The organism is Vibrio jasicida 090810c (assembly GCF_002887615.1).
Lineage (GTDB): Bacteria > Pseudomonadota > Gammaproteobacteria > Enterobacterales > Vibrionaceae > Vibrio > Vibrio jasicida.
In genome coordinates this window covers 2,650,514-2,708,184 of the sequence record NZ_CP025792.1, presented here as the reverse complement: position 1 = coordinate 2,708,184, position 57,671 = coordinate 2,650,514, and the positions used below count along the sequence as shown (strand labels likewise).

Annotated in this window: 49 protein-coding genes and 1 riboswitch (2 of these 50 running past the window's edge); of the genes, 18 read left to right on the top strand and 31 right to left on the bottom strand. The window is 45.5% G+C overall.

The window, feature by feature from the left end:
- The 11 genes from C1S73_RS12890 to mgtE form a co-directional block, all read left to right on the top strand.
- Window positions 1–194 carry the end of a calcium/sodium antiporter gene (locus C1S73_RS12890; protein ID WP_038864502.1) on the top strand. Its footprint begins 772 nt before the window's first position, so 194 of the gene's 966 nt are visible here — the last part of the coding sequence; the start codon falls outside the window, past its left edge; its stop codon occupies window positions 192–194.
- A 35-nt stretch (window positions 195–229) separates the two neighbouring features.
- Window positions 230–1,201, top strand: coding sequence for an arabinose-5-phosphate isomerase KdsD (gene kdsD / locus C1S73_RS12885; protein WP_038864503.1), 972 nt, complete (start codon window positions 230–232; stop codon window positions 1,199–1,201).
- Window positions 1,202–1,291: 90 nt separating this feature from the next.
- Window positions 1,292–1,855: an LPS export ABC transporter periplasmic protein LptC gene (gene lptC, locus C1S73_RS12880; RefSeq protein ID WP_038864505.1), complete on the top strand. Its 564-nt coding sequence runs from the start codon at window positions 1,292–1,294 to the stop codon at window positions 1,853–1,855.
- Entirely contained in the window at window positions 1,836–2,330 is a 495-nt protein-coding gene (lptA, locus tag C1S73_RS12875; RefSeq protein ID WP_038864506.1) for a lipopolysaccharide transport periplasmic protein LptA, read from the top strand. Before lptC ends, lptA begins: the two co-directional genes overlap by 20 nt.
- A gap of 1 nt (window position 2,331) precedes the next feature.
- On the top strand, window positions 2,332–3,057 hold the full coding sequence (gene lptB, locus C1S73_RS12870) for an LPS export ABC transporter ATP-binding protein (RefSeq protein WP_038864508.1): 726 nt from the start codon (window positions 2,332–2,334) through the stop codon (window positions 3,055–3,057).
- 50 nt (window positions 3,058–3,107) lie between these two features.
- Window positions 3,108–4,574, top strand: a complete 1,467-nt coding sequence (locus C1S73_RS12865; RefSeq protein WP_038864510.1) for an RNA polymerase factor sigma-54 — start codon at window positions 3,108–3,110, stop codon at window positions 4,572–4,574.
- A 24-nt stretch (window positions 4,575–4,598) separates the two neighbouring features.
- Entirely contained in the window at window positions 4,599–4,886 is a 288-nt protein-coding gene (gene hpf / locus C1S73_RS12860) for a ribosome hibernation promoting factor (protein ID WP_038864512.1), read from the top strand.
- A gap of 2 nt (window positions 4,887–4,888) precedes the next feature.
- Window positions 4,889–5,335: a PTS IIA-like nitrogen regulatory protein PtsN gene (gene ptsN / locus C1S73_RS12855; protein ID WP_038864515.1), complete on the top strand. Its 447-nt coding sequence runs from the start codon at window positions 4,889–4,891 to the stop codon at window positions 5,333–5,335.
- 14 nt (window positions 5,336–5,349) lie between these two features.
- Window positions 5,350–6,213: an RNase adapter RapZ gene (gene rapZ / locus C1S73_RS12850; RefSeq protein WP_038864517.1), complete on the top strand. Its 864-nt coding sequence runs from the start codon at window positions 5,350–5,352 to the stop codon at window positions 6,211–6,213.
- Window positions 6,214–6,215: 2 nt separating this feature from the next.
- Window positions 6,216–6,491, top strand: a complete 276-nt coding sequence (locus tag C1S73_RS12845) for an HPr family phosphocarrier protein (protein ID WP_038864519.1) — start codon at window positions 6,216–6,218, stop codon at window positions 6,489–6,491.
- Window positions 6,492–6,657: 166 nt separating this feature from the next.
- Window positions 6,658–8,013 carry a magnesium transporter gene (gene mgtE / locus C1S73_RS12840; protein WP_038864521.1) on the top strand — a complete coding sequence of 452 codons (1,356 nt, stop codon included), beginning with the start codon at window positions 6,658–6,660 and terminating at the stop codon, window positions 8,011–8,013.
- A gap of 89 nt (window positions 8,014–8,102) precedes the next feature.
- On the opposite strand, the gene pmbA is transcribed toward mgtE, so the two are convergent.
- Window positions 8,103–9,446, bottom strand: coding sequence for a metalloprotease PmbA (gene pmbA / locus C1S73_RS12835; RefSeq protein WP_038864524.1), 1,344 nt, complete (start codon window positions 9,444–9,446; stop codon window positions 8,103–8,105).
- Window positions 9,447–9,556: 110 nt separating this feature from the next.
- Between pmbA and yjgA the strand changes: the two genes are divergently transcribed.
- The gene (yjgA, locus tag C1S73_RS12830) at window positions 9,557–10,084 is read left to right on the top strand and encodes a ribosome biogenesis factor YjgA (RefSeq protein ID WP_038864526.1); all 528 of its coding nucleotides are present in this window, start codon (window positions 9,557–9,559) and stop codon (window positions 10,082–10,084) included.
- Between the two features lie 65 nt (window positions 10,085–10,149).
- Here the strand turns inward: yjgA and C1S73_RS12825 are convergent, their stop codons facing one another.
- Window positions 10,150–11,112, bottom strand: coding sequence for a D-2-hydroxyacid dehydrogenase (locus tag C1S73_RS12825; protein WP_038864528.1), 963 nt, complete (start codon window positions 11,110–11,112; stop codon window positions 10,150–10,152).
- A gap of 32 nt (window positions 11,113–11,144) precedes the next feature.
- On the bottom strand, window positions 11,145–11,897 hold the full coding sequence (gene rluA / locus C1S73_RS12820; RefSeq protein WP_038864530.1) for a bifunctional tRNA pseudouridine(32) synthase/23S rRNA pseudouridine(746) synthase RluA: 753 nt from the start codon (window positions 11,895–11,897) through the stop codon (window positions 11,145–11,147).
- A gap of 240 nt (window positions 11,898–12,137) precedes the next feature.
- Between rluA and C1S73_RS12815 the strand changes: the two genes are divergently transcribed.
- Window positions 12,138–13,403, top strand: coding sequence for an NRAMP family divalent metal transporter (locus C1S73_RS12815; protein WP_038864533.1), 1,266 nt, complete (start codon window positions 12,138–12,140; stop codon window positions 13,401–13,403).
- 96 nt (window positions 13,404–13,499) lie between these two features.
- Here C1S73_RS12815 and rapA read toward each other — a convergent pair whose 3' ends face one another.
- Window positions 13,500–16,409 carry an RNA polymerase-associated protein RapA gene (gene rapA / locus C1S73_RS12810; protein ID WP_038864536.1) on the bottom strand — a complete coding sequence of 970 codons (2,910 nt, stop codon included), beginning with the start codon at window positions 16,407–16,409 and terminating at the stop codon, window positions 13,500–13,502.
- A gap of 551 nt (window positions 16,410–16,960) precedes the next feature.
- Between rapA and C1S73_RS12805 the strand changes: the two genes are divergently transcribed.
- Window positions 16,961–18,337 carry a PhoH family protein gene (locus C1S73_RS12805; protein WP_038864538.1) on the top strand — a complete coding sequence of 459 codons (1,377 nt, stop codon included), beginning with the start codon at window positions 16,961–16,963 and terminating at the stop codon, window positions 18,335–18,337.
- A 70-nt stretch (window positions 18,338–18,407) separates the two neighbouring features.
- Here the strand turns inward: C1S73_RS12805 and tldD are convergent, their stop codons facing one another.
- The 26 genes from tldD to C1S73_RS12675 all read right to left on the bottom strand — a co-directional run bounded on the left by tldD (window position 18,408) and on the right by C1S73_RS12675 (window position 49,478).
- Window positions 18,408–19,853, bottom strand: a complete 1,446-nt coding sequence (gene tldD, locus C1S73_RS12800) for a metalloprotease TldD (protein ID WP_038864540.1) — start codon at window positions 19,851–19,853, stop codon at window positions 18,408–18,410.
- An 11-nt stretch (window positions 19,854–19,864) separates the two neighbouring features.
- Window positions 19,865–20,686, bottom strand: coding sequence for a carbon-nitrogen hydrolase family protein (locus tag C1S73_RS12795; RefSeq protein WP_038864543.1), 822 nt, complete (start codon window positions 20,684–20,686; stop codon window positions 19,865–19,867).
- 39 nt (window positions 20,687–20,725) lie between these two features.
- A complete protein-coding gene (locus tag C1S73_RS12790) occupies window positions 20,726–24,604 on the bottom strand; it encodes a YhdP family protein (RefSeq protein WP_038864545.1) in 3,879 nt (1,292 codons plus the stop codon).
- An 11-nt stretch (window positions 24,605–24,615) separates the two neighbouring features.
- Window positions 24,616–26,085, bottom strand: coding sequence for a ribonuclease G (gene rng, locus C1S73_RS12785; RefSeq protein WP_038864547.1), 1,470 nt, complete (start codon window positions 26,083–26,085; stop codon window positions 24,616–24,618).
- A gap of 18 nt (window positions 26,086–26,103) precedes the next feature.
- Window positions 26,104–26,673, bottom strand: a complete 570-nt coding sequence (locus C1S73_RS12780; RefSeq protein WP_038864549.1) for a Maf family protein — start codon at window positions 26,671–26,673, stop codon at window positions 26,104–26,106.
- A 4-nt stretch (window positions 26,674–26,677) separates the two neighbouring features.
- The gene (gene mreD / locus C1S73_RS12775; RefSeq protein ID WP_038864551.1) at window positions 26,678–27,166 is read right to left on the bottom strand and encodes a rod shape-determining protein MreD; all 489 of its coding nucleotides are present in this window, start codon (window positions 27,164–27,166) and stop codon (window positions 26,678–26,680) included.
- On the bottom strand, window positions 27,156–28,046 hold the full coding sequence (mreC, locus tag C1S73_RS12770) for a rod shape-determining protein MreC (protein ID WP_038864553.1): 891 nt from the start codon (window positions 28,044–28,046) through the stop codon (window positions 27,156–27,158). The genes mreD and mreC overlap by 11 nt, the downstream gene beginning before the upstream one ends.
- Before the next feature lie 148 nt (window positions 28,047–28,194).
- Window positions 28,195–29,238 (bottom strand): rod shape-determining protein, encoded by a 1,044-nt coding sequence (locus tag C1S73_RS12765; protein WP_005381144.1) that lies wholly within the window; start codon window positions 29,236–29,238, stop codon window positions 28,195–28,197.
- 152 nt (window positions 29,239–29,390) lie between these two features.
- On the bottom strand, window positions 29,391–33,815 hold the full coding sequence (locus C1S73_RS12760) for a DUF6701 domain-containing protein (protein WP_244179732.1): 4,425 nt from the start codon (window positions 33,813–33,815) through the stop codon (window positions 29,391–29,393).
- A gap of 8 nt (window positions 33,816–33,823) precedes the next feature.
- Window positions 33,824–34,252 carry an MSHA biogenesis protein MshP gene (locus C1S73_RS12755; protein ID WP_038864556.1) on the bottom strand — a complete coding sequence of 143 codons (429 nt, stop codon included), beginning with the start codon at window positions 34,250–34,252 and terminating at the stop codon, window positions 33,824–33,826.
- The gene (locus tag C1S73_RS12750) at window positions 34,242–35,003 is read right to left on the bottom strand and encodes a PilW family protein (RefSeq protein ID WP_038864558.1); all 762 of its coding nucleotides are present in this window, start codon (window positions 35,001–35,003) and stop codon (window positions 34,242–34,244) included. The genes C1S73_RS12755 and C1S73_RS12750 overlap by 11 nt, the downstream gene beginning before the upstream one ends.
- The gene (locus C1S73_RS12745; RefSeq protein WP_038864559.1) at window positions 35,003–35,566 is read right to left on the bottom strand and encodes a type IV pilus modification PilV family protein; all 564 of its coding nucleotides are present in this window, start codon (window positions 35,564–35,566) and stop codon (window positions 35,003–35,005) included. Before C1S73_RS12745 ends, C1S73_RS12750 begins: the two co-directional genes overlap by 1 nt.
- On the bottom strand, window positions 35,563–36,024 hold the full coding sequence (locus C1S73_RS12740; RefSeq protein ID WP_038864560.1) for a type II secretion system protein: 462 nt from the start codon (window positions 36,022–36,024) through the stop codon (window positions 35,563–35,565). The genes C1S73_RS12745 and C1S73_RS12740 overlap by 4 nt, the downstream gene beginning before the upstream one ends.
- 109 nt (window positions 36,025–36,133) lie before the next feature.
- Complete coding sequence (locus tag C1S73_RS28125; protein ID WP_038864561.1) at window positions 36,134–36,358, bottom strand: hypothetical protein; 225 nt, start codon at window positions 36,356–36,358, stop codon at window positions 36,134–36,136.
- Window positions 36,359–36,411: 53 nt separating this feature from the next.
- Window positions 36,412–36,906: a prepilin-type N-terminal cleavage/methylation domain-containing protein gene (locus tag C1S73_RS12730; protein WP_045424652.1), complete on the bottom strand. Its 495-nt coding sequence runs from the start codon at window positions 36,904–36,906 to the stop codon at window positions 36,412–36,414.
- 290 nt (window positions 36,907–37,196) lie between these two features.
- Window positions 37,197–37,658, bottom strand: a complete 462-nt coding sequence (locus C1S73_RS12725; protein ID WP_038864562.1) for a hypothetical protein — start codon at window positions 37,656–37,658, stop codon at window positions 37,197–37,199.
- 4 nt (window positions 37,659–37,662) lie between these two features.
- Window positions 37,663–38,886, bottom strand: a complete 1,224-nt coding sequence (locus C1S73_RS12720) for a type II secretion system F family protein (protein WP_038864564.1) — start codon at window positions 38,884–38,886, stop codon at window positions 37,663–37,665.
- An 8-nt stretch (window positions 38,887–38,894) separates the two neighbouring features.
- A complete protein-coding gene (gene mshE, locus C1S73_RS12715; protein WP_038864567.1) occupies window positions 38,895–40,619 on the bottom strand; it encodes an MSHA fimbrial ATPase MshE in 1,725 nt (574 codons plus the stop codon).
- On the bottom strand, window positions 40,616–41,713 hold the full coding sequence (locus C1S73_RS12710; protein WP_038864569.1) for a tetratricopeptide repeat protein: 1,098 nt from the start codon (window positions 41,711–41,713) through the stop codon (window positions 40,616–40,618). The genes mshE and C1S73_RS12710 overlap by 4 nt, the downstream gene beginning before the upstream one ends.
- Window positions 41,704–42,543: an ExeA family protein gene (locus tag C1S73_RS12705; protein WP_038864571.1), complete on the bottom strand. Its 840-nt coding sequence runs from the start codon at window positions 42,541–42,543 to the stop codon at window positions 41,704–41,706. The genes C1S73_RS12710 and C1S73_RS12705 overlap by 10 nt, the downstream gene beginning before the upstream one ends.
- A gap of 45 nt (window positions 42,544–42,588) precedes the next feature.
- Window positions 42,589–44,223, bottom strand: coding sequence for a pilus (MSHA type) biogenesis protein MshL (gene mshL / locus C1S73_RS12700; RefSeq protein ID WP_038864573.1), 1,635 nt, complete (start codon window positions 44,221–44,223; stop codon window positions 42,589–42,591).
- Window positions 44,224–44,243: 20 nt separating this feature from the next.
- The gene (locus C1S73_RS12695) at window positions 44,244–44,576 is read right to left on the bottom strand and encodes a hypothetical protein (protein ID WP_038864575.1); all 333 of its coding nucleotides are present in this window, start codon (window positions 44,574–44,576) and stop codon (window positions 44,244–44,246) included.
- Window positions 44,569–45,219: a type II secretion system protein GspM gene (gene gspM, locus C1S73_RS12690; protein ID WP_038864576.1), complete on the bottom strand. Its 651-nt coding sequence runs from the start codon at window positions 45,217–45,219 to the stop codon at window positions 44,569–44,571. Before gspM ends, C1S73_RS12695 begins: the two co-directional genes overlap by 8 nt.
- Complete coding sequence (locus C1S73_RS12685; RefSeq protein ID WP_038864577.1) at window positions 45,216–46,664, bottom strand: PilN domain-containing protein; 1,449 nt, start codon at window positions 46,662–46,664, stop codon at window positions 45,216–45,218. The genes gspM and C1S73_RS12685 overlap by 4 nt, the downstream gene beginning before the upstream one ends.
- 11 nt (window positions 46,665–46,675) lie before the next feature.
- On the bottom strand, window positions 46,676–48,685 hold the full coding sequence (gene csrD / locus C1S73_RS12680; protein WP_038864578.1) for an RNase E specificity factor CsrD: 2,010 nt from the start codon (window positions 48,683–48,685) through the stop codon (window positions 46,676–46,678).
- A gap of 250 nt (window positions 48,686–48,935) precedes the next feature.
- On the bottom strand, window positions 48,936–49,478 hold the full coding sequence (locus C1S73_RS12675) for a single-stranded DNA-binding protein (RefSeq protein WP_038864580.1): 543 nt from the start codon (window positions 49,476–49,478) through the stop codon (window positions 48,936–48,938).
- Window positions 49,479–49,758: 280 nt separating this feature from the next.
- Between C1S73_RS12675 and C1S73_RS12670 the strand changes: the two genes are divergently transcribed.
- The 4 genes from C1S73_RS12670 (at window position 49,759) to C1S73_RS12655 (ending at window position 56,249) form a co-directional block, all read left to right on the top strand.
- Window positions 49,759–50,403, top strand: a complete 645-nt coding sequence (locus C1S73_RS12670; RefSeq protein ID WP_038864583.1) for a LuxR C-terminal-related transcriptional regulator — start codon at window positions 49,759–49,761, stop codon at window positions 50,401–50,403.
- 161 nt (window positions 50,404–50,564) lie between these two features.
- Window positions 50,565–51,437, top strand: a complete 873-nt coding sequence (galU, locus tag C1S73_RS12665) for a UTP--glucose-1-phosphate uridylyltransferase GalU (RefSeq protein ID WP_038864585.1) — start codon at window positions 50,565–50,567, stop codon at window positions 51,435–51,437.
- Window positions 51,438–51,574: 137 nt separating this feature from the next.
- Window positions 51,575–54,397: an excinuclease ABC subunit UvrA gene (uvrA, locus tag C1S73_RS12660; protein ID WP_038864588.1), complete on the top strand. Its 2,823-nt coding sequence runs from the start codon at window positions 51,575–51,577 to the stop codon at window positions 54,395–54,397.
- A gap of 67 nt (window positions 54,398–54,464) precedes the next feature.
- Window positions 54,465–56,249 (top strand): PglL family O-oligosaccharyltransferase, encoded by a 1,785-nt coding sequence (locus C1S73_RS12655; RefSeq protein WP_038864590.1) that lies wholly within the window; start codon window positions 54,465–54,467, stop codon window positions 56,247–56,249.
- Window positions 56,250–56,305: 56 nt separating this feature from the next.
- On the opposite strand, the gene C1S73_RS12650 is transcribed toward C1S73_RS12655, so the two are convergent.
- Window positions 56,306–57,427 (bottom strand): pyridoxal-phosphate-dependent aminotransferase family protein, encoded by a 1,122-nt coding sequence (locus tag C1S73_RS12650; protein ID WP_038864592.1) that lies wholly within the window; start codon window positions 57,425–57,427, stop codon window positions 56,306–56,308.
- A gap of 224 nt (window positions 57,428–57,651) precedes the next feature.
- A riboswitch (Lysine riboswitch) is annotated at window positions 57,652–57,671 on the top strand (it continues 159 nt past the right edge of the window).

Below are 57,671 nucleotides of genomic sequence, written 5' to 3'. Positions count from 1 at the left end.
CGGGCATCATCAATCCTTCAATGCTAAGTGAATTTGCGATGGGTCGTGACTTTTGGGTTATGCTCGGCGTATCGCTACTGCTTGTGGCAATGTGTCTTGGTAAATCTCGCAGTATCAACCGTTTAGAAGGTTCAATCCTGTTTGTGTGTTTCTTAGGCTACCAAGTGTACCTATTCGCAAACATGGCCGCTTAATAACATAATAAGTAAAGACAAATTGGAGCTCTGATATGTCCACTCAATTTGATTTTCGTGCTGCTGCTAAACAAGTTCTTGATATTGAAGTGGCCGCACTTCAACAACTGGACCAGTATTTTGATGCGCAGTTTGAACAAGCTTGCGAATTGATTCTTTCCAATAATGGCAAAGTCGTTGTTATGGGGATGGGCAAATCAGGTCACATTGGCAACAAGATTGCTGCGACCCTTGCAAGTACAGGCACCTCCGCGTTTTTTGTTCACCCTGGTGAAGCTGCGCATGGTGACCTAGGAATGATCAGTGAAGGCGATATCGTCATTGCGATTTCTAACTCTGGTGAGTCTCACGAGATTTTATCTCTATTCCCAGTATTGAAACGTCTGAACATCAAAATTATCAGCATGACAGGCAAGCCTGAGTCGAACATGGCCAAATTGTCGGATATGCATTTGCAAATCACCGTTCCGCAAGAAGCCTGCCCACTTGGTCTTGCACCAACGAGCAGCACAACAGCAACTTTGGTCATGGGCGATGCTCTTGCCGTTGCCCTGCTTCAAGCTCGTGGTTTTTCTGCAGAAGACTTCGCTCTATCACACCCTGGTGGTGCGTTGGGAAGAAAATTGCTGCTCAAGCTGTCTGATATTATGCACTTTGGTAATGCACTACCAAAAGTTGCGCCAGATGCATTGATTCGCGACGCACTTCTTGAGATTTCAGAGAAAGGCTTAGGGATGACCGCGATTGTCGATGAGCACGATGCTATGCTTGGTATATTCACTGATGGTGACTTGCGTCGTACTTTGGATAAACGTATTGATATTCACACCACAGCAATCGGTGAAGTGATGACTCAAAACCCAACAACGGCTCATCCAGAAATGTTAGCTGTCGAGGGTTTGAATCTTATGCAAGATAAAAACATCAATGCTCTGATCTTGTGCGACAACAACAAGATTGTTGGTGCGCTGAATATGCACGATTTGTTGAAAGCGGGTGTGATGTAATCCATCCATCAACAAATGTTTACACAATTTGATTAACAGATTAAGGCAATGGTCAGGGAAGTACTGAGCTAAGATAAAGGCCTTTATTTTATGAGTTTTACTCGCCTTATTTATTTGCTCCTGATCTTCGTTGTCGCATGGTGTGGTTATTATTTGCTGACACCAAAAGGCGATGAAGATATACAGGTTGCACCTAATTTAGAACTGCCTATGTTCAGTGGTACTGGACTAGAAAATATCACTTATGGTGAAAATGGTGTCCGCAGTTACATCATTCGCTCCAACAGCTTGGATCATTACGCCAAGAGTGGAGATACGATTTTTAATAGCCCAACACTGATGGTTTACCGTGAAGGTAGCGTTGTTGAGTGGAAGGTCACTGCAACAAGAGCAGTACTTGATGAAGACCAGATCCTGACGTTATACGACAAAGTTCTCATGCAAAACTTATTGCCTGACGCAAGCTTTGACACCATGGCAACAGACAAGCTGGTCATCAACTTAAGCAATCGTGATTTTAAAGCCGATCAACAAGTAATGTTGGTTGGACCACAATTTGAAACTACCGGAGGCGCAATGCAAGGCAACTTAAAAGCCCACACTGCGACTCTGACAGATGAAGTTCAAGGTCGATATGAAACCGTTACACCTTAGCCTATTGGCATTGGTATTAGCAGCGCCACAAGCGTTGGCACTTAAGTCGGATACGCAACAGCCGGTTTACATTAATTCAGACACCCAGCAGGTGGACATGAAGAGTAACCAGGTGACCTTTAAAGGTGATGTATCTCTTAAGCAAGGTAGCATCAATATCGATGCTGACAGAATTGTTGTAACTCGTGACCCGAAAACGGAAGCGATCAAACAAATTCAAGCATTTGGTAAACCTGCCACTTTCTCTCAATTAATGGACGATGGTAAAACACTCAGTGGTCAAGCTACTGAATTGGATTACCGTATCTCTACTGACGAATTGACCATGAAAGGCCAAGCACAGCTAGCCCAAGACGGTAACACCATCAAGGGCTCATCAATTCGCTACCAAATTGGTCAACAGAAGCTTGTTGCTGACAGCTCGAAGAATGAGCGCGTTACCACCATCCTGCAACCGAACCAAATCGAGAACTAATATGGCAGTACTGAGCGCAAAGAATCTTGCTAAAAGCTACAAGAAACGCAAGGTCGTTACGGACGTGAGCCTCGAAGTCGAGTCTGGTCAAATTGTGGGACTGTTGGGTCCAAACGGCGCAGGTAAAACCACATCGTTTTACATGATTGTCGGCTTGGTACCTCGTGATGAAGGCATCATCACTATCGACGATCAAGACATCAGTATCCTACCGATGCACAGTCGCTCGCGCCTAGGTATCGGCTACTTGCCACAAGAAGCTTCCATATTCCGTAAGTTATCGGTTGAAGACAACATCATGGCCGTCCTAGAAACTCGCCAAGAGTTAACTCGAGAAGAGCGCCAAGATAAGCTTGAAGATTTATTGGAAGAATTCCACATACAGCACATACGCACCAGTGCGGGTATGGCACTATCAGGTGGTGAACGCCGCCGTGTAGAAATCGCTCGTGCATTGGCAGCAAACCCTCAGTTTATTTTGTTGGATGAACCGTTCGCGGGTGTTGACCCAATTTCGGTTAACGACATCAAAAAAATCATTGAACACTTGCGCGATCGCGGTCTTGGTGTGTTAATCACTGACCATAACGTTCGTGAAACCTTGGACGTTTGTGAAAAAGCCTATATCGTAAGTCAAGGACACCTTATTGCTTCAGGAACTCCGGATGAGGTTCTCAATAACGAGCAGGTGAAACAAGTTTATCTCGGTGAACAATTCCGTCTATGATTACATTAGGAACGGTAAGATTCTGAGCATTACAAGGTAAGTAACACTGAATGAAACCTTCATTACAACTCAAGCTAGGTCAACAGTTAGCCATGACGCCGCAGCTACAACAAGCGATTCGTTTGTTGCAATTGTCGACGCTCGACCTTCAACAGGAAATCCAAGAAGCCTTGGACTCCAACCCTTTATTGGAAGTTGAAGAAGGCCAAGAAGAACCTCAAGCAAATGGTGAAGACAAATCAGCACTCGATGCTGCAGACAACAGTGCCAATGAAACTGCCGAGATTGATGTTCCTGATAGCTCAGACGTGATTGAAAAATCTGAAATCAGCTCTGAGCTAGAAATCGACACCACTTGGGACGATGTGTACAGCGCGAACACTGGCAGTACAGGCTTAGCGCTTGATGACGATATGCCGGTCTATCAAGGTGAAACCACTGAATCGCTGCACGATTACCTGATGTGGCAGTTAGACTTAACGCCATTTAGCGAAACCGACCGCACCATCGCGTTAGCCATCATTGATGCGGTTGACGACTACGGTTACCTCACGCTCTCTCCAGAAGAAATTCATGAAAGCTTCGACAACGAAGATGTTGAACTTGATGAAATCGAAGCCGTTCGCAAACGCATTCAACAATTTGACCCCCTTGGCGTTGCCTCTCGCAACCTTCAAGAATGTCTATTACTGCAATTAGTGACCTTCCCAGAAGATACACCGTGGCTCGCTGAAGCGAAAATGGTGCTGAGCGATCATATCGATCATCTTGGTAATCGCGATTACAAGCTCGTCATCAAAGAGACCAAACTGAAAGAAGCAGACCTACGTGAAGTGTTAAAGCTGATTCAGCAATTGGACCCTCGACCTGGCAGCCGTATTACTCCAGATGATACCGAATACGTTATTCCTGACGTTTCCGTTTTTAAAGATCATGGCAAATGGACGGTTTCCATTAATCCTGACAGCATCCCAAAACTAAAAGTAAATCAACAATATGCGCAACTGGGTAAAGGCAACAGTGCCGATAGCCAGTATATTCGCAGCAATTTGCAAGAGGCAAAATGGCTGATTAAGAGCCTAGAAAGCAGAAACGAGACGCTTCTCAAAGTTGCAAGATGTATTGTTGAACATCAACAAGATTTCTTCGAGTATGGTGAAGAAGCCATGAAACCAATGGTACTTAACGATGTAGCATTGGCAGTGGACATGCATGAATCCACGATTTCTCGTGTGACTACCCAGAAGTTTATGCACACACCACGTGGCATTTTTGAATTGAAGTACTTCTTCTCTAGTCATGTCAGTACAGACAATGGCGGAGAATGTTCGTCCACAGCAATTCGCGCGCTCATCAAAAAGTTGGTCGCAGCGGAAAATACCGCTAAACCATTGAGTGACAGCAAGATTGCTGCTCTTCTGGCTGACCAAGGGATTCAAGTCGCAAGACGTACGATCGCGAAGTATCGTGAATCCTTGGGTATCGCCCCTTCAAGTCAGCGTAAACGCCTACTTTAAGGCACCAACTGAAAAGGAAAGTCTATGCAAATCAATATTCAAGGCCATCACGTTGATCTTACCGATTCAATGCAAGACTATGTTCAATCAAAGTTTCAGAAGCTCGATAGATTCTTCGACCATATAAACCAAATACAAGTTGTACTAAAAGTTGAAAAACTTAACCAAATCGCGGAAGCTACGCTTCACATAAATCAGGGCGAAATCCACGCGTCATCGAATGACGAAAGTATGTATGCAGCAATTGATTCGCTGGTGGATAAATTAGTTCGTCAACTTAACAAGCACAAAGAAAAACTAAACAGTCATTAATCATGCAATTGAGCGAGATACTGTCACTGGACTGCACCAAAAGTGCAGTCCATTGTACAAGTAAGAAACGAGCCCTAGAGATGATCAGCCAAATTGTTGCTGAAAACACGGGCCAAGATTCAACCGAACTGTTTGAGTGTATGCTCAGCAGAGAAAAGATGGGTAGTACGGGTATCGGCAACGGTATTGCTATCCCTCACGCAAGAATGTCATCCAGCGATAAAGCTATTGCCGTATTACTTCAATGTGATGAAGCGATTGAGTTTGATGCGATCGACAACCGACCTGTAGACCTTCTCTTTGCGCTTCTGGTTCCAGAAGAACAGTGCAAAGAACACCTCAAAACACTATCCTCTATGGCTGAACGCTTGAGCGACAAGCAAGTGTTAAAAATGCTGCGCAAAGCTCAGAGCGATGAAGAACTCTACGACATTATGATTCATCAGTAATCGAGGCGATCACCATGCGATTAATTGTTGTTAGCGGGCACTCCGGTGCCGGGAAGAGTGTTGCCCTGCGCGTACTTGAGGACTTAGGGTATTACTGCGTAGACAACCTACCAGTTAACTTGCTTGATGCGTTTGTAAAGTCGGTATCCGACAGTAAACAGAACGTTGCCGTAAGTATCGATATTCGAAATATCCCAAAGAAACTCAAAGAGCTGAACACCACTCTCGAAAAACTCAAAACTGAGTTAGACGTAACGGTGCTGTTCTTAGATGCGAACAAAGAGACCTTACTCAAACGCTACAGCGAAACCAGACGGATCCATCCGCTGTCGCTTGGCGCTCAATCCTTATCTCTTGATCAAGCCATTGAGTTAGAACACGAGATACTGATGCCCTTAAAAGCACACGCGGACTTAGTGCTCAACAGCAGTGGTCAATCCCTGCATGACTTGAGCGAAACCGTACGTATGCGCGTTGAAGGGCGAGATCGAAAAGATCTGGTGATGGTATTCGAATCCTTCGGTTTCAAATATGGACTACCCTCTGATGCCGATTACGTGTTTGATGTGCGCTTCTTGCCAAACCCGCATTGGGAACCAGCATTGCGCCCTCTTACAGGTCTAGATGCCCCGATTGGAGCCTTCCTAGAGCAACATCAATCTGTACTCGATCTTAAGTATCAAATTGAAAGTTTTATCGAGACTTGGTTGCCTCTGCTAGAAAAAAACAATCGCAGTTACTTAACTGTCGCGATTGGTTGTACTGGTGGTAAACATCGCTCAGTGTATCTCACGCAAAAAATTGGTGAGTTCTTCGCTGACAAAGGCCATCAGGTACAAATTCGCCACACTTCATTGGAAAAAAACGTTAAGGAATAACGGTGGAATTAAGTCGTAAGGCATTGATCCAAAACCGCTTAGGGCTTCACGCTCGCGCCGCGGTAAAACTGGTCGAACTGGCACAAAGCTACGATGCGATCATTACGATCGACAACGAAGAAGATAAAACAGCCACCGCTGATAGCGTTATGGGGCTATTAATGCTTGAGTCCGCCCAAGGGCAATACGTGACGATCCACGCCACTGGCGATCAATCAGAGCAAGCCCTTGATGCGGTTTGTCATTTGATTGAAGATAAGTTTGATGAAGGCGAGTGATTCACTCGCTTTTTTATTTTTAACACCCAAATATTCCACATCGCTTCCCCTTCCTACTTAAATTCCGATAAATAATTTTGTCGACTTTCATAAGTTGTTATTAAAAGGTGCCTAGAATTAAGTTATTATTCAAAGCATTGTAAATATCAGGAATTAGGGGGAATGAATGGCAGAGCAAATAGAATTCGACCAAGCTCACCAAGCCCTCCAAGAAGTCACAGAAGCGCTGGAAAACGGCCGCTTTGTCCATGTTCGTCGCCAATTGCAGGACATGGAACCTGAGGATATCGCCCACCTTTTAGAAGCCTCTCCACGTAAAAGTCGTGAAGTACTCTGGCAACTGACTGACCCAGAAGACTACGGTGAGATTCTTGACGAGCTAAACGAAGACGTCAAAGACAGTCTCGTGTCCAAAATGGCCCCAGAAGCGCTTGCAGAAGCGACGGAAGGCATGGACACTGATGATGTGGCTTACGTACTGCGTAGCTTGCCTGACGACGTCTCACGTGAAGTTCTATCCCAGATGGACACCGCTGACCGTCAACGAGTCGAAACGGCGCTATCCTACCCTGAGGATACCGCTGGCGGATTGATGAACACCGACGTAATCACCATTCGTGGTGATGTGGATGTGGACGTTGTCCTGCGCTACTTACGCATGAAAGGCGAACTGCCAGAAGCAACCGATGCGTTATACGTCATTGATGATGATAGTAAGCTGATTGGCGAACTGCCGATTACCACACTGATTACCACTCAACCTGATGTCAAAGTCAGTGCTGTGATGGAAGATGCCGACGATGCAATTACCGTAGACACCAGTGACTCTGATGTTGCTAGTCTATTTGAACGTCGTAACTGGGTATCTGCACCTGTAGTTGATGAAAACCAACATCTGGTTGGCCGTATCACCATCGATGACGTGGTCGATGTTATCCGTGAAGATGCCGAACACTCAATGATGAGTATGGCGGGTATGGATGACGATGAAGATACCTTCGCACCTGTCGTAAAATCCGCTCGTAAGCGCAGTATTTGGCTCGGTGCCAATGTACTTGCAGCGCTAGCGGCGGCCTCAGTATCCAACATGTTTGAAGCAACACTAGAGCAAATGGCAGCTATCGCCGTCTTGATGACCATTGTTCCATCGATGGGTGGCGTTGCGGGTAACCAAACGGTCGCTCTGGTGATCCGCGGTTTAGCGCTTGGTCATATTGGTGATTCAAACAAACGAGAACTATTGCTGAAAGAAGCCGCTATCGGCTTACTTAACGGCATCATGTGGGCACTGATCATCGGCGGTATCGTGGTTGCTTGGAAAGGAAACTGGATGCTTGGCGGTATCATCTCTGCGGCCATGTTGACCAACCTTTTTGTAGCAGGTGTTGCCGGCGTAACCATCCCTATTCTACTCAAGAAAATGAATATCGACCCAGCCTTGGCTGGCGGTATGGCACTGACTACGGTCACTGACGTGATTGGTTTGTCAGTCTTCTTAGGCCTCGCGACCCTGCTGATTTAATTTCATGTCATAAACTGCCATGAACAAGCCATAAAAAAGCCTGATGAGTACATCAGGCTTTTTTGCATCTAGCGGTTAGCGGGGTGATATTATTCGCCCGCCACCTTCATGGTATCAAGCAAGATAGAGCCGGTTTGGATTTGAGAACGCGTTTCCACATCGCTACCCACGGCAACAATTTGGTTGAACATGTCTTTTAGGTTACCCGCAATGGTAATTTCTGATACTGGGTATTGGATTTCACCATTTTCTACCCAGAAGCCAGCAGCACCACGAGAGTAATCACCTGTCACGACGTTCACGCCTTGGCCCATGGTTTCAGTTACCAGTAAACCTGTGCCAAGCTCTTTCAGCATTTGCTCGAAACTTTGTCCCGTCGACTTCACGTACCAGTTGTGGATACCACCAGCATGGCCAGTTGGGTCCATTTTCATTTTACGAGCCGCATAACTCGTTAGCAGGTAAGTCGCAAGTACACCATCGGTGATGATTTCTCGATCTTGCGTGTACACACCTTCACTATCAAATGGACTAGAAGCTAGGCCACGTAAGACATGTGGGCGCTCTGAAATATTGAACCATTCTGGAAGTACTTGCTTGCCGAGGTGATCAAGTAAGAAAGAGGATTTACGGTACAGGTTACCACCGCTGATTGCCATCACTAGGTGGCCAATCAAACCTGTCGCTACGTCCGCAGCAAACATGACAGGGTACTTACCCGTTTTCAGCTTTTGAGCGTCTAAGCGACTGATGGTTTTTTCTGCGGCACTGCGGCCAACCACTTCAGGAGCCCAAAGATCGTCACGATGGCGAGCAACGGTGTAGCTGTAGTCACGCTCCATCTCACCATTTTTGCCTACACCAATCACACAACAGCTGGTGCTGTGGCGACTTGACGCGTAGCTTGCCAACAAGCCATGGCTGTTACCGTACACTTTGACGCCGTAATGACTGTCATAGCTCGCACCATCGCTTTGCTTAATCGCATCGCTGTAGTTAAGTGCTTCTTTTTCAGCGGCAATCGCAACTTGTGCTGCGTAATCTGGATCGGGTGCGTCTGGGTGGAAAAGGTCTAAATCAGGCACCTCTTTCACCATATATTCTTTCGGAGCTGGGCCCGCGAATGGATCTTCTGATGTGTATTGAGCGATGTCTAATGCTGCTAACACCGTTTGCTCGATAGCCGCTTCGCTCAAATCGGATGTGGAAGCACTGCCTTTACGTTGGCCACGGTAAACGGTAATACCCAGTGCGCCGTCGCTGTTGAATTCAACGTTTTCCACGTCACCCATGCGAGTGGAAACACTCAAACCCGTGCTCTTGGTAATTGCGACTTCAGCGGCATCAGACTTCGCCGCAGCGATTTCTAGTGCACGTGAAACGGCTTGTTCTAGCTCGGTACGTTGCTCAGCAACCTGCTGTTTAATATCCATTGTCTTTCACATCATGTATTCGATGTACAATAGAATAACAAGAATTTCGCTTTCTCCCCACGATTCTTGTTAAAATAGTCATAATATTAATCAAAACACAGGCAACTGAAATGGCACGTAAGAATCAAAAAGCGCCATGGGAACCAGAAGAAGAGATCATCTGGGTAAGTAAATCCGAGATGAAGCGCGACATGGAAGAGCTGCAAAAGCTTGGCGAAGAGCTTGTCGGCCTTAAGCCAGCAGCTCTCGAAAAGTTTCCATTGAGCGAAGACCTACGCGAAGCAATTGCTGATGCGCAGCGCTTTAAAAACGAAGCACGCCGTCGTCAACTGCAACGTATCGGTAAGTTAATGCGTTACGAAGATCCAGAGCCAATCCAAGCGGCACTAGACAAAGTTCGCAACAAACACTCGCAAGCAACAGCGGCACTACACAAACTTGAAGCGCTGCGTGATCGTGTAGTCGAAGAGGGCGACAAAGCAATTGATGACGTTATGGAGCTTTATCCAGAAGCAGACCGTCAACGTCTACGCCAACTTGCTCGCCAAGCAGCGAAAGAGAAGAAGGCCGGTAAACCAGCAAAATCTTACCGTGAAATTTTCCAAATTCTAAAAGCCTTGAACGAAGAAGAAATCTAATTCAATGCTTAAGAACGCAAAAAGCAGACCTTTGTGTCTGCTTTTTTTATGCCTATTTTCTAGTGTTACGCTAGACGATTGAGGTTCTCACCACGATCAAACGCGTTAATATTCTCAATTAAAATCTCAGCTAAACGCTGTATCGAAGAATCACTTCCCCACGCAACATGCGGCGTTAGTAGCAAGTTAGGCAAATGCATATTCGCAATCAACGGGTTGCTTTCATCTGCGGGTTCTTGGGTAAAGACATCAAACCCTGCCCCAGCAATCTCACCTTGCTTTAACCCATCGACCAAAGCTTGCTCATCCACCAAGCCGCCACGTCCGGTATTAATCAAAATAGACGTTGGCTTCATCTGCTTAAGTTCCGCTTCACCAATCAAATTATGAGTCTCATCATTCAATGGACAATGTAGTGTGATGGCGTCCGCTTGCTCCAACATCTCGGTAAAAGAAACATAGCCTTCTCGGCACTCTGTTACACCTTTACGTTCTGCAAACAACACATTCATACCCAATGCTTTTGCCAATTGTGCCGTTGCTTGACCTAATGCGCCGCTGCCAAGCACACCTAAGGTGCTGCCTGTAACATCCCCAATCGGATGCGTAAAGAAACAGAACTGCTTGTTGCGCTGCCATTCGCCAGCAGCGATATCTTGGTGATAACCAAACAAGTTACGACGCAAAGCAAACAGCATAGCGATAACGTGTTCTGGCACAGAGCGGGTCGCATAGCCACGCACGTTGGTAACCGCGATGTTGTGCTCGGCGCAATAGTTTACATCGACGTTATTAAAGCCCGTTGCCGCAACGGCAATCATCTTGAGGTGAGGAAGTTGAATGAGAACAGATTGGTCGAGCACCACTTTGTTGCTTATCACGATATCCGCATCAGCAAGACGCTCAACAACTTGCTCAGAAGAAGTCAGATCGTATTCCACCCAATCATGGGCAAAGCTTGGACGAGGTATTTGAATTTGGGCTGGGATGGTCGCTCGGTCGAGGAAGACCACTTTAGGCAGTGACATAACAACTCCTTGTTCACTGCCTAAAGATGAATTTATGGACGTGGCAGTGTTTTGTAATCTGGTAATTTACGCGCTGGGTTGAAATAGTCAAAGATCATCTCTTCCGCTTCTAGGTAAAAATCACAAGGAACAAAAATACTGCGCAACCAATCGGTTTTCGGGTGATAAAAGCTCAGCTCTGCGGCGTGCAACTCTAGACGTTCAGAGAAGGCTTTTGCTTCTTCTGTTGCGTAAAACTCATCACCCACAATTGGGTGACCAAACGCTTGCATATGAACACGCAATTGGTGTGAGCGGCCTGTAATCGGCAATAAACGCACAATCGTCGTCTTTGAACCATCAGGGTGTTCTTCTCGCTTCGCTACTTGGAAGATCGTCCTAGAGGGTTTGCCATCTTCAAAGCATACTTTCTGCAGAGGACGATTCGGCCAATCACAAATCAAAGGCAGATCGATCTCGCCCTCTTCTTGTTCAATATGGCCCCAAACACGTGCGTAGTAGATTTTATGCGTCAATCGGTATTGAAACTGTTTTTTTAACGCACTTTCTGCACGCTTGTTTTTAGCAAGAACCATTAAGCCAGAAGTGCACATATCTAAACGATGCACGACTTGAATGTCTGGATATTGCTCGGTTAAGCGACTCCACATGCTGTCATAGTGCTCAGCAAGACGCCCCGGCACAGAAAGCAAACCAGATGGCTTGTTTACCGCCAAAATTTGCTCATCTTCAAAAACGACATCAATCCAAGGGTCGGTTGGTGGATTGTACTCAAGCATTGCCATGGGCAGGATCTCTACAGAATAAAAACGCGCTGATTATACCCAAGAGATGCAAAGATGCATGCAGAAAAATCGCTTAAATCCTGCCTCTTTTTACCATCGATATAACTTTTAGAAATAACAAAAACAACCAAGTCAATAACGAAGAGAAAAATTAAAAAAACCACTTCGTAAATATAAATTGACAAGCTGGGCGGTAATGTTATTTATAAGCACTAGTTGACACAAAAAGGACAATAATAAATGGAATCCGCAGTATCCGATCAACCCCAATCCAAAGTCTCGCAATTCTTCCGCTCTCTTGGCCCTGGTATTCTCATGGCCTCTGCCGCCGTCGGTGGTTCTCACCTTGTTGCATCCACCAAAGCTGGGGCTATCTACGGCTGGCAACTGGCGGCGCTCATCCTGCTGGTAAACCTTTTTAAATACCCATTCTTCCGAGCAGGCGTGCAATACACCATGGGCACTGGTAAAACGTTGGTTGAAGGCTATGCCAAACTTGGACGTCCATACTTATGGTTGTTCTTATTCCTCAGTTCCGTTTCTGCGGTCATCAACACAGCAGCACTGTTGATGTTCAGTGCGAGCTTGTTGGGCTATTTCATTCCATTTTCTTTGTCGATGGCATCACTCAGTGTCATTGTTTTGGTGACATGTTTGGTGATTTTATTCGCTGGCCACTACAAAGCACTGGATACACTTTCAAAAGTCATTATGACGGTCCTAACAATAGCGACGCTACTTGCGGTTGCGATAGCGTTTGGAAACCCTGTAGAGCCTGTTGCGAACTTTGAATCCCCTTCTCCGTGGTCAATTGCTGCCATCGGCTTTATCGTTGTGACCATGGGCTGGATGCCTGCTCCAATCGAGATATCTTGTTTAACGTCTGCGTGGCTAAAGCGCCAAACTAGCCAACAAGAAGTTACGGCAAAATCTGCCCTGTTTGATTTCAACGTCGGCTACATTGGTACTGCGGTATTGGCTTTGGTGTTTGTATCACTAGGTGCGTTGATGCTGCACGGTTCAGGTATTGAGCTTAAGAGCTCCGGCGTAGGCTTCTCCCATCAGCTTGTTGGCTTGTACGCCTCAACCATTGGTGAATGGTCACGTTACCTGATTGCTGTGATTGCGTTCTTTTGTATCTTCGGCAGCACCATTACGGTAATTGACGGCTACTCGCGTGTGATTTCAGACTCTCAACGGTTGCTGCGTTCACAACCAGAAACCGATCCAAAAGCGACGTCGGCCATCATGCTTATTGTTTCTCTATGTGCTTTAGGTATCGTTGTTTTCTGGGCTTCAGCACTATTACCGATGTTGAACTTTGCCATGGTATTGGCGTTTATGACGACACCATTCTTCGCGCTTTTAAACTATATTCTAGTGAGTAAAACCGACTTGCCTAAGCCATTGGCGCTTGGTCGTAAATTGAAGTGGTTGTCGATTGCTGGTTTGATTTACTTATTCGGCTTCTTAGCGCTATTCATTTGGTGGAAGTGGTTGATGTAATCAGCTGTGAGCAATCAACTGAGCTTATGAGATAAAAGCTCAGATAAAGAAAAAGGTCTTCAATTGAAGACCTTTTTTCGTTTGTATGGACGCTGATTAGTTGTGGCTGACGACAATTAAACGTAGCGAATCTAGCTGAACCTGAGCTTGGTTGATATAACCTGTTAGCTCTTTGATTTGTTCTTCAATCGCTTCAATTTCTTCGTCACGGATGTTCGGGTTAACCGCTTTCAGTGCTTGTAGGCGCTCAAGCTCTGCATTCAAGCTTTGTTGCATGTCTTGCTGTGCTTGCTTGCGAATCTCTTCCACTTTCTGCTCAACTAATGCGTCACCCGCTTCGATGAGGCTGTGGATGTCTTTCTGTACTGATGTCACTAGCTTGCTGCCTAGGTGACGGTTTACTGGGCTAAGCTGACGGTTGAAACCTTCAAACTCAACCTGAGAAGACAGATCATTACCACGACCGTCCATCATCATGCGGATTGGCGTCTTCGGTAGGAAACGCGTAATACCGCTGCGTTTTGGTGCTTGCGCATCCACCGCGTAAACCAACTCAAGCAAGATAGTGCCCACTGGTAGCGCTTTGTTCTTCAGCAAAGAAACCGCTGACGTACCCACACCTTCGCTCATCAGCAGATCGATACCGCCTTGAATCATTGGGTGTTCCCAACTGATGAAGTGCATGTCTTCGCGAGACAGCGCGGTATCGCGGTCAAACGTGATTGTCGCGCCTTCGTATGGCAAACCTGGGTAGCTTGGCACCATCATGTGCTCAGATGGAGTTACAATCAGTGCGTTTTCACCCTTGTCGTCTTGGTTCAGACCGATGGTATCGAACAGAGACAACGCGAATGTCACTAGGTTTGTGTCACCATCTGTCGATGCGATTTTCTCAACGATTTGCTGTGCTTTGTCGCCGCCGTTTGAGTGCATTTCTAGCAGGCGGTCACGACCTTGCTCAAGTTGTGATTTCAGCTCTTTGTTCATCTTCGCTGATTCTTCAATCACTTCATCAAGGCTTGAAACATCACCAGATGCCAGCATTTCAATCAGTGCATCAGAGTACTTATCGTAAACCGCGCGACCTGTTGGACACGTTTCAGCAAACGCGTTCAAACCTTCATCGAACCAACGCGCAAGGATCGCTTGTGAAGTACCTTTTAGGTAAGGTACGTGGATGTCGATATCACGCTTCTGACCGATACGGTCCAGACGGCCAATACGTTGCTCTAACAAGTCTGGGTTGAATGGCAAATCGAACATCACAAGCTGGTTAGCAAACTGGAAGTTACGACCTTCTGAGCCAATTTCGCTACAGATAAGAACCTGCGCGCCACCCTCTTCTTGTGCGAAGTAAGCCGCTGCTTTATCACGCTCAAGAATCGACATGCCTTCGTGGAATACAGTTGCACGAATACCTTCACGCTCACGCAATGCTTGCTCAAGTTGCAACGCAGTGCTTGCACGAGAAGCAATAACCAATACTTTATCGCTGCGCTTCTCTTTTACTTTTTCAAGTAACCAGTTCACACGTGAGTCGAACTGCCACCAGCTTGAATCTTCGCCTTCAAATTCTTGGAAGATTTCTTCTGGGTAAAGGTTCTTCACCGCGCGCGCTTCTGGTGTCATCTTGCCACCGATCATGCCTGATACACGCATTGATGTGGTGTACTGCTGCGGAATATCCATTGGCATGAGATGCACGTTACGCTTCGGGAAACCTTTGATTGCAGCACGTGTGTTACGGAACAGCACTCGACCTGTACCGTGACGGTCCATCAGGTTGTCGATCAGTTCTTGGCGTGCTGACGCTTTCGCTTCTTCATCACTGTCGCTTTCGATAATACGGAATAGCGGCTCAACGTCCTGCTCAGAAAGCAGTTCTGTAATTTGGTTTTTCGCTTCGTCTGGCAGTTTCTCACCAGAGAATAGCGACGTGATAGCATCCGCAACAGGTGCGTATTGCTCTTCTTCTTCAACAAACGCTTCATAATCGTAGAAACGATCTGGATCTAGAAGACGTAGACGAGCGAAGTGGCTCTCACGACCTAGCTGCTCTGGCGTTGCGGTAAGCAGTAACACACCCGCTGTACGTTCTGCCAAGCCTTCTACCACTTGGTATTCGCGGCTTGGTTTGTCTTGGCTCCACTCTAGATGGTGCGCCTCATCGACAACCAATAGATCCCACTCACCTTCTAGCGCTTGTTCAAAACGCTTACGGCTCTTACGTAGGAAATCCAGTGAACACAGTACGTATTGCTGCGTATCAAATGGGTTTTCTGCTTCTGCAAAAGCTTCAATACAGCGCTCTTCATCGAAGATAGAGAAGTGCAGGTTGAAACGACGCATCATCTCAACGAGCCACTGGTGTTGCAGTGTCTCTGGTACCACGATAAGAATACGCTCGGCACGACCCGCCAGTACTTGCTGGTGGATGATCATGCCCGCTTCGATGGTTTTACCAAGACCCACTTCATCCGCTAGCAATACGCGAGGCGCGTGACGGCGACCGACTTCGTGTGCAATATACAGCTGGTGAGGAATCAAACCTGCACGCATACCACACAGACCACGCATTGGGCTCTTGTGTTGCTCAAATTGGTTTTGTAGCGCACGGTAGCGAAGTACAAAGTTGTCCATGCGGTCGATTTGACCTGCGTACAACTTGTCTTGCGGTTTGTTAAAACGAATGTGGTTGCTTAGGAAGATTTCACGCAACACGATCGCCGTTTCTTGCGTGTCTTCACGAGTACCGAAATAGGTGTATAAACCTTCATCTTCCAGTACTTCTTCAACTTTTAATGACCAACCTTCTTGGCAATCGATGACATCACCGACGTTGAACGTTACTCGGGTAACTGGTGCATCGTTACGTGCGTAAACTCGGTTTTCCTCTGATGCTGCAAACATCAATGTCACAGTACGAGCATCCATTGCTACTACGGTACCTAAACCTAAATCGCTTTCCGTATCGCTAATCCAGCGCTGCCCCAAAGCAAATGTCATGAATTGACTACCTCGTTATTAGTTCTTGATTCGTATTTCTTGTTGGTCTCTACCCATCCCGATGGGCATGGATAATAAGTTTAGATCTGATTCTGGCTTCTGCTATGCCAATCGTGCTTGTCATGCCACTTTGCGCTGTGCATTTTTAAGCCAGCTGAACATGATAAATCGGGCGTAGCCTATACGCAGAAAAAGGTCGCTAATCTTACTTGAAGCTGTGATTTAGGTCACGCCGAAACCGCCCAGAGGGGCAACTTTTTTTCCTGAATTAGGAATGCAATCAAATTGTAAAAAACTCATGACAATTATTAAGTTGTAAGAAGTAAATTTTACGTATACTTCTATTGAGGGGCGCTTAGAGTCATCAAACATGATTTGAGCGCATTTAGTACACGATTAGGATCAACACGGGTTTGCAGTAAGTTGTCTTGCTACTCGGTTGCGCACTAACCGACATTGCCCGACAACCTCTATTGCAAGCAATCAGAGTTAGGAAGACTGTTCCTTCTTAGCTACTAGCCAGCAAAGCCGCGCTGCGGCAAGGAGACGCTATGGGCGATACCGATCGGAAACTGTTTGTACTTGATACCAACATTCTTCTTCATGAACCCTTCGCCATCTTCTCTTTCCAAGAACACGATGTCGTCATCCCGATGACTGTGTTGGAAGAACTCGACCGAATCAAAGACAGTAAACGTGATGTAGCAAGGGATGCACGCGTTGCGATTCGCGCTTTGGAAGATCTATTTAGAGACGCAACACCGGATGAAATCTCAGAAGGTATTCCGGTTTCTAAAGACAACCCAAGCCAAGGCACCATATCTATTTTGGCGGACTTCGAGTTGCAGGAAACCGTCAAAGCTTTCGCCGACAAAGCCGGTGACAACCGCATACTCAATGCGGTGCTTTATCTGCAAAACAAACGTGCACCACGAGAAGTTGTGCTCGTAACCAAAGACATCAACATGCGTTTAAGAGCCAAAGGTGCTGGTGTACGCTTCGTTGAAGACTATCGTACGGATCAACTGATTGATGATATCCAATACCTCACCAAGGGCTTTCAACAACGTGAAGGCGATTTTTGGAGTGGTGTGGACGAGGTTGATAGTTACGCACTGGGCGGAAAAACGTTCCATAAACTCAGCCGCGAACCGTTCGAGCCGACCTTTATCAACCAATACGTGATTGATGAAGAGAGTGATTTTGTAGGACGAGTAGAAACCATCAATGAGGATAAGGTTACGCTGCTCGACCTGAGTCGTGAGCGCATGATGCATCGTCGCGCTTGGGACATTACACCGAAAAATATCTATCAAGGCATGGCGATGGATGCCTTGCTTGATCCTGATATTGATTTGGTGATTCTGACCGGCGCTGCCGGTAGTGGTAAAACGCTCCTTGCAATGGCAGCGGCACTAGAGCAAACCATTGAAAAAGGCATGTTCGATAAGATTATCGTAACGCGGAACACGCCAGATATTGGGGAGTCGATTGGTTTCTTACCGGGCTCGGAAGAAGAGAAAATGATGCCGTGGTTAGCCGCCGTGACCGATACCTTGGAAGCGCTGCACAAGAACGACCATTGCACCGAAGGTTCGATGAAGTACATCTGCGATAAAGCCAACATTCAGTTTAAATCGATCAACTTTATGCGTGGTCGCTCGATCCAGAATGCGTTTGTCTTGCTCGATGAGTGTCAGAACTTAACCGCTTCACAAATCAAAACCATCATCACCCGTTGTGGTGAAGGCACCAAGATTGTGTGTTCGGGTAACTTGGCACAGATTGACTCCCACTACCTAACCCCAGTGACGTCTGGTTTGACGTATATGGTTGAACGCTTCAAGAACTTTGAAGGCAGTGCCAACATTCACCTCAATGGTGTGGTGCGAAGTCGCTTAGCAGAGTTTGCTGAAGAGAACCTATAACGAATACTCTCCCCCTAAAAACAAAAGAGCGCTCAATGAGCGCTCTTTTTAGTTCTGCTTCAGATGAAGTTTATTCAGTACCACCAACGGTGATGGAATCGAGCTTCAATGTAGGCTGACCAACGCCAACCGGTACGCTTTGACCCGCCTTACCACACACGCCAACACCTCTGTCGATGCTTAAGTCGTTGCCCACCATAGAAACTTGCTGCATCGCTTCAATACCAGAGCCAATCAGCGTTGCGCCTTTCACTGGGCGAGTGATTTTACCATCTTCAATCAAGTACGCTTCTGATGCTGAGAACACGAACTTACCAGAAGTGATGTCCACCTGACCGCCACCGAAGTTTGGTGCGTACAGACCTTTCTTCACCGTAGAGATGATCTCTTCTGGTGTGTGCTCGCCCGGTAGCATGTAAGTATTGGTCATACGTGGCATTGGCAAATGCGCGTAAGATTCACGGCGACCGTTACCTGTTGGGTTTACACCCATGAGGCGTGCGTTTAGCTTGTCTTGCATGTAGCCCTTAAGAACACCATTTTCGATAAGCGTGTTGTACTGACCGTTCACACCTTCATCATCGACGTTCAATGAGCCGCGTAGGTCTTTCAACGTGCCATCATCCACGATAGTACAAAGTGGAGACGTCACTTGCTCACCCATCTTGCCAGAGAACACTGATGACTCTTTGCGGTTGAAGTCACCTTCTAAACCGTGACCTACCGCTTCGTGCAGCAATACGCCCGGCCAGCCAGAACCAAGTACCACAGGCATCATACCTGCAGGTGCCGCTTCTGCTTCTAGATTAACTAGCGCCATACGAATCGCTTCATCAGCGAATTGGAAGGCTTGTTTCACGCCGTTTATTTCAGACAGGAAGAAGTCGTAACCGAAGCGACCACCACCACCAGCACTGCCGCGTTCACGACGATCGCCTTTTTCAGCAAGAACACTGATTGAAAGACGAACAAGCGGGCGAATATCACCAGCGTAAGTACCGTCGGTTGCAGCAACCAACATTTGCTCATGGACACCACTGATGCTGATCGACACTTCTTTGATCATTGGCTCTTTGGTACGAATGTACGCATCTAGAGACAACAACAGTTCGGTTTTTTGTTGCTTTTCCCAGCTTGCTAATGGGTTTACCGCATCGTAGTAAGCTTGGTTATCAGAACGTTTGAATGCGTGCACTTTGCCATTTTGGCCTTGCTGCGCAATACCACGCGCGGCAATCGCACTTTGCTTCAAACCGTCTAGTTGAATTTGGTCTGAATAGGCGAAACCGGTTTTCTCGCCTGTGACTGCTCGTACACCGACACCACAGTCAATATTGAAAGAGCCATCTTTAATGATGCTGTCTTCTAGAACCAGAGACTCGTGCCAGCTGGACTGAAAGTAAATGTCCGCATAATCGATCTGGCGCGTCGCAATGCTCGCTAGTGTGTCAGCGATGTCTTGCTCTGTCAGACCGTTTGGGGCAAGGAGTGCCTGTTCTATTTGGTTTATGCTCATAGTTAGCTCTTTTATTTCCGTTTCAATTCATTTTGAAAGCGACTGTGTTGAGTCAGCGGCATATTCTGCCTTACTTGCTGGTTGTGTGACAAATCTATCTCCGCCACCAGCAATCCTACTTGGTCATTCAATTGTTGGTGAACGCCTCCCCAAGGGTCAATCACCATAGAATGCCCCCAAGTTTGGCGACCACATGGATGTGTCCCCGTTTGTCCGCAGGCTAGAATCCAACATTGGGTTTCAATCGCACGCGCTCTTAGCAGTACTTCCCAATGCGCTTGCCCCGTCACCGCGGTAAATGCAGCGGGCACAACAATAACTTGTGCTCCTGCTAAGCGTAGCGCTTTAAACAATTCAGGAAAGCGTACGTCGTAGCAAATACTTAAGCCTACCGTACCAATATTGGTCTCTGCCGTCACGATACGATTACCTGCACTAAAGGTATCCGACTCACGATAGCTGCCATGCCCATCGGCGACATCCACGTCAAACATATGCAGCTTATCGTAATGAGCAATGCACTCGCCTTGCGGTGAGAAAACCAATGTCGTGGTAGTCACACCTTGTTCAGTGCGAATCGGCATGCTGCCGACTATTAGAGTTAATTGATTGCGTTGTGCGATCTCAGATAAACACCGCTGAATAGGACCGTCACCCAAAGTTTCTGCATTCTGGTGATAAGCCTCTCGGTTGGCAAACTGCGTAGCGTTTTCTGGTGTCACAACCAGCTTCACACCTTGCTCAGCAGCCAATGCACATTGCTTGGCAATGAAGTCCAGATTCTCCTCGATATCTGGACCCGATGTCATTTGAATGATGCCAACACGTTCCATGTATTCAATTCCTTGTTCGTCAGAAGACTGACCGCGTAATTACTTCGCTTGCTCACGCAGTCTTTCTGGCAACTTGTATTCACCTTTGCTGCGTGAAATCTCTTTTACGGTAGGTGAATCTAGCGGGCCTTTCACCTCGTAGTTTACCTGTGTAAAGACTTCCACCACTGGAGAGATAACGGTCGAAATCGCCAGTACGTACAACGCCGTTTGAGGCGCTACCGCAAAGGCCGTCAACATAGGCAAACCCGAAGTAATATCCGGAGTGAAGTTCACTTCTGCATCCACCAAACGTGTGTTCATATTGGCAATGCCGCGGATCTTCATCTCACCAGCTAACGCATCCATCACAATATCGTTGGTGATAAACACGCCATCTTGGATTTTGCCTGTCCCCGTAATTGAGTTGAATGCCATCCCTTTGTCGAACACGTCAGTAAAGTCGAGCTGCATCTTACGAATGATCGAATCAAGACTAAACAGACCCAGTAATCGCGCCGCGCCGCTCACTTCGGTGATCACGCCTTTACCAAACTCGGTAGAGACATCACCTTGCAGGCTTTGTGTTTTCATCGACCAAGGCGCGCCATCCCAATCGAGGTTGGCATTGATTTCAAACGGTGCTTGCTGGATACCTGAAGTGATACCAAATCGCTCCATTAAATCACTGTTGTTTTCACCCTTCACTTTCATGGTCAGGTTTGAATGACTTCGCTCTTTCGTCAGTTCCCACCATCCGCTCATGTCAACACGGTTTTGACCACTACTGAAGTTAACATTTTTCCATTCGAGGCGGTTGTTAGCACGCTCGACGTCCACATTTACCTTACCGACCTTGTAACCTTGCAACCAAAAATCATCAATGCTCAAGGTTAAGTTTGGCATCTCTGTATGGAACTTGCGGTCAAAGTTTGAGATGAGCGGAGCGGCTTGGTCTTCACTGGCAAACAGAGAACTGCGTTCTTTGGTCATCTCATCAAAGCCAGGAATATACAAATGCAAATGATCTAAAGAGACAGATAAGTCAGAAGGTTTGAGGTAATTTGCTTTACCCTTCACCTCTTGGCTGTCTACTTCTAATTGCCAACTCGAGTTCTTTTTACGTGCATTCAAATCCACATCATGGAACTCAATTCCACCAAGCTCTAAGTTCTGCACATCCATGTTAATGCGCGTCGGCAGTGGAATGGTTGGCGTCTTCATGCTCGATAGTACAGATTGAGTTTTGCTTTGCGGCACATGCATAAGATCAGCCCAACGATCTAAGCTCAGGTCATCCAAACGAATCGAAGCATTGTGTCCAACGACTGGGCTAATTTTAAAACCACCATTACCTAAAACCAGGTGCGTTGCCGTCAATTCCGGCACATCTCCTGAAATATCAATTTCAGTTTGGTATTTCGCATTTGGTATTTCTAAACGAGCAGAGATACTCTCTTGGTTGCCCGATGCTTGTAGTTTAGCTTGTCCTTTTTCGCCGCGCTTTTTCGCTAACGGGTAAGGATAATCACTCACAAGCTGACTAAGCTGCGCCAAAACGTCTACCTGATACGTAAAGCCTACGTCATTGAGTTGCAAGTCGATGTCCATTTGCCAAGGCGCATGACCAGAAACGAGGCTCAACCAGCGCTCACCAAGATAAGGCTTAAGTGGGCCGACTTCCCAATCACCTAAGGTGTTGATAGTCACGTTGTAGCCTTGTTCGGCATTCTCACCACGAAAATCAAGTGAAATAGGCTGTTTCAACAGTTCGGCCGACAAGCCAGAAGTGGTCACAACGTCGTTATCAAACTTGATACGGCCCGTCGCGTTTTCTAACGTCATCGGCGGCGCATCAATATCAACACGGTTGTTTTTAAGATCGGCGTAACCCCAAGCACGCGCGTCTTTCTCGGAGTCAAATGGGATATTGAGTTGGAACTCTGAATAAACAGGACCACTCACTTGCAATGCCGTCAAAGCCGCACCAACTGAATCGACGAGAGGGGTTGCCATCATGTAATCACGAACTTCATTGCCCGGCGCACTAGCCTTGGCTTCGATTTCGATGTGACCGCCTTCAGCAAGCTCAGGAATACGTCCTGTAATTCGCTTAGCTTTGACACCATTTAACGTCGCAGACTTCGAGTCCAAATACATGGCATCGTTTTCGAACAGCAAATCTAACTGTAGATTGGTGATGGTTGGCCACGCCGTGTCAAAACTGAATTTCGCATTCTTCAATCCAACCCAAGCTTGGAACATACCGTTGTGTTCTTTGTATGGAAAATCACCAAGTTCACCATACCAAAGCAGTTTTGCAGTATTGACCTTACCACCTTGAATTGCGGTAGATAGGTAGTCGGTCAGGTCTTGCCCAAGCGCAAGAGTTGGCAGATAACGCCAAGTTTCACCCGCGTTGTAGAGGTCAGCTTCGGCATAAAACGATAGGAATGGGCTTTGATCTTTCGGGAAATCAAGGCGGAACGCGCCAAGTACCTGTAAGTCAGGTGTCGCTGCAGTCACTTTATCTGACCACAAACGCCAACCGCTCTCGTCTTGCTGCCAAATAATTTCCACCTGACCTTGTTTGATATTCAGTGGCGCTTGGAAAACATCACCGTATGGGAAAACATCATCAATCACGGTAACTTTGGCTTTCGCCTGATTTAAGTCACCAGCTACAGTACCTTGTACGTGGTTAAAGCCCGGCAATAACTCCCATTGGGTTAAGCCTAATTGGTCTAGCTCGGCAGAGTAGCGCAGGGTATCAAGCCCACCGCTCATTGAAAGACGAATGTCTTCCACTCGTCCTTTGGGTGCGAGTTTGTTAAGCAATTCACTCGTGGATTCCGACTCTGGCGCTAACTTGATTAATGGCGTCAATGCTTCAATATCAAGTTGAGACAGATTAAGTAACCAACCATCCGGCTGCCAATCAAACGCGACGTCTAACTCTGGCCAAGGTCGGTCATCAGTGCGGATTTGCAGTGAGTGACCATTTACTTTCCAACCATCTTTGTCTGGGGAAAGCTTAAAAATGCCTGATTCAAGCAATAAGTCATGACGGCCATTTTCATTCCAAACCAGCTCAGATGGCTGCAATTCAACATAGGCATAATTCGGCTGACTGTGTTTTAGAGTGAGCCATGTATTCAGGCTCACCTTGCCAGATTCCACACCTGATTCATCACGCATGTAAGTGGTTAACCAAGGTGTGACAGAAAGGTCTTGTGCACTCACATAGAATTCACCTGAAACATCGCGTAGTGAACCATGATCTTTGAAGTTGGCACGCACTAACAAAGCATTCAAACTCGCATCCGCAATGCTTACGGTTCCTTCTGCTAAATGGTGTTTGCCATCGTTGCTCCAACGAAGCTGCTCTATGTCTAAGCGGCGCGTTTCGCCAGAGACCGATTTGTACCAAATGCGCGAGTCCGTAATGGTAAAATCTTCAAATTGACGTAACAGCAATGAATCGAGTTGGTCGATTAATTTGCTTTCATTTTTACTGGCATTCGCTTGCGGTTCTTTGCCTTCTGATTTGGACAGAAGATCGACGGTACGAATATCTAAAGCCAAGTCGTCGATTGTCAAATCTGCGACCACAGGTCGAAACTTGAAAATCGATTGGATCAAATCAAATTCGATATGAATTTCATCAACGGCAAAACGTGCGTCTTGGTTATTCGGCAAATTCGCCTCTAAACCTTGCAACGAAATCGAGGGGTGGCTATTACGCCAAGAACCAGCAACGCTGGTGATAGAAAAGTCAAAACCTGTGCCTTGCTTGACCCAGGTTTTGATCTCATCTTGGAAGTGGTTAAGTTGTGGCAATGCTACGCGCAGGGTAGTTACTAGTATGGCTAAAAGAACCAACAGAGTAACCAAGCTCCACGCGCAGAAGCGCCCGAAACGGTTAAAACCAGAATTCACAAATTTTCCAATTACATCATCACGACGTCAAACTGCTCCTGAATGTACAGGTGTTCAGCTTGAATACGAACTTGCTTACCAATAAATACTTCGAGTTCAGCGAGCGCATGGGACTCATCGCCCAACAGCGTTTCCGCGACAAATGGCGATGCGTACACAACAAAGTTGTCCGCATCATAAGCGCGGTTCACTCGGGTGATTTCACGCAGAATCTCGTAACACACGGTTTCGACAGTCTTCACGCTGCCACGACCTTCACAAGTAGGACAGCTAGAACACAAGATATGTTCAATACTTTCACGCGTACGCTTACGTGTCATCTCTACTAACCCTAGCTGAGTAAAGCCATTGATGTTAGTTTTCACACGGTCTTTTGACAGAGCACCTTCTAAAGAGGTAAGTACACGCTTACGGTGTTCATCCGATGCCATATCGATAAAGTCGATAATGATGATACCACCAAGGTTGCGCAGACGAAGTTGACGTGCGATTGCTTGTGTCGCTTCAACGTTCGTATTGAAGATGGTTTCTTCTAGATTGCGACGACCAACAAACGCGCCAGTATTGATGTCGACAGTAGTCATAGCTTCGGTTTGATCGATGATCAGGTAGCCACCAGATTTAAGCTCAACTTTGCGTTCCAGAGAGCGTTGGATTTCGTTCTCTGTGTCGTACATATCGAAGATTGGCTTATCACCTTCATACAGCTCAAGCTTATCAGTCAACTCTGGCACATATTCAGACGTAAACTCTTTCAGGTTCTCGTATTCAAGGCGAGAGTCGACCATGATTTTGTCAAGCTCAGTGCCAACAAAATCACGTAGAATGCGCTGCGCTAAACCTAGCTCACCGTACAAGGTAGAACGGGTTTTGTATTTCGAGCGACGCTCCATGACTTTCAGCCATAAACGCTTCAAAAATGCAGCATCTTGAGAAAGCTCTTTTTCGTCTGCACCTTCTGCGGCAGTACGAATGATGAAGCCACCATGCTCATCACAGTAGTGATTGACAACTTTCTTTAAACGCTCGCGCTCTGTTTCGCTTTCGATACGTTGAGAGACGCCGACGTGGCTAGCACCCGGCATAAAGACAAGATAACGCGATGGCAAGGTGATATCGGTTGTCAGACGTGCGCCTTTAGTGCCCAGAGGATCTTTCACCACTTGCACAACGATGTCCTGACCTTGGCGAACCAATTCAGAAATATCACGTACTTGGAATTGTTGTTTTTCGTTCTCTGCGACACATTCCGTGTGAGGAACGATGTCTGACGCGTGCAAAAATGCCGCTTTATCCAGACCAATATCGACAAACGCCGCTTGCATGCCTGGCAATACACGGCTTACTTTGCCTTTGTAAATATTGCCAACAATGCCACGGCGTGATTCTCGTTCTATATGAACTTCTTGTAGTACTCCACCTTCAATCATGGCCACGCGAGTTTCACTCGGGGTCACGTTTAGCAGCAATTCTGCACTCATGTGCACACCTCAAAACAATTATAAAAATTCTTGAATTAGCTGATCGGTTTCGAACAAAGGTAAGCCTACTACGGCGTGATAACTGCCTTCGATTCGGGTGACGAAACGCCCTCCGAGTCCTTGAATACCATAACTTCCAGCTTTATCGCATGGTTCACCTGACTGCCAGTATCGTTCTATTTCTTCATGAGTCAGTGGTTTGAACCACACGTCAGTGATAACGACCACTGAGTGTTGTTGTTCTGATGATACGACGCTCACAGCGGTCATCACTTGATGCTGACGACCCGATAAATTACTGAGCATACGTTTTGAATCTTCAAAACTTTTTGGTTTTTCTAGTACTTGGTTATCGCATACCACTACGGTATCAGAGCCCAATATAACGGAATCAGGCTTAGCCATCGCTAAGCCTGCTTGAGCTTTTTCCAGAGAGAGTCGCAAAACGTAGTCTTGTGCTTGCTCGTGATCTTGTTTGGCTTCCTCTATATCAGGAAGCACAATATCAAAATCATAACCTAACTGAGCAAGCAGCTCTTTTCTTCTCGGAGAACCCGATGCGAGAACGAGGGATAAGCCCTTTTTCACAACGTTACCTTACGTGCCATGCGCGACGGACGCGTCGCATCAGTAAAAACATCCATGGCCAAAGTATACAGTTTATTGCCGCAGTCCACAGAGATAATGGATTAAATACTACGTCCTGGTTCAAATATTCCCCACAGAAGATGAGAAGTTCCAGTAGCACGGTAAAAAAGGCAATCAAAATAGATTGTTGCCACAATGCCATGTTACGGATTACCAAGAAATTGAGCGCCACTAGGTAGATAATGATCGACATCATCATCCCTCGGATCCCAAGCGTCGAACCAATCAAAATATCCCAAAGCAAACCTAAAACCAGAGCGGTACCAACATTGACACGGTGTGGCAATGCCAGCACCCAGTAACAGGTAACGAGGAACAGCCATGATGGACGCAGTAGATCCAAAACACCTGGCCACGGAATGGTTTGCAGGACTAGCGCGACGAAGAAGCTAACGCCGATGACCATTCGGCTTCTAAATACACTATTGGCCATCGGTTACCTCTTGTTCTGAACCTTCTTCTACATTCGACTGCAGTACTTTGTGTTGGCGGTCTTCATTCGGCCAAATCAATAGCAAGTAGCGCAGACGATCAAACTCAACCACAGGTTCCGCTTTGATTGATGCGAACTCTTGGCGAGTATCGTGATCGACATTCGTAACAGTTGCGACAGGGTAGCCTTCTGGATAAATACCACCAAGACCCGATGTCACCAGCAGATCACCCACTTGAATATCGGTACTGGTTGGGATGTGCTCCAATTGGATCTCATCAACCTCACCATTACCTGATGCAATGACTCGAATATCGTTACGAATCACTTGGACTGGAATTGCGTTTTTCGCATCGGTGAGGAGAAGAACACGTGCGTTGTGCGCTGCAACAAACGTCACCTGACCAACAATACCTTTCTCATTGATAACAGGCTGACCGACGTAAACACCATCAATACGACCTTTATCGATCACCACTTGGTGGCGGTATGGCGATGTATCAACAGCCATGACCTCTGTTACAACTTTCTTCTCGTCACGGACGAATGAAGAGCCAAGCAGTTTACGTAAGCGTTGGTTTTCTTCTTTGTATTGATCGAGCAAGATAAGCTCGCTCTTCAGGCGAAGCACTTCTCGCTTCAAATTGCGATTGCCTTCAATCAATGCCTGACGGGTATTAAAACGCTCGAACATTCCATCAAACATGCTACGAGGCATATTGGCCGCGTACTGAATAGGCGCAACCATACTGTTCAATAGGTATCGGACGTTGGAAAACGTATCTAGACGGTTATCAGCCAGCATTAAGCTCGCCGACACGATGACAGCAAAAAACAGACGTAATTGCAGAGATGGTCCTCTGCCAAAAATCGGTTTCATCTTGTTTTTAACCTGATTGCTACCATGAATATAGAGCCTTACTTGGCAACCTGAGAATTCGACTTGAGGCGATTCTAGGTATGGAGCAGATTGAAATTACAGAGAGCAGAAATGAAGGTGAAGCTCATATTGAGCTTCACCACACACTTTATTCTTCAGAGAAGAGATCGCCACCATGCATGTCGATCATTTCTAGTGCTTTACCACCGCCACGAGCCACACACGTTAGTGGGTCTTCAGCGATAACAACTGGAATACCAGTTTCTTCCATTAGTAGACGATCTAGATCTTTCAGTAGTGCACCACCACCTGTCAGAACCATACCGTTCTCAGAGATATCAGACGCCAGTTCAGGTGGGCACTGTTCTAGTGCAACCATCACTGCTGATACGATGCCTGATAGCGGCTCTTGAAGCGCTTCTAGGATCTCGTTTGAGTTCAGGCTAAAGCTGCGCGGTACACCTTCTGCAAGGTTGCGACCACGAACTTCGATCTCTTGAACTTCATCACCTGGGTAAGCCGAACCGATTTCGTGCTTGATCTTTTCAGCCGTTGCTTCACCGATCAAACTACCGTAGTTACGACGCACATAGTTGATCACAGCTTCATCAAAGCGGTCACCACCGATACGTACAGAAGAAGAGTAAACCACACCGTTTAGTGAGATAACGGCAACTTCTGTTGTACCACCACCAATATCGACCACCATTGAGCCTGTTGGCTCAGAAACACGAAGGCCAGCACCAATTGCCGCCGCCATTGGCTCGTCAATTAGGTAAACTTCACGCGCGCCAGCACCGAGTGCAGATTCACGAATCGCACGGCGCTCAACTTGAGTCGAACCACAAGGCACACATACGAGTACGCGTGGGCTTGGTTTTAGAATGCTGTTGTCATGCACTTGCTTGATGAAGTGCTGAAGCATTTTTTCTGTTACGTAGAAGTCAGCGATAACGCCATCTTTCATTGGACGAATAGCTGAGATGTTACCTGGCGTACGACCAAGCATCTGTTTTGCCGCATGGCCTACAGCAGCAACGCTTTTTGCAGAACCTACACGATCTTGACGAATAGCAACTACAGAAGGTTCATCTAGAACGATGCCCTGTCCTTTTACGTAAATTAGAGTGTTGGCAGTACCTAAATCGATAGATAGGTCGTTAGAAAACATGCCACGAAGTTTTTTAAACATATTCTTCGCTCATCCTGCAAAAATTTTAGAAGACAAAAATTGTCCTAAATGTACCAATGCCTCGCTGTCACAGCAAGGCATTGGTACACAAACATGAGCAGAAAGCCTCAATTTCTTGCAGTTTCCTTACTTAACGCAAGAAACCTAACTTGTTACTGTCCGGTTAAGCCCGGTTCTCCACGGTAAATCACGCGATCATTACCACGGTGAATACCAAACGTGACGACCGATGATGGGTTTTCTTCACCAGCATTATCTTTATTCCAGTTATATTTAAGCCATGGTAAACCATTTGCAGAGGCATCAAGATCTAACCAAACGCGCGTCTGCTGACGATATGACTCCGCTTCTTTAGCCGTTACCGTTCGAGAGTAACCATCAGAAACTTTACCACCAGCTCCCAATGTAACCGCTTTAGGAGCTGCATCATTACCTGTTGGCCAAATATGCGTTTCAGCAGCAGTGATACCTTTCACATCAGTTTGGCTATCATCAGGGTTGGCGATAAAGCGGCTACCATTCCAGTATTCAACTCGCAAAGGCACTCGGAGTATCGTTCCTTGATTACCACCAACATCATCTAGGTCTACACGGCCAAAACGAATGTCTGGTTGAGTCGGCAATACTCCCTCACTCCCATCGATAGATACTGGGTCCGTATTCTCCGCGGCTTTGATTGATATCACCGTATCTTTAACATTCTCTTTAAAGTTAAGCGGACCATCTGGATAACTTGTGCCAGAACCTTTTAATAGCTCTAACCCATCCGTCGTTGAACCAGTAAACCTACCTAAACTTCTTGAAGAGACATAAGCTGCACCATTATTTACCCAAATCCCCGTATAGGTTTTGTTCAAAATAAAACGAGACTGATAAGAGCTAGTATCTTTCAAACCAAACTTTGCTTGTAAGCCACTAGAGAAGAAAGCATAGTTTGTTAAAGCGCCTTTACCCGCATTTAATGCCTCAACATAAAACTCCTCGACTCCAAAGCCTTGTCCCATATAAGCAAAATTTTCTTTATGTGAGTAAGCCCATTGATTTCCTTTCGCTTCATCAACTCGGAAATACTTAGGGTAGAAACGACCAATATTTTCTTCTGCTGGCGTAATGGTGAAAGCTTTACTGCCGAGATACGTTTCAGGTGGTGTAATCGTAAAATCAAAAGCACCAACTTCGGACACAGTTTGCGTCACTGACCCCGTACCATTAGTTAGCTTGATATGATCGTATGTAGTCGTCCCTAAAGTGCCAGCAATCGCACTATCAAACTTCGGGTAAGACACTTTATGACTAATCGTCAGACCTGATTGTTGATAGTTTTGTGCAGGCTTCTTGTCATCACCAAATTGATAAGCCGTCACTTTCATCGTGAACTCTTCTCCAGCAGCAACAAGTTTCTGGCTACAAGAGCCTGAACCACACAGACCACCATCAACCGTCAATTTGAGATATGCTGGAAAACTCACAAAGCTATTCTGTCCTAACGAATCCTTTTCATCTTTTATTTTCGCCTTCAGCGCGACTTTACCTGCCTCTGGATACTTCAAATTGAAATAAGCTTTGCCTTGCTTGTTAAAGTAGACATCGGCAACCTCAACAGTATTTGTCCCAACTGTAACCTCGTTACTAAAAGTGCCATCTCGCTTTTTGAAAGAGACATAAGCGGGAACTGATACTGCATTGCTTGTAGGTTCGATTCTTTCAATGGATAGCTGAACATCTCGATTTTCGCCGTCACCGCCCTGTTGGCTTGGTGAGCTACAAAACTCCAAATAAGGCGAACTTTGGTTGCTATATTGTGCCTGTCCTTTGGTATTGAAGAATGGCTTACCAGCAACCTTATCTGGAACCGTTACACCCAATGCCGCAGAGTTAAATACGATATTACAGTTTTGCTCAGATAGTGGACCACCTGCGATACGACACTTCGCACCGTCAAAACCAAACTGCGGAACCGAGCTACTTGCAATACCAAGCTTTGCTGAACCTGATTGGAATGCTTGTAGCTTCAATGAAACAGAATCAGAGAACGTAACACGATCGTCCCCTTCCCATGCGACAAGGGAATCTGATTGCGGTAATAAGGAAACCGTCACAGGCTCAACCGTTGCTCCTGGGTTAGAGCTCAGTACTGAAGATGGGTACGTTTTCGAACAAGAAGCATCCATACACGCTCGTAGTGTTACCTCGGACGCCTGACAAATACTGCCAGTACCAGCGTAATCAAATTCGAAGTGGTGAATGCCTTCCGTTATTTTCTGGTATTTGTCAGCACAAACTTGGAAGTTATCCATTTCGTGTACGTTGGTAATGTCACCAGTCGAGGCGGTAATCGACACGCGGAAATTTTCTGGAGGCATGGTTTGCCCAAAACCTCTCATAACATCAAATTTGGAGATCAATGTTGTCCAAGAGTTCGCACTACCTATCTTACGCAGAATCGTAATGTAGACTTTACCTTGCTCTTTTGAGTCAATGATAACCTTATATCTGTGTTTTAGATTAGTACGGTTATCTAAGTCACCAACATTGTTGTTACCTTTGATATAACGGTAGCCTCCCATCCAATGCCCAGAATTGTTCTTAATCCCAGAGCCCCGAATTGCGACTGCATTTGGTCTAGATGGTCGATTTGGGGAATCGTCAAAACTACCTTCTCTTGAGTAGTTGCCGTATTCATCAATACCAAACCCAAGCCAACCGCCAGCAAAGCCTTGTATGTTAGGTTTTACGCCATAGCCAAGTGGACCACCAAATGCCCCAGTTTGTGGCGGAACATTAGCATCAGATAAAACCAATGCTACACCATCAGCCCCAGAACCGGAGTGTGCATAATGGTCAAACTCCACTTCAAGGTAGTTATCTTTCGAAGGGAATAGATAGTTGTATGCCGATGCTGTTGCTTGATTTCTTTGAGACGAGTTTAAAACGAATCGACCACCAGATGGTGTAGGTTTGATGCTTTGCCCAAAGCCAATAACAGACCAGTTACTAATATCATTAGCATTGAAGTCTTCCATTGGAAGTAAATTACATTGTGTTGGTTCAGGGTCAGGGTCAGGAGGAGTGATACCACAAAACTCATAGAAGTCATCGTAACCGGATTCCGAACTTACATTAATTGGGCATTCACCTTTTGATTGGGAGCTGTTACAACTTGGGTCATTTAACCCACAAAACGCAACCAAATTTCCGTTGTAATAATATGAAGAGTTCAACTGCCCACACAACGTAGAGTTGTTAGAAATACTAACATACTCGTTATTAGGAAAACGTACTGCTTTCATGTCAGCAAGAATTTTCGCTCCAGAAAGAGCCATCCCTGTATTTTTGGTACTTACTGTGCCAAACACAGACGCATTTGTGACATGCAGATACTTTTTAGTTGATACATCATCACCAACAAATGAGTTGTTAATATTTGCACCATCACCAGAGCTTGATGCTTCTCCACAAATATAGGAGCTATTAATTACGTGAAGGTATTCTTTAACATTAACATCACCTTTAATTTTAGAGTACTCAATTCGCCCACCTTCATTTGCACTAGAAACAGTGCCTGACACTTGTGAAGATTGCACATCGACGTATCCCTTAGCAGCAATATCTCCGCCAATTTGGCTGCTATTAATTGCCATGCTCTGATTACGTCCTTGAGTATTATCAATATCGCCAGACACACTGGAGTCAGATACACGAATAAAACCTTTGGCGGTGATATCACCAGAAATAGATGAGTTATTTAATACTTCAACCGCAGGGTTACCACTGCTACGAGAGGTAACATCTCCATTCACATTAGTATTATTGAGTTGTACATAGTCTTCAGAGAATACATATTGACTGATTCTGTAGTTCGTCACTTTTATGGACTTTTTAGCACTAACATAGCCAGAAACGAGATGCGTGCTGTTTGATACAGCCTCAATACCACCGCGGGAAGAGGAAATGTACCCGCCCACCTCACCATTCGTTGTTTTTATCTGATTGCTAGCCTCGATATATGAGCCCACATCAACATTATTCAGTGTCACCCCACCGTCATAACTACCAACATAGCCACCAACATCACTGTTGGCACCATTAATGTGTTTTTGAGCTATAACACTTTCTCCAACATTGACGTTATCAAATACAACATCATTGTTAGAGCTCCTTATAAACCTAGATACGGTAGCGTTTGTTAAGTTGATGTAACCACCATTGTCGATACTACCGTATATATATAAGTTACGAGCACTAAAAGAATTTCGGTCTAGATTAAGGGAAAGATTCCGATTACTACTACCAATCGTATTATTACCACCAAAAGAAGAATATCGATCCAAGTACAGTTGTGATACATAAGGGCCAGCAACAATACTATCGCCATAATTTAGATTAACGCCTACTGTACATACGTAGGTGGAGTAGTTGCTTGTATAGTAGCCATTATTGGGGCAAGGGCTATTCCAAGCCACATATTTGTTATCGCTCCAAGACCAGCGAGGAGTAAGGTCATACATAACTCCGGCAAGAGATTGAGCTGACAGTAAGCTATATGTGAGAGCCCCAAACATCATTATTTTTTTCATTATTTTATTTACTCCCTAACCCAAATCTCTTGTCTGCGTTCAACCAAGCTCAATCCAGAACCACACTGGACTGCAGCTTCGATACGATAAAATGTTTGGCCATCTAACTTTTTATCGCCCCCGTCACACACAAGCGAAACTAATCGGCAGCTTCCGTAATTAATGCTCTCTGAGCTTGGCGCTTTACCATTGACTTTATTACTGCAATTGCTTCCCACATCTGGGTTTTCATTGTTAAGTGGGTATATTTCAGTGAGCGCCCACTCTGTTGAAGATTGAGCGTAAAACCATGCTTGTGTCCCTAAAAACTCACGAGTCATTGAGTTTTGATTGGACCAGTTAGTCTTTGTAAGCGTTGCTCCTAGATACCCCATTACAATAATCACGAACAGGCATACAATGAGCACATTTCCGCTGTGTTTCTGTTTATGGGACATTTAGCACCTGCACATCTTGTTGGTAGGTACTCACTTCACCATTTTGTTCAAAAGCAAATTTGAGATAGACAATCCCACCAGTCTGTAAACTCACATTCGTGTAATCAAATTGACTTTCACCTGCCACGATATTTTCAACAACAGTGTCATTGCGAGTTAAGCGATTAGGATGAGCTCCAGCTTTGACAATACAGTATTCAACTTTGGTTGCTAACTGATATAGATAAATACGATGAGCGATAGAGTCGCTAGGTAAAGGCGTCGTTAAGCTATAACGATAAAAATCGGCATTACCATTGCCATCATTACCATTTAAAGCAAGATCGCTATCAATTAAGTGATTACTCACAGCGCCTGATATCAAATCATCATAGCGTGTAGGGTTAATGACAAAGCGTATCTCCTCGGAAGCTTTTAATGTATTTCCTGGAACGTTTTCTCCAGTGATAAAAAGCAGATCGTTACTGGTTGGTTTTTGAAAGTAATAACCGGAATTTAAAGTTGGAACAAACGACAGGCAGGATTCGTCAGCCGTGTTTGTCATTGCAAAACTATTGGGAACGGCGTGTCTAATTTCACGCGCCATTTTTTCTAGCACAAATTGAGCTTGGGTCTGAATTCTTTGTCTTGAACTCGCATCAACATACCCTTTCATACCAACTTGAACATAACCTGCAATCCCCAGCATGATGATGCTGCCAATAACAATGGTCAGCACGAGCTCTATGAGAGTGAAGCCTCTTTGACTCATTAATAATTACCTCTGTAACCAACTAATGAAATCGCTAACGAGGTACCAGCAAATATATCTAGCTTCACTTGCTTCATTTTAGGGACACTTCCTTCGAGCTCTGTAGTTTTTACCGCAACCTCTACACGAAAATTGATATAACTACTGTCTGCACTATTACCGACAACATCTGAGAGTTGGTATTTTTCGCTACCTGACGGACAACTATTCTGAGTATTTTCGGTGTACCAACAACCAATATAATCATCAACGTCATTAAAAGCAGAGGGCGAGGTCTCTCCGTCTCTTCCAAGAGGTGAGCAAGCGTCTGCCCCGCTCTCGCCGCAGCGGAGCATTCCACCATTGTCATCATAGTAATGGTCAAAATTGCGGGCCAAAATTTGCGACATCATGCTATGCCCTAAAGCGATGGCTCGACTTTGATAATGGGAGGTGGAAGCATCTTTAATTTGTGGTATCAATGCTGTCGAAAACATCACCATTGCGATGCCCATCAAGACGATCGCAATAATCATCTCAATAAGCGTCATTCCTCGAAGCGTTTTTTTGCCTTTCATCGTCATGAACAGCCACCTTTACTTACGTAGCCTTGCTCATTAATTGTAACCGAACAGGTTTGAGAGCTATTGTTTTCGCTAATAGAAATAGTGACCGGAGCTGGGATCGGATTTCCTAGAAGATCAAATTGAACCTCTTGAACAGGAGAGAAAGTAACACTGCTGTCTTCGACCCAATCACTACGACTACTGGACTGAGATGAACAAGAGGCTTTTGAGCCGATGCAGTTGGTTGCTATGGATAGAATAAAATCGTTATTTCCTGCCGCGCTACTGACATTAGATTGCATGCGATTCACCTGAACTTGGCGAACAACAGAAATGACTTGATCTTGAATTGCGACAGCAGAAATTCCAGTGCGCATAAATCGACTGGACGCGTAAAGCGATAATATTGAAAGGATGACGATGACCATGATCAGCTCAATGAGAGTAAAACCTGATATCGTTGAGCGCGACTTCATACTGAGGAACCTTCGGCCTACAACAAGCGATTAAATTATAAGCAAAAAAGCATGGTAATTTTGGACTAAAATCACACTTCTTTTACATAGCAAACAAGATTGCTCTAGGTTAGTTTTTCGACCTGTCAATTTCTTCTTCAATTCGATCGTAAGTTTCTTTGTTGCTTAGTGTCTCAGAAACATGCTCAGCGGTTTGTTTGGTTTGCTCCCACTTTGCTTCATAAACTTCTGGTTCAAAGCTTATGTATCGAGGTAGTAAGATATACCCTGCGGTAGCGATAAAAACGAGTATTACGACAAATTCAATTCGGGATAGACCCTTTACTATTCTCACCTACGTATGCCCTAGAGAAGGGGTCGTTATGACCCCTTTAAAATCAAAACAAATTACGATTTGGTACAAGAATTTGACATCGCTGTTTTAGCAGGGATTAATGCCCCATTTACATCGTAGTATGACTCAGAGTACTTAACACACTCAGCAGCTTTGTCCTCAGATGCATAAGTAACCGTACCTGCAGTACCATTTTTCTTATCTGTAGCGTCTGTACGAGCTGTTTTTGAAATTAGAACCCAATCATCACTTAAACCTTGCACAGCATTACCTAAACCGTTTTCGTCAGCCGTTGGGTAACCTAGGTAGATCGTAATATCTTCTACTTTCGTGCTTGCGTCAGTCAAAGATTCTTTGCCTTCTACCGCAGCTTTACCATAAGTAATACCAGCAGCACCATCAATTGCACCTTTAAGGCCTTGATTAGCAGCTGCACGAGCATCATCTTGCAGGTTAAGGAAACGTGGTGCTGCAGTTACCGCTAGAATACCTAGGATTACAATTACCACTACCAATTCGATAAGGGTGAAACCACCTTGTCTTTTCATTGTTTACTCTCTCTATGTAAGCATGCAGAGTGACTGCAAAGTTTTATCGGTCATGCGACCATTTTGGATAATGTCAAAACGGTGTGGCATCTCAACGATAAACCAAGGTTTATCCATTGAGCCCTTTTTCTACCGCTTGAGCAGAATGACGATTCGCCATTGTTAAGTTAAAGCCGAGATAAAAAGTGAATCACCTTGTGGTTTACTTTTTATTACAACCTTTTGCTTATGGTAATGTTTGCATTATACCGACTTTCATTCCTATTTATAGTACTAAAGTGTCAAAAAAATCACTCCGCCGACATTTCGACGTCTATTTTCAGACGATTAGCGTTCGATATAACAACAACTCTCTGTCCATTTTCATAAGTATAGTCACATGTATAACTATTACTTTTAATTGCTCCACGAATTTCTAACAACTCGCTCGCCATAATTTTACGTTGCGGGTAATGGACCGCCAACCAATAGTCACAATCGAGCGCACCGCTTGATTTGAAAGGTGACACTAAGCCCCCTTCTGTCATATTAAGCTCAAAACCGTCCATTAACAGCAACTTAGGCTCTCCATGAACGAGCCAAGCTTGGTGGTATCGTTGCACACTATCTTGCATCCAAACCTTAGCAAGTTTCGCTCCTGTTTCTTGCGCTTCTTGCTCTATCGGTTTTAACTTTTGCATAAATGCGGCAAGCACAATAATTCCAACGACAGCAGCAAGAATCAGTGTCGCTCGACTTTGATTTTCAACCACCCCGTTAGCCGCCTTTGATGATGTCCAGCATCCCCCACATCGGCAGGAAGATACCCAATGCCAGTACCATCACCATGCCCGCAACAATGACCAAAAGTAACGGTTCTATTCGGGCAGTCAGGGTTTTTAAGTCGTAATCTACTTCACGGTCATAAAAGTCCGAAACTTCCAATAGCAGTTCATCAATTCGACCCGTTTCTTCGCCCACGGCAATCATCTGGATGACCAGAGGCGTAAAAATCTTACTGTTGATTGCCGTGACAGAAATGGTACTACCCGCTTCAATCGCCGATTTCATCTCAAGAATTCGGTTTTCTAAGAACTTGTTGCCAAGCGCTTCACCAGCCAATGCAAGTGATTGGTTTAGAGGCACACCGGATTTAAGCATCAACGAGAAGGTTCTTGAAAATCGAGAAAGCTGGGCACGGTTCACAATGTCGCCGACAATGGGTAATCTCAAGCGCAGTTTATCGAACTTCTCTCGCCCATCTGCAGTTGCAACCCAAGAGCGGAAGATTAAAAACGCACCAACGATGGCAGCAATCAACAAGCCCCAGTAATTAACAAAAAAGTTAGACGTCGCAATCAAGACTCGTGTAGGCAATGGCAGTTCCACACCGAAACGAGTGAACATAGAGGCAAATTCAGGGATGACCAGAATGTTCAAAATAAACATCGCAATGGTAATAAAAACAATCACAAAGGTTGGATAGCGCATTGCAGCTTTGATGCGCTTACGCGTCTCGAGCTCTTGCTCGTAATAGTTAGCTAATTGCAGCAATGCTTCATCAAGACGACCGGTGTTTTCACCTACGTTGATCATCGACACAAACAGCGGGCTGAACACTTTGGTGTGAGGTTGCATTGCTGAAGACAAACCACGACCGTTGCTTAACTCGGCAACCACATCTTCAAGCGCTTCTTTCAATTGCTTGTTTTCGCAGTTTTGTAGCAAACCACGCATAGAACGCAGTAGAGGTACACCCGCTTTGGTCAGACTAAAGAGCTGACGAGAAAATAAGATAATGACTTCAAGCGGAATAGCAGGCACAAACAGTTTGGATAAACTGACTTTGCTCTTTACCCCTTCTTTCTCTAAACGCAGGTTTAAGGGAATAATACCCTTGTTCATCAACGCTTCCGCCGCCGATTCTGAATTTACAGCATCGACTTTACCACTGGTTGATGAGCCGTCTAAGGTGCGACCTTGATAACGAAAAGTTGGCATTCACTTACCTACATTAGAATTGGTTCGATTTTACCGGAAGCATCGCCTTCACCCAGAGCCATCACTTCATCCAAGCTGACTGAGCCTTGCAATGCGAGTTCCATTGCAGAAGCAAGCAGCGGCTTGTAGTTGCCTGAACGTCGAGCCACTTGAGCAAAACCCACTGCGTCGTTTGCACGTAACTTATCCATCATTTCATGCTCAAGCTCGAGCATTTCAAACACACCGATTCGGCCTCGGTAGCCCGTTAAGTTACAGTTTTGGCAACCGACACCTTTATGGAAAGTCGCACCAACTTGGTTCGGGAATCGACCCGCTAGCCATTGTTGGCGAGCACCATCAAGCTGTTCTGTCGTTTTACAATCCGAACAAACGCGGCGCACTAGACGCTGAGCAACCACCGCGCGCACGGCACTTGCCACCAAGTAACCAGGCGCACCCATGTCGATCATACGAAGAGCGCTATCAACAGCATCGTTAGTGTGCAAGGTACTTAATACTAAGTGACCTGTCAGTGCGGCACGCAAACCGATTTCGACCGTCTCTTGGTCACGCATCTCACCAATAAGAATGATATCCGGGTCCTGACGAAGGAAAGTTCGCAGCACGCGAGAGAAAGTCAGGTCAATTTTGCTGTTGATTTGAACCTGAGTAATACGAGGCAATCGGTATTCCACCGGGTCTTCTGCGGTGATGATCTTTTTACCCGGCTCGTTCAATTCACTCAACGCGCCGTAAAGCGTGGTGGTTTTACCAGAACCCGTCGGGCCGGTAACCAAGATCATGCCGTGAGGACGAGACAGTTGACGACGAAGACGCGAAAGCAACTCTGCGGGCAAACCAGAATCCTCAAGCTTACGCAAGCCAGAGGATTGGTTGAGTAGACGCATTACCACCGATTCGCCGTACTGAGTCGGCAATGTCGACATACGAATATCGATCGACTGACCACGTACTTTGATATTAAAGCGACCGTCTTGTGGCAAGCGCTTCTCGGAGATATCTAAATGCGCCATCAATTTAAGGCGAAGTACCAAAGCTGAAGCAATATTGACTTCGTTCAGTAACGTTTCATGCAACACACCATCGACGCGCTGACGCAAGCGTAGGACTTTGTCGTCTGGTTCAATATGGATATCCGAAGCGCCCACTTGAACCGCATCTTCAAACATCGAATTAACCAGCTTAACAACCGTAACTTCTTCGCTGTCTGCTCCGTCAATGCCGTAATCAAATGCCTCTACATCCTGGTGCTCAGCTTGCAACTGCTCGGCAAACGATGCGATTTCTTTGGTTCGGCGGTAGTAACGGTCAAAGCTTTCAACCAGTTGACGCTCTGGGGCAATGATGAATTCCAGATTGTATTCGCCCAACAAGTTCATTAATGACTCTTGAGTAAACAAATCCGCAGGATCACTCATCGCAACACGCAACGTATCACCATTTTGAGCGACGACCATGGCACGCAAGCGTCGAGCATGAACTTCAGGAAGAATCGGCACTGCCTCTGCATCGACAGGCGCACGACTTAAATCAATCAGCGGCAAACCCAGTTGCTGCGATAAAAACTCGAGCATCTGCTTTTCACTGATAAAACCAAGGTCAATCAGTGCATCACCAAGCTTCTGTCCTGTACTATGCTGCGCCGCTAACGCTTGTTGTACTTGGTCTTCAGAAACAATACCTTCTTCAACTAACAGATCGCCAAGGCGTTTTCTCAACTGAATTCTCATTGCGCATTCTCCAGTTGTTTTAAGATGTTCAGACGATCACGAATAAATGCCTGAGATTGATTTGAGATACCCACTTTACCCAGCGCCTGCTGATAAGAAGCAATCGCCAATGTAAAGCTTAAAGCGCGTTCCTGTTGAATCGCGAGGCCTAGCCACCAGCGTGCATTTTCTGGTTCACGCTGTGTCAGTAACTGGTAGCTTTCGAGCGCAATGTCATTTTGCTTTTGCTTTTGAGCCAGTGCAGCACGCATCGCAAGGTAATCACGAGTCGGTGAATCCGGCAGGTAGGCTAATGGGCTGAGTGCTGCTTCTGGTTGATCTGCTTTGACTAAAAGCTTGGATAACGCTAAACGCAAACCTTGGTTATCTGTATCGAGCTGAATGCCAGCTTGTAGAATTTCATAAGCTTTGCGTGTATCCCCTTTACCAAAGTAAAGCGCCGATAGCTTCTGGCGAGCTTCGACGTTACTTGGTTGATAACGCAATGCTTCGGAGAAAGCAGCCAGTGCTGTCTTCATGTCATTGGCATCCATGGCTTTGTCTGCACGACCTAGCGCTTTCTCCGCCAACTGTTGATGCGTCAACTCCACTTGTTCAATACGCATTGAACTGTCTTGTGCTACCGTTGATGTTTGTTGCGTACTGCCACTCAAACTCGCTAATAAAATAGGCTGCTCTTGTGCGCTGACGACTTGCTTACGAGGCTCGAAATCGTCGACTTGTGGAACCGCTTTCACCACAGGAACTTGTACCGTTACTTTGGGTCTTTCAATTCTTTGCGCATACACCACATTGTCTAACTCAGGCGTCACCTTACTTGTTGGTGAGTGGTTCACTTCAACTACTTGAGCGGAAGGACGATTAGCCTGACTAACGGACATCACGGTAGTCGTCGCCATGTTTTCAACGGGCGCTGGACCTTGAGACACAGCCCATCCGCCGACGGCTAAGCTCAATGAAAAGCCACCAACGAGCCAAAGCCACGGTTTGCTACGTGAGATACTCGGAATATCGGCCTTGGTTAAATCCGAAGGCGATTCTTTTTCAGCAAGTTCTGATAATGCTTTATTGATGGCACTCAAGGTTAGCTCCATCCCCAAAATCTTGGAGTTTTAAACTTAGGTTTACGTGCATCGAAGGTATCGTGCATCGCAACGTAAACGTGTTGATTTTTCAAAAGCGTACAACGGTCATTAAACGCCGAAAGCAGGGCTTTATGGCTAATTTGGTTAATCAAACGAGGAATTCCCATCGCCGAACGCCAAATGGCTTTCTTCTGCTCTATTGAAAAGATATGCGCACCATTACCGGCCTTGTCTAAACGGTTATTGATGTACGCCACCCCTTCTTCAATAGAGAGAGGGCGAAGTTGGCAACTGAACGTAATGCGTTGACGAAACTGTCTGAGTTCATGCGTTTCTAAACGCTCATCCAATTCAGGCTGACCAAATAAAACCAATTGGATCAGCTTATCTTGTTCGGTTTCTAAGTTGCCGAATAAACGTAGAGTCTCGAGTGCTTCTGTTGAAAGCGCTTGTGCCTCATCGACAATAAGAACAGTGTTCTTACCTGAAGCGTGTACTTCAATCAGATGCTCTTGAATCAGTGAAACGATTTTTAATGGGTCGGTATCTTCGATGCCAAGCTCTCTTGCGACTGCAAACTGAAGCTGCTCACCGCTCAATACTGGATTAGGCAAATAAACCAATTCCACTTGTGATTCGATTTGTTCAATCAGCTTGCGGCAAACCATCGTTTTACCTGTGCCGACTTCCCCAGTCACCTTGATAACCCCTTCTCCCATTTTGACCGCAGCCATAATAGTTTGAATGGCCTCATAATGAGGGACTAACCCCAGAAACATTTCTGTGTTTGGGGTTAGAGAAAAAGGCTGAACTCGAAATCCAAAATGCGACAAGTACATAGTCGAATCACAAAACCACGTTTAAACGACACTTCCTAACGCTGATTACTCAGCGTCAGGGAACCACTCTTGCAATAAATCACGTGAACGCTCTAGCTCTTTCTGCCACGTGTTCACACCAACAACCGTTGGCTTTAGCAAAATAACCAACTCTGTTTTTTGCGTCACATTGTTGATGTTGCGGAATAAATTACCAAGCGCGGGTACATCACCTAAGAACGGTACTTTCGATACTTGCTCTAGGTTTTGTTGCTTCATCAAACCACCAATCACAACCACATCACCATCTTTTGCGCGAATTACAGAATCAGATTCACGAATCGAGCTTTTCGCTAGTGGAAGTTGGATGTTTTGGAAGTCACCACCAAGGTTGAGGTTCTTAATCTCTTCTTCCACTTCAATAACTGCAGGATGAACGTGCAGGAACACATTGCCTTTATTATCGATTTGCGGAGTCACATCTAGAGAGATACCAGAGAAGAAAGGTGTCAGCTCAACTTCAGGCACCGCGTTGGAGTTCTCGCCATTACCTGCATTACTTGACAGCTCGGTAACGAAGTACTCGTCGGTACCCACTTTAATGACGGACTTTTGATTGTTTGCTGCGGTGATGCGCGGGCTAGAAAGCACGTTCAAATCACCTTGAGTGGCCATGAAGTTCATTACCGCTTTAAAGTTACCATCAGAGAAAGTAACGTTAGTTTGTCCACCGAGTAGCGAACCAATTGCATCTAAAGGTAGAGTCGCAGGGTTTCGGTCAACGACAATACTACCCGAGTTACCAATGGAGGCTGACATATTTGACCAATTGATACCCTGTTGGTAACCGTCACTTAATGTTACTTCTAGAATTTTTGCTTCCAGAATAACCTGACGTTGCATACGTTCTTGAGAGACACCCAAGAACTCACGAACTTCGCGAATCTCATCAGGGAAGGCACGAACGGTTATCACACCAGCTTGTGGGGTAACGACAACACTCTGGCCTTTACCAGATCCAATAAGATTCGCGACCGCTTGTTGCAGCATCGGCCAAAAATCACTTTCTGTGATAGTTTCAATGCGAGTACCACCTGTCGATGTTGTCGAGCTGTCACCGTTATCGCTGTTTGAATCTGACGAATCAGAATCATCTGAGCCACCACCTGAATTTGATGTACCCGCAGACGTCACCGACCCAGTTACAATGCTCGTTAATGAACGACCAGAACGCTTGAACTGTAGGTAATCGACAGGAATCGTAACTGTGCGCATACCTGCTGGGTAAATTTGAATCACTTTGCCTGACTTCACAACGTCATAACCATACATGTTTTGTACGACATTAAGCACTTCGTCCAGTGTCACGTCTGATAGGTTAACCGTAATATTGCCTTGTACAGCAGGGTGGATAGCGACACTGTATTCCGTTCCTTTCACTAAGGAAGCAAAGAAGCTGCGCGCTTCAACTGCATTAGCTTGGATACGGAAACGCTTCAGAGTGCCTTGCTGAGAAGAAACACTGCTGTCTAGGTTCGGCATAAGATCGGCTTGCACAGAAGAAGGGATATCTTCAAGTGCACGACTGTTTGCTTCATTGATAGATTCATTCAGTGCTTGCTTCACTTCTACTGGGTCACGGTGACCCATAGAACAACCCATTAAGGAAGCAATCACTATTCCTACAACTAATTTGCGCATATCTGATCAGGCTCTGGTTATTATTTTTTTACGTTCAAACCAAAAAGCTCTAGTTTCCACTGACGGTCACCACGCTTTAAAGTTACAAATTCACTATTGATACTGGCTACTCGATATCCGTTAAGTTTCACGCCAGGCTCGACAATACGGTTATTCAAAATAGCGACACATTCAGTGTTCGGCTTACATACGATGCTATTGAGCGTTGGTAAGCGGTACTGTTTTGCTTTCGGTTTGGCTTGCGATTCTGTCGCTGTTTTTTGCCAGCCAAGAGGCGCTGTTGGATCTTGGTTGGCCCAACTAGAACCGGCTGCAACCACAAGAACAAGTGAAGTAATGAGTTTCTTAACCACCAATAAACTCCTCTCTAGAACCTAATGTGTACACTTCCAACACCAACTTCGCTTTTGGATACGCTTCAACTTTATAACTGAAGCTGCGCCAGTAGTAACTTGCTGGCAAACTTTCTAATTTGGTCAAGTAGTTAGCGATAGCAAAGTAGTCACCTGTTAACTCCATACGCACTGGGTGCACGTAGTATCCGGAGTATTGAGACGCTTCTTTATCTTCCGTTATCGGCTCCGCAGGCAATGTCTGAAGCGACAATAAATGAATTCCGCTTTGCTGCTCTAATACACTTTCGAGCAAAGCTGCCATCTGTGAAGGTGTAATAAGATGTTCAATGATCTCTGAAAGTTGCATCGACAGATGTTGACTCTCAGTCAGCAATTGGGAAATTGCTTGATCAATCTCTGCGTTAGGATCCTTTTTTAATTGGGCCTGAATACGCAAAATGTCAATTTCGGTTTTTTGGTTAGTCTGCTTCAAGTTACTCAAGAGTTTGTCGTTACTCACCACTTCATTGAGCTTTGGTTCCAGTACCAAAGTAAACAGCAGCATCACGACAGTGACCAATCCACATAGTGCGATCAGAACTTTTTCGCGTGCACTCATTTCATCAAAGCGCTCTTCTAAAGAAAGCCAGAATTCGTTCATTTTTCTTCTTTGCCTCCACGCGTCTTCAATTCAAAAGTCACGATATTGTCGTCATTACGACCAATCTTCACATCATCAAAGGTACGACCAATTAAGCTGATCTCATTCTTGAACTGGCTGACCCAATTGGGAACAGAACTAGGCGTTCTTGCCAGACCTTTTAAATCTAATGTGTTGTGGTCGATACGAATTTCAGACAAAGAAATATTATTGCTGCCAAGCTTAGCGAGCGATTGCATCACGCCCGAATAACCTGTGCGTTGGGAATCATCATATTTACCAACGGCTTTCAGTGAATCACGCTTGGCTTTTACTTCACGCTCCAGACGCGCTTTGGCAGCGAGTTTATTGGTGTCTGGTTGATGCTTGCGTAACTGAGCTTGGTAACGATCTAACTCAGATTTCATGATGTTGCCTTTGCTTTTTACAATGGCAATTTCATCTTCTACGCCATCACTTTGCCAAGTCACATAACCGTAAGAAAGGAAAATAACCGCGGCAGCCACACCCCAAGAAATCGCCACGTTTTTTAGCGTTAGCAGGTTCTTTTTCGGTTTTAAGAAATCTGGATACAGATTAACGCGTCGAGTATTAGACGTTGCTGCCGTATCGGCTAAGACATGGCCCGAAGGTTCATGATCTTCAGCCAATAATGCAGAAACCTTCGTGCTTAAACGATAGTTAAGTGACTCAACCAGTTCATTTTCATCTTCATCATCACAACATACTTTCAACTGATGCAATTGCACGTGGCGAAGTTGAGAAGAGAGGTAATCAATCGAGCGTTGCAACTCAAGAGATAGACTGTCCATCTGCAACTCGCTAGACGGCACACCTGTTAGTGGTGGGGTGACACTACGAATAGAGCGGTGGAATGCGATGGTATGCTCGACAAACGCACTGATGCGGAAGTGTCCTCGAGCACTGCGTTGAAGCAATAAAAAGTTGCCAAGTTCACCAGAAGTATCCCCCCAAACGTCATCTTCAGGAATGATCGCTTCCAAAGGCAATTGAACTCGACTTGCCAGCAATACCAACTTATCGAGGATCTTTCGTGATAAGACGTAAGCTTGAACTTTGTTTGAGTTGGGTAACTCAACCGCATCGGCAATGATGTCGATCGCACGTTCAGAGATCAGCTCTTTTAGCAAGAATGGTAGTGCAGCAGGCCACTCATTACGCGGCATCGCTGGCTTATCAATTTGATACATCTGATAGTAGTTGTGAGAAAGCACAACCGCTAAAGAATCGTAAGAGCTTGCAGCAACGCTTAACGCTTGCTCACATGCGCGCTCCCAATTCGATTCTGAGATCTCAAACTTGGATGGTCGACTGCTTTTAAGGGGTGATGATAAATAAACTGCGTCTGGCTGAATAACCAAAAAGCAAGTGCGACCACCGACCGATGATCGCTTGAGCTTGTCGAGTACTGCTTTAAAATCCATGATTATTATCTTTATTTTTTTCGCCAGCGATTTCTTCTTCCCAATTTCACTTGAGATTCAGATTGAGAAAGTTGCATTGATTCAGAGCGAGGAAGGTATTGCTCTTCTGAAGAGAAATAACGTCCTTGCCCACCGTGAACCCCCAATTCAATTAGGGTGTTCAGCTCGTGCTTATTCTCAATTCCCACTGCTATTATTTTTGTTTTACTGTTTGCGGCCGCACCCAACATACTGCGAACAAACAACTGGTTCTCATGTCTCTGGTCGATTTTTGTTACTAAGCTGCGATGTAGCTTGAGATAACGAATGTCCACTTCTTTTAAGTAATGCGTGCTGACGATAGTACGCCCCGCTTGCCCAATCATAAGGTGGCATTCTAAACCGGCCAGCATTTTAGCGACTGGTCGCATAAAGTCTAAGTGTCTTACAAATTGTGCTTCTACAAACTCAAAAATGAGACACTTTCTTTGCTCTCGTGACAACTGTAAGAGTTCATCGCGGAACCATTTGAAATATTCTCGATGCCCAAAAGGAATCACATTGAGGTTAAGAACATACGTCTGACTACTATCGAAGTTGTGTTTAAAGTCTTTTAAGAATTTATTAACAACTGCGCGGTCCATTTGCGCTTCATAACCGACTTGTCGCACCGCTGAAATAAAACGAGATGCTTTCACAATTCCATTTTCTGGGTCGCGAATCCGACATGTTAACTCGTCGTGCAAAGGTTTTTTATGCGCCACATCACTTATTAGATAGGCAGATTGTGCGTAGAGTATCACATTTTTAGATGTGAGTGCTGAATCAAATAACGTACGCCATCTCACACTTCCTCGAGCATCTTCATCATGATTCCACTTTTTAAAGCGGCTCCAGTTGTTATTGTTCTGTAACTGGGCACTACGTAACGCCGTCTCAGCCTCATCAATGATTTGGCTGTGACGCTCACCCTCTTTATAAGTCGTGATACCAATGTGGCACCAGTTATCCAACTCTAACGGATATGGCGGGTGAAGCTTTTCCAATTGGCGAATGCATTGAGAAGCTAAGTTAGCCACATCTTTTGCAGATTGATGGGGCAAGAAAAGTGCAAAATCGGCATTGTAGTAACGAGAAAACACCACGTCAGGATAACGCTGAACTAAATTGGAAAGTAAGCTACCCACTTCCACAATAAACTCATCACAGGTTTGCTTGTCCTGCTCTTCTTCTACAAGTTTCCAGTCTTGGATTCGAATCAGTAGTACTGCACCGCGTGCACCACTTTCCAACAAGGCTGATTCCAACTTACTGTCAAACAACACTCGGTTCGCCGTTCCAGTAAGTTTATCGAGGAAAGTTTGAGTACGAATAAAGGTATCGAATCGGCTACGTTCTTGACGCGCATCCTGCAACTCTTCAATCAACACATCGAGCGCTTCACTCGCCGTGTAAGGCCATTCTCTCTCATCTCCCTTTGCATATTGTTCAACGCGGCCAGCCAAAATCATTCTGCCGCGCTCTTCAAGCATTTCGGAACCTGCCAGTTGCTCTTTTAGCCAAGCAACACCGCGCATTAAACAGAAGATGATCAGAACCACAGCAAGCGTGATAGACCAAAGCGCTTGCATTGAGTAGCTGTAACCTAGATAGGGAGGAATAACCTTAAAATAGATAACATAATCTTGGTTGTGAGTAAGTGGGTACTCTTGCTCAAACAACACTGAGCTGTCTATTTTATGGGTGGTGTCTTTGAAGCGGTAAACCACGGCATCATTCGCCGAGAGGGTCATCTCGACAATGTTGCTGGCTTGAAGCATTTTCGGCATCCAGCGCTGCATCGAGTATGCGGCATCAGGATCTTCCATCTCTTTATCAACAACCTCAACGATCCCTTCCAAATAATGGGTGAGATACTCTTGCCCTAGTCGTTTAAAAGAGAGGGTGCCGCCGACAAACAAGATAAACATTGCGCATATAACGATCATAGTGACAAAAGCCACCAGCCGCGTGCTTAGCTTAAGAGTTGGGGTATACCTCATGAATACCAAATTCCTTTTCTATTCATCATATACCTTATTGAAATATTTATACTTGATAAGCGTTCAGTAAACAATCGTATTCGTGTGAATGTGAGAGACTGAGGCGGAAAGAAACAAACCATCATTCGATATTTGAGAGTGAAGGTCTTCGAATTACAATTCGAAATGATTACAGTCCTTTCAGACAAACCATGAAAATAAAAAAGCCGCGAAATTCGCGGCCTTTTAAATGCAATCTTGAAGACTCTACTTAGAACGGAATGTCGTCGTCGAAGTCCATTGGTGGCTCGTTGTATTGCTGCTGTGGTTGCTGCGGAGCCTGTTGTTGAGGTTGCTGCTGTTGCTGTGGAGCGTTGTACTGCTGCTGAGCTGGTTGTTGAGGCTGACCCCAACCGCCTTGCTGTTGCTGCTGTTGACCACCCATAGGAGCGCCACCTTGAGCACGACCGCCTAGCATTTGCATTACACCGTTGAAGCCCTGAACAACCACTTCAGTAGTGTAACGGTCTTGACCACTTTGATCTTGCCATTTACGAGTTTGAAGTTGGCCTTCAACGTAAACTTGAGAACCTTTACGTAGGTACTCACCTGCTACTTCCGCCAACTTGCCGAATAGTGCAACACGGTGCCACTCTGTTTTTTCGCGCTGTTCGCCAGTCGCTTTATCACGCCATGACTCAGAAGTCGCAATCGTAATGTTTGCAACTGCACCGCCATTAGGCATGTAACGAATTTCAGGGTCGTTACCTAGATTCCCCACCAAAATAACTTTGTTAATTCCACGGCTGGCCATGATGTGCTCCGTTTCACTCTGGATATATATGTAAAATTTTAGCGCATAAGAATACACGCTTTGATGTTTTGATTAAAGCCTAATCCCATTGTGGGTTGTCATTGAAAGTTGTGGAATCGAAATCTCACTTCAACTCCGAGGCGTAGCATTTTTGATTCGTTTTGCAGACATCGTTTCGTGAACCTTTGAATCTCAACGCATTTCTTATTGAACCCTATGGCTCTGATTTATGTTTGATGCCAACGTATTCAGCGTTATGAATTCAAGGAGAAAAGACCGCGTGAAAAAATCGGCTTATGCGAGAAAACTGTTTCTGATCAGCATGGAAGACCATGCAGAGAAAAAAGTTGAAGACTTGGTCAAATACACTGACATTGATATTCCAGTGATCTCCACCGAAGCGCTTATGGAAGCCAATCCCAAACATCGTAATAAGATCTTAATGATCGATTTCAGTGAGCACAAATCCTTGGTTCAGTCGATTAAGAACCTTCCGTTAATATGGAAAAACTTTGAGACCGTCGTATTTAACGTCCCTAAGCGTTTAACCACAGATGAACTATTAGCGTTTGGTCAATTAAAGGGAGTCTTCTACCAAGAGAGCTCACTTGAGCAAATCGGAGAAGGGCTAAAAGGCATCGTAAACGGCCAAAATTGGTTGCCACGAAACGTAACCAGCCAACTTTTACATTACTATCGCAACGTCATAAACACACATACTGCGCCCGCTACTGTCGATTTGACTATTCGTGAACTGCAAGTATTACGCTGCCTTCAAGCAGGTGCATCAAATAATCAAATGGCTGAGGAGTTGTTTGTTAGCGAATTCACCATCAAGTCTCACTTGTATCAGATTTTCAAAAAACTGTCGGTTAAAAATCGCGTGCAAGCCATCGCTTGGGCTGATCAAAACTTGATGTCATAACCAGCAGAGCAGCACAAAAATAATTAAAGGTGTGTTGCTCATGCTTCTTTGCACTTCCTGTCTCACATTTTTTCCTACTTAATTCATGATTCATATGCCGCTCTCATGTTAAAGTGTCGCTCAGATTCTTTATTAAAAAATTGAGAAAGGATATTCCCCCAATGATTAAAAAATGTCTGTTCCCTGCGGCGGGCTATGGTACGCGCTTCCTTCCGGCGACAAAGTCCATGCCAAAAGAGATGATGCCTGTAGTGAACAAGCCGCTAATTGAATACGGCGTTGAAGAAGCGATTCAAGCTGGTATGAATGGCATGTGTATCGTAACAGGTCGTGGCAAACACTCGATCATGGATCACTTCGATAAAAACTATGAGCTTGAGCACCAAATCAGCGGCACTAACAAAGAAGAACTGTTAGTCGACATTCGTGAAATCATTGACTCAGCTAACTTTACTTACATTCGTCAACGTGAAATGAAAGGCCTTGGCCATGCGATCCTAACGGGTCGTGAACTGATTGGTGACGAACCATTTGCCGTTGTACTTGCGGACGATCTTTGTGTGAATGAGCAAGAAGGCGTACTGGCTCAGATGGTGGCGTTGTTCAAACAGTTCCGCTGCTCAATCGTTGCGGTTCAAGAAGTACCAGAAGAAGAAACACACAAATACGGCGTTATCTCAGGTGAGATGATCAAAGATGATATCTACCGCGTAGACGACATGGTTGAGAAACCAGAGCAAGGTACAGCGCCAAGTAACCTAGCGATCATCGGTCGTTACATCCTGACGCCAGATATCTTCGAGCTAATCGAGAACACAGAACCAGGTAAAGGTGGTGAAATCCAAATTACTGACGCTCTGCTTAAACAAGCAAAAGCAGGCTGTGTATTGGCGTATAAGTTCAAAGGTCAACGTTTTGACTGTGGTAGCGTAGAAGGCTACATCGAAGCCACTAACTACTGCTTCGAAAACCTTTATCTAAAGGATGAGAAAAAATCAGAGCTAGGTAAGCACGCAACTAAGAAAGAAGCGTAATCATACCCAAACTATTGATTATAAAGCCTGACTAACCGTCGGGCTTTTTCTTACTGTTTTTTTGTCCAGTATTCCCTTTGCACATTTCTCACACTATGTAATACTTGCGTGACTTGGTTATACATAGAGCAAAAACGATGGATAAAATAGAAGTTCGCGGTGCCCGCACCCATAACCTCAAAGACATCAACCTTACGATCCCCCGCGATAAACTGACTGTTATCACTGGTTTAAGTGGTTCTGGTAAATCTTCTCTCGCTTTCGATACCTTGTATGCGGAAGGCCAGAGACGTTACGTTGAGTCATTATCCGCTTACGCCCGTCAGTTTTTATCTCTTATGGAAAAGCCAGATGTCGATCATATCGAAGGCTTGTCTCCAGCTATCTCCATCGAGCAAAAATCGACGTCACACAACCCTCGCTCAACCGTCGGTACCATTACGGAAGTCTACGACTATCTGCGCCTGCTTTACGCTCGTGTTGGTGAACCTCGCTGCCCGACTCATCATACGCCGCTTGCCGCTCAAACCGTCAGCCAAATGGTCGACAAGGTTTTAGAGCTGCCAGAGGGCAGTAAAATGATGCTCCTTGCTCCTATCGTAAAAGAGCGAAAGGGTGAGCATGTTAAAACGCTAGAGAACCTCGCAGCACAAGGGTTTATTCGCGCACGCATCGACGGTGAAACTTGTGATCTTTCCGATCCACCGCCACTAGAGCTACATAAAAAACACACGATTGAGGTGGTTGTAGATCGCTTTAAAGTGCGTCCAGATTTGCAGCAACGTTTGGCAGAATCATTCGAAACCACATTAGAGCTTTCTGGTGGTATAGCGGTTGTTGCGCCAATGGATGGCGACGGTGAGGAAGTAATTTTCTCAGCAAACTTTGCCTGCCCACTTTGTGGTTACAGTATGCAAGAGCTTGAGCCTCGTTTGTTCTCATTCAACAACCCAGCTGGTGCTTGTGGCACTTGTGATGGTTTAGGTGTACAGCAATATTTCGATCCTAGTCGAGTGATTCAAGATGACTCGCTCAGCTTAGCGCAAGGGGCAATTCGAGGTTGGGATCAGAAAAATTACTACTACTTCCAAATGCTAACAGCCTTGGCGGATCATTATGGCTTTGACCTTCACGTTCCGTTTAACTCCTTACCGAAGAAGACCCAAGACATTATTCTTAAAGGTTCTGGGCGTACCGAGGTTGAGTTCAAGTACATTAACGATCGTGGTGATATCCGCGTTAAACGCCATCCATTCGAAGGAATCCTAAACACCCTTGAGCGTCGTTACCGCGATACCGAATCAAACTCAGTACGCGAAGAGCTTGCAAAATACATCTCAACCAAATCTTGCTCAAGCTGTGGTGGCACTCGTTTACGCCTTGAAGCTCGCAATGTTTTTATTGCCGATACAACATTGCCAGAGATCGTTGAACTCAGCATTGCGGATGCATTGGATTTCTTCCATACACTGAAGCTAGAAGGTCAACGCGCTCAAATCGCTGAAAAAGTGATGAAAGAAATCAATGACCGTCTGCAGTTCTTGGTTAACGTTGGTTTGAACTATCTAAACTTGTCACGCAGTGCAGAAACCCTCTCAGGTGGTGAGGCGCAACGTATTCGTCTAGCGAGCCAAATTGGTGCTGGTTTAGTGGGGGTAATGTACGTTCTGGATGAGCCATCAATAGGCCTCCACCAGCGCGATAATGAACGCCTATTGAAGACCTTGACCCATCTACGAGATTTAGGCAATACGGTATTAGTTGTTGAACACGATGAAGATGCTATTCGTTGTGCTGACCACGTAATCGATATTGGTCCCGGCGCAGGAGTGCACGGCGGTAACGTGGTCGCGGAAGGTACGATGGAAGACATCATCGCTAACCCGAACTCACTAACGGGTCAGTACTTAAGTGGCGCAAAAGAGATTGCGATCCCAACAAAGCGCACACCACGAGATCCAAAGAAAACGGTTGAGTTACTGGGCGCTACTGGTAATAACCTTAAGAATGTCGACCTTTCGATTCCAGTTGGTTTGTTTAGCTGTATTACGGGCGTATCAGGCTCAGGTAAGTCGACTCTGATCAACGATACCTTCTTTAAGATTGCTCATACTCAATTGAACGGTGCAACAACGGCGCACCCTTCACCTTATAAATCGGTCAAAGGTTTGGAGCATTTCGATAAAGTTATCGATATCGACCAGAGCCCAATAGGTCGAACGCCACGTTCAAACCCAGCGACTTACACGGGTATCTTTACCCCGATTCGTGAGTTGTTTGCAGGCACACAAGAATCGCGCTCTCGTGGCTACAAGCCGGGCCGTTTTAGCTTTAACGTGCGTGGCGGTCGCTGTGAAGCATGTCAGGGTGATGGTGTAATCAAAGTAGAAATGCACTTCCTACCTGACGTCTACGTTCCTTGTGACGTATGTAAGGGTAAGCGCTACAACCGTGAAACACTTGAAGTGCGTTACAAAGGCAAGACCATTGATGAAGTACTGGAAATGACTGTAGAAGATGCACGTACCTTCTTCGACCCTGTCCCAGCCATTGCTCGTAAACTGCAAACGCTAATGGATGTAGGTTTGTCTTACATTCGCTTAGGTCAGGCAGCAACCACGCTCTCTGGTGGTGAAGCACAACGTGTGAAACTAGCACGAGAACTCTCTAAGCGTGACACGGGTAAGACCTTGTACATTCTGGATGAGCCAACAACGGGCCTGCACTTCCACGACATTCAACAATTGCTGACCGTTTTACACCGCCTGCGTGACCACGGAAATACAGTCGTAGTTATTGAACATAACCTTGATGTCATTAAGACAGCAGACTGGATTATCGACTTAGGACCAGAAGGCGGCCAAGGTGGTGGTGAGATAATTGCACAAGGAACACCAGAAGATGTGTCTCAGATCGAAGGTTCACACACAGCTCGATTCCTTAAGCCTATGTTGAAGTAGAAAAAACAGGTAAAGTACAAAGACCAGCCATTGCTGGTCTTTTTTCATTCAAAACAACACAATAACTATGGCTACTATACACGTCAGTGGAACCAAGCTTTCTCCAGGTAAAGTGCAAGTTCCTCTTAATCGCAAGTTCCTCATCGCGCTAGCAGCACTCTTTTTGCTGGCGATGCACTTTTTTATGCCAAATCCGGGCGGTTCAGGGCTCGCATTGTCTTTTAACGCAACCACGTGGATGGCGTTCAGCTTTGCGCTCGGGATCGGCTGCTACCAACTTGCGACCAACCGTGTATTACGCTATTCCAAATTAACGATTGGTCTGTTGATTAGCTGCATCATCATGACATTGCCTATCTTTTATCCAAATGCGGATAGCGCACTGGCAGCGAATAAATTAATTGGCCTGTGGTGCGGCATGCTGTTTTTTATTGTGTTGCAGCAATTCCATTTCAGTAACAAACATCGCCAACGTTTACTGTGGTTTATCGTTCTTGCGGCTGTGATAGAGGCTCTATTTGGCCTCACTCAATACCTTTACCTCAAGCCAGGTAACGTATTTGGGTACGACACTGTTGCTAATCGTCCTTATGGTATATTCCAACAGCCCAATGTCATGGCGAGTTTTCTTGCGACAGGCTTAGTGATCGCAAGTTATCTGCTTGTCCGTCAACCTTATAAATATTCGCGTAAGCTTAGCGATATCTATCTGCTTTATGCTGTGCCAGTACTTACCCTGCCGCTGATTGTCGCATTGGCATCTCGAACAGGGTGGCTTGCTTCTATCATCGCGATCCTATTAGTCATTCCGTACATGTACCGCTTCGCAACTAAAGCTAGGTTCGTACGTTGGGTAGTTGCAATGGCAACAGGTTTGGCTTTATCTATTGTGATCATGCAGATCGCTTTTCCTGATGGTAGCGGATTAGCCAGTGAAAAAGTGAACATGGAATCTCCGAGAGCTTACACCTTCCCACAAACGCTCGATATGGTGATTGAAAAACCATTTACTGGTTACGGTTATGGTAAATTTGAATCGGAATACATGCTCTATACGGCTCGCCAACACGCTCTAAATGAGAGTTACCCTGCGGGTTTACCATCGATGGATCACCCACATAACGAACTCTTATATTGGTCTGTAGAAGGCGGGTTGTTACCAATCTTGGGGATTTTCCTCGCGATGGCGTTAGTGCTACACCGAATCTATCAGGCCAAACGAGGGACACGTCTAGCCTTACTCGCCCTCTTCATCCCTATCATCCTCCATTCACAGCTAGAGTATCCGTTTTACCACTCGCTGGTGCATTGGATCATCTTCATAATCCTACTGTACTGGGTTGACCAGCGAGTCTCTCGCTACCGTCAGGCACCTTTTAGCCGAGTGACTAAGAGTTTACTTCGTGTTTGCAGCTTAGTAATTCCAGTCGTATTCAGTTTTTATATGGTGAGTGCTCTGCATACCAACTACGTATTAACTAAGTTTGAGACCACGCGCCCAACCAATCCGGACATCCTGAATCAGGTGACAAACCCTGTAGTTTGGAAAGATCGTTTCGACTGGGATGTATACAGTACTTTCTTGAATATTGGATTGTACAAGCAAGATCCAACCTTGATTCAGCCTTACATTGATTGGTCTTTGGAGATAATTAAAGATAAGCCCCGTCCAGCGTTCTACAACAACCTAATCCTTGCATACCAAGGACTGGATGATACGAGCAAGGCAGAACAAATCCGTGCAGAGGCACAATTCTTGTTTCCTAAGGTTGATTTCAGTGGCGTCAATTATCAACCGCCTTCTCAAGCCGTATCAGCTTCACCAACGCCAACTTCTGGTGCTGATCAATAAACATAAAAAAGCGAAGGGATGACCTTCGCTTTTCTTTATCTCGTTGTCGAATCATTTTACTCAGTCAGCGATTCTTCTAAAGCACGCAAACACAAAGCAACATTTTCAGGTCGAGCACCATAGCCCATCAAACCAATTCGCCATGCTTTGCCGGCAAGCGCTCCCAAGCCCGCACCAATCTCAAGGTTGTAGGTTTCAAGGAGATGATGACGCACTTTAGCTTCATCAATGCCCTCTGGAACATAAATCGCGTTAAGTTGTGGTAAGCGGTACTCTTCTTCTACCACAAATTCAAAACCCAACTTCTGTAATCCTGCTTTTAGCTTCTCATGCATCAATTGATGGCGTGCCCACGCATTTTCTAAGCCTTCGTTCTTCAGGATAAGTAGTGCCTCATGAAGTGCATATAAGCTGTTCACTGGTGCTGTATGGTGATAGCTGCGTTTGCCCTCTCCACTCCAGTAACCTAATACTAAGCTTTGATCCAAGAACCAGCTTTGAACCGGTGTCTTTCTGGCTTGAATCTTCTCTATGGCAGCAGGAGAAAGCGTCACAGGTGATAACCCCGGTACACACGACAAGCACTTCTGACTTCCTGAGTACACAGCATCCAACTGCCACTCATCAACCTTAAGAGGCACACCACCGAGTGATGTCACCGCATCCACAATCGATAATAAACCGTATTGTTTGGCTAGCTTACTCAACGTTTGAGCATCACTTACTGCCCCTGTCGATGTTTCTGCATGAACAAAAGCAAGGATCTTCGCATCAGGGTTCTGCTTTAACGCTTCTGCAACTTTATTAACCGATACTGGCGTGCCCCACTCATCATCCACAACAACTGCTTCACCACCAGCACGGACTACGTTTTCACGCATGCGCTCACCGAAAACACCATTGCGACAGACGATAACTTTGTCACCCTTTTCAATCAGGTTGACGAAACACGTTTCCATGCCCGCACTGCCCGGAGCAGAAACGGCGATGGTGAATTCGTTCTCAGTTTGGAAGGCGTATTTGAGCAGTTGTTTTAGCTCATCCATCATCGCAATAAAAAGCGGGTCTAGATGGCCAACCGTTGGGCGGCTCAAGGCTTGCAAAACTTGAGGTGAAATATCAGATGGACCAGGTCCCATCAGAATACGATGTGGGGGAATAAAGCTTTGGATCGGCATGTCAGCTCCTTGATTGCAGTCATTCATCCTGAGCGTTATAAAAATTCTATTTAAAAGGTTGGCTCAGGTATCGAACTTTTCACCCTAATAGATTTTTTCTCTATCGGCAATTAGCTCTAAGTATAGAGGTCAAACCACTGTCACAAATTCGTTAATAAAAACTTTCATTCTGGTTGGAGATATTGGTTGACATTGTGACAACAAAACCGTTCAATGTTTGAGCTTTATGCAGAAGAGGAGCACT

What these genes read in the sequence shown, in the direction of transcription:
- kdsD (WP_038864503.1), top strand. Translation starts at nt 230, where the DNA reads ATGTCCACTCAATTTGATTTTCGTGCTGCTGCTAAACAAGTTCTTGAT.
- lptC (WP_038864505.1), top strand. Translation starts at nt 1,292, where the DNA reads ATGAGTTTTACTCGCCTTATTTATTTGCTCCTGATCTTCGTTGTCGCA.
- lptA (WP_038864506.1), top strand. Translation starts at nt 1,836, where the DNA reads ATGAAACCGTTACACCTTAGCCTATTGGCATTGGTATTAGCAGCGCCA.
- lptB (WP_038864508.1), top strand. Translation starts at nt 2,332, where the DNA reads ATGGCAGTACTGAGCGCAAAGAATCTTGCTAAAAGCTACAAGAAACGC.
- C1S73_RS12865 (WP_038864510.1), top strand. Translation starts at nt 3,108, where the DNA reads ATGAAACCTTCATTACAACTCAAGCTAGGTCAACAGTTAGCCATGACG.
- hpf (WP_038864512.1), top strand. Translation starts at nt 4,599, where the DNA reads ATGCAAATCAATATTCAAGGCCATCACGTTGATCTTACCGATTCAATG.
- ptsN (WP_038864515.1), top strand. Translation starts at nt 4,889, where the DNA reads ATGCAATTGAGCGAGATACTGTCACTGGACTGCACCAAAAGTGCAGTC.
- rapZ (WP_038864517.1), top strand. Translation starts at nt 5,350, where the DNA reads ATGCGATTAATTGTTGTTAGCGGGCACTCCGGTGCCGGGAAGAGTGTT.
- mgtE (WP_038864521.1), top strand. Translation starts at nt 6,658, where the DNA reads ATGGCAGAGCAAATAGAATTCGACCAAGCTCACCAAGCCCTCCAAGAA.
- pmbA (WP_038864524.1), bottom strand. Translation starts at nt 9,446, where the DNA reads ATGGATATTAAACAGCAGGTTGCTGAGCAACGTACCGAGCTAGAACAA.
- yjgA (WP_038864526.1), top strand. Translation starts at nt 9,557, where the DNA reads ATGGCACGTAAGAATCAAAAAGCGCCATGGGAACCAGAAGAAGAGATC.
- C1S73_RS12825 (WP_038864528.1), bottom strand. Translation starts at nt 11,112, where the DNA reads ATGTCACTGCCTAAAGTGGTCTTCCTCGACCGAGCGACCATCCCAGCC.
- rluA (WP_038864530.1), bottom strand. Translation starts at nt 11,897, where the DNA reads ATGGCAATGCTTGAGTACAATCCACCAACCGACCCTTGGATTGATGTC.
- C1S73_RS12815 (WP_038864533.1), top strand. Translation starts at nt 12,138, where the DNA reads ATGGAATCCGCAGTATCCGATCAACCCCAATCCAAAGTCTCGCAATTC.
- rapA (WP_038864536.1), bottom strand. Translation starts at nt 16,409, where the DNA reads ATGACATTTGCTTTGGGGCAGCGCTGGATTAGCGATACGGAAAGCGAT.
- C1S73_RS12805 (WP_038864538.1), top strand. Translation starts at nt 16,961, where the DNA reads ATGGGCGATACCGATCGGAAACTGTTTGTACTTGATACCAACATTCTT.
- tldD (WP_038864540.1), bottom strand. Translation starts at nt 19,853, where the DNA reads ATGAGCATAAACCAAATAGAACAGGCACTCCTTGCCCCAAACGGTCTG.
- C1S73_RS12795 (WP_038864543.1), bottom strand. Translation starts at nt 20,686, where the DNA reads ATGGAACGTGTTGGCATCATTCAAATGACATCGGGTCCAGATATCGAG.
- rng (WP_038864547.1), bottom strand. Translation starts at nt 26,085, where the DNA reads ATGAGTGCAGAATTGCTGCTAAACGTGACCCCGAGTGAAACTCGCGTG.
- mreD (WP_038864551.1), bottom strand. Translation starts at nt 27,166, where the DNA reads ATGGCCAATAGTGTATTTAGAAGCCGAATGGTCATCGGCGTTAGCTTC.
- mreC (WP_038864553.1), bottom strand. Translation starts at nt 28,046, where the DNA reads ATGAAACCGATTTTTGGCAGAGGACCATCTCTGCAATTACGTCTGTTT.
- C1S73_RS12765 (WP_005381144.1), bottom strand. Translation starts at nt 29,238, where the DNA reads ATGTTTAAAAAACTTCGTGGCATGTTTTCTAACGACCTATCTATCGAT.
- C1S73_RS12760 (WP_244179732.1), bottom strand. Translation starts at nt 33,815, where the DNA reads ATGAAAAAAATAATGATGTTTGGGGCTCTCACATATAGCTTACTGTCA.
- C1S73_RS12755 (WP_038864556.1), bottom strand. Translation starts at nt 34,252, where the DNA reads ATGTCCCATAAACAGAAACACAGCGGAAATGTGCTCATTGTATGCCTG.
- C1S73_RS12750 (WP_038864558.1), bottom strand. Translation starts at nt 35,003, where the DNA reads ATGAGTCAAAGAGGCTTCACTCTCATAGAGCTCGTGCTGACCATTGTT.
- C1S73_RS12745 (WP_038864559.1), bottom strand. Translation starts at nt 35,566, where the DNA reads ATGACGATGAAAGGCAAAAAAACGCTTCGAGGAATGACGCTTATTGAG.
- C1S73_RS12740 (WP_038864560.1), bottom strand. Translation starts at nt 36,024, where the DNA reads ATGAAGTCGCGCTCAACGATATCAGGTTTTACTCTCATTGAGCTGATC.
- C1S73_RS12730 (WP_045424652.1), bottom strand. Translation starts at nt 36,906, where the DNA reads ATGAAAAGACAAGGTGGTTTCACCCTTATCGAATTGGTAGTGGTAATT.
- C1S73_RS12720 (WP_038864564.1), bottom strand. Translation starts at nt 38,886, where the DNA reads ATGCCAACTTTTCGTTATCAAGGTCGCACCTTAGACGGCTCATCAACC.
- mshE (WP_038864567.1), bottom strand. Translation starts at nt 40,619, where the DNA reads ATGAGAATTCAGTTGAGAAAACGCCTTGGCGATCTGTTAGTTGAAGAA.
- C1S73_RS12710 (WP_038864569.1), bottom strand. Translation starts at nt 41,713, where the DNA reads ATGGAGCTAACCTTGAGTGCCATCAATAAAGCATTATCAGAACTTGCT.
- C1S73_RS12705 (WP_038864571.1), bottom strand. Translation starts at nt 42,543, where the DNA reads ATGTACTTGTCGCATTTTGGATTTCGAGTTCAGCCTTTTTCTCTAACC.
- mshL (WP_038864573.1), bottom strand. Translation starts at nt 44,223, where the DNA reads ATGCGCAAATTAGTTGTAGGAATAGTGATTGCTTCCTTAATGGGTTGT.
- gspM (WP_038864576.1), bottom strand. Translation starts at nt 45,219, where the DNA reads ATGAACGAATTCTGGCTTTCTTTAGAAGAGCGCTTTGATGAAATGAGT.
- C1S73_RS12685 (WP_038864577.1), bottom strand. Translation starts at nt 46,664, where the DNA reads ATGGATTTTAAAGCAGTACTCGACAAGCTCAAGCGATCATCGGTCGGT.
- csrD (WP_038864578.1), bottom strand. Translation starts at nt 48,685, where the DNA reads ATGAGGTATACCCCAACTCTTAAGCTAAGCACGCGGCTGGTGGCTTTT.
- C1S73_RS12675 (WP_038864580.1), bottom strand. Translation starts at nt 49,478, where the DNA reads ATGGCCAGCCGTGGAATTAACAAAGTTATTTTGGTGGGGAATCTAGGT.
- galU (WP_038864585.1), top strand. Translation starts at nt 50,565, where the DNA reads ATGATTAAAAAATGTCTGTTCCCTGCGGCGGGCTATGGTACGCGCTTC.
- uvrA (WP_038864588.1), top strand. Translation starts at nt 51,575, where the DNA reads ATGGATAAAATAGAAGTTCGCGGTGCCCGCACCCATAACCTCAAAGAC.
- C1S73_RS12655 (WP_038864590.1), top strand. Translation starts at nt 54,465, where the DNA reads ATGGCTACTATACACGTCAGTGGAACCAAGCTTTCTCCAGGTAAAGTG.
- C1S73_RS12650 (WP_038864592.1), bottom strand. Translation starts at nt 57,427, where the DNA reads ATGCCGATCCAAAGCTTTATTCCCCCACATCGTATTCTGATGGGACCT.